Source organism: Enterobacter sp. MF024 (assembly GCF_005843915.1).
In the GTDB taxonomy this organism is placed as follows: domain Bacteria; phylum Pseudomonadota; class Gammaproteobacteria; order Enterobacterales; family Enterobacteriaceae; genus Enterobacter; species Enterobacter barmai.
Genome location: NZ_VCBB01000020.1, coordinates 1 through 54,025, shown reverse-complemented (window position 1 = coordinate 54,025; position 54,025 = coordinate 1). Strand labels below are relative to the sequence as shown.

Sequence of the window (54,025 nt, the reverse complement as noted above, 5' to 3'; positions counted from 1 at the left end):
TTTAATGAATTGAACTAAAAATTCAAAAAAGCAGTATTTCGGCGAGTAGCGCAGCTTGGTAGCGCAACTGGTTTGGGACCAGTGGGTCGGAGGTTCGAATCCTCTCTCGCCGACCAATTTTGAACCCCGCTTCGGCGGGGTTTTTTGTTTTCTATCATTCCTGCCACTGTTGTTTATTGCCGACAGCGATATGCTGGCCTGTCGTGAATAAGTGACACTTAAACATTTGAAATATATAAATATATTCATTTTGCGTTATGGGCGTCTCTCCCAGGAGACAGTTTCCCCCATTTGTCGAAGCATTCTGCTGCCTGTTTACCGCCTTACAGGGATAATTTCCTTTTATCTTAAAAAGTTGGGATACATACAACTTCGGGATGCAACTTTGGCACGTTGCGTGCAATAATATACCTGTAGATGCTCATTCCACCTCTTATGTTCGCCTTAGCGCCTCATAAACTCCGGAATGACGCAGAGCCATTTACGGTGCTTATCGTCCACTGACAGATGTCGCTTCGGCCTCATCAAACACCATGGGCACAACGTTGAGTGAAGCACCACAAGTTGTCAAACAGACCTGTTTAACGCCTGCTTTTTAGCAGGCGTTTTTTTATGCCTTATCTGCGGTATCGCATCATGATCCCCACCACAATCAGCAAGGCACCGCCTGAAACGCCGTACAGCGCTTCTACCGGTCCCAGCGCGTCAGCCGCCACGGCAGTGACGCAGGTAGAGAGGGCAGCGCTGATGGTTTGCCATCGCCATGCCTTACCGCTGGCAGCAGAGACTTGCGCTGCCTGAAAGCTACTCAATACGCTGTAGGTTCCGGCCGCAAAGACGATATTAGAGGCCAGATGGGCGATAAATACGACCCCCAGCGCCTGCATCCCGGGCAACAGCGGGATCGCGCCATACGAGAGTAAAAACAGCCCCAGGCAGGCCAGCAGACGGCGGTTTTGTCCGGCGTAGCGGGCCAGGCTTTCTCTTTTGAGCAGCAGCGGGCCGCACAGTTGCCCCATGCTGCGGGCAAACAGCAGAGGCAGAGCCAGACCGGTGGCATCATCCGGTTCAATGTGCTGCGCCAGGGCAGGCAACAGCGCCATGGCAGGCGATCCCACTGCGGCGAGTGCCGGGAGCAATAACAGGCTGCGCTTTTGCTGCGAAACCAGCGTCTGCCAGCGTACCGCCACCGGTTTTTCTGCTTCGGCTGCGTGCTCGGGTGCCAGAGAGGGTAACGCCTTGCCCGTGAGTACTAACATCAGCAGCGAGCCAGCAAAGGTGAGCGCGTCGATCCCCACCAAAGCCAGTGCAGGCAGATGGTGAAACAGCACGATGCCCAGCCCCGTCCCGACCAATACCTGAGAAGCAAAAATCATATTCTCCAGACAGGTGGCCGCAGGCAGTTCGGCTTCTGACAGGCCGCGTCTGAACAGCAGGGTCAGGGCTGGCCAGGTCATGCCCATCAGAAAGGCCTCGGTAGACTGTACCGCCAGCAGCGCCGTAACGCTGTGATACTGAATACCCAGCAGAGGGAACAGCAGGGCGAGCAGACCCAGCCCCTCCGTCAGCAGCAGCAGGTGGACAGGGGAATAGCGCATACAGAGCTTTTCCCCGACGAGGCTGCCGAGAAACCCCGGCAGGGTGGCAAACAGGTATGCCATTGTCAGTAAGGATGCGGGGGCCTGCCAGTCAAGCAGCAGGCCAAAGACCATCACCTGGGTTAAGCCATTGCCCAGCGAGGTAAAAAGAAAAGCGCAGGCCAGCAGGCGCAGCCAGCGATGGCAGCGCAGCGCGTGAAAAAGCGCATACAGAAGCGTGTTCATGAAACGATCCTTTCAAAAACGATATAGTCCACGCCGTAGAGGGCGTGTGCAGAAAATTGTTTAATGAAAGGAGTTCGTTACATTGGCGGAGTCGGTCTCTGAAGATGATGCAAAGAATGTAGCAAATAAAAAAGGAGGCCGTCAGGCCTCCTGTTAAATTATTGTTGCGGGGGATTATTCTGTAGCGTCAGCAGCAGGCCATCGCGTCGCATCGCGGCGGCCTCTTCCGGCAGATGCAGCTTATCCAGCGTATCCGCCAGCCAGGCGTAATCGAAGGCATCCGGGCGCTGTTTTAACGCGGCGCGGAAGGCGAGGCTGGCCTCTTTCCACTCGCCATGTCTTGCCAGCGACTGACCGAGGGTACTCCACAGCAGAGGGCGATCGCCCACGGCTTTGATCTGCTGGCGAAGCATTTTTTCGATCTGCTCCGGATTATTGGTTTTCAGACGCGGGATCACCATCACCAGACGATCATCATACTGACGCTTCAGGCCATCAACGATGATGCTCTGGGCGGTATCATGATCATCACACTCAATCAGATGCTCCGCCATGGCAACCTGCAGTGGCACCTGCTGACGGGTTTTGCGGCTCTGATTTTTCCACCACTCTTTCAGGCCATCGCTGCCCTGATCGGCACGCGCCTGGTCCATGAGACCGATCCAGGCCTGACGTTGCAGGCTGTCGCGCTGCTCTTCGTCTCCCACGTCGGCTTTCGCCATCGACGGGATGATATCCAGCAGCGAGCCCCAGGCGCCGGTGCGGATGTAGGCCTGCTCTGCCAGACGCAGCACTTCCGGATGACGGGGGGTGATCTCCAGCAGGCGATCAACGCCGTGACGGGCGGCATGATTCTCATTGCGTGCCAGCTGCAGGCGCACGCGGGTGATCTCAACCGGGATCGGGTCGTTTTCAGCAAGCTCAGCGGCGCGCTCCAGATGCTGATTGGCGCGCACTTCATCCCCGCGCTGCTGTGCAGCCTCTGCAGCCAGGAGATAGTTCACTACCGGTTGTTCAGCGTGATCGGCGTTCTTCGACATCAGCTTTTCAACCTGCTGATAGTCACCTTCAGCCAGCTTCAGCAGCGCCTGTTCGGTCTGCTTGCGGGCACGGCGGCGCTTGCGACCGACAAACCAGCTGCGGGTATGCGCGCCGGTACGGAAGATGCGGCGCAGGATCCATTCGATCGCCAGAAACGCCACCATCGCCAGGATCAGAATGATCACCAGGCCCGTGACGCTGGTTTCGATATTGTAGTTATCGGTCTGGATCAGCACGTAACCCTGATGACCTGCCAGGATAGGGCCGAGAACGATCCCTGCGATCAGCAGTGCGAAGAGTAACAGGACTTTTAACATAATTACTCTCCTTGCGGCGCGCTGTCAGGGGCCGGAGCCGGGGCAGGAGTCTGCGCCGCCGCTTCGCCCGGCTGTGCCAGCAGGTTACGCACGCGCGTCTGCATCAGCTTCTCCAGAATCGGCTGGCTCTCCAGCTTATCCGGTACGTTCATGGTGATGTTCTGCTGGCTCAGCTTATCCACGTCTTCGAGGAAGGCCGTGGTAGTGGCATCGTCGGTATCGTAGTAAGCGCGTACCCAGGTGGAGACGTTATCCAGCGCCTGTTTGTAGGTCTCTTCCTGATGACGCGGCACGGCCTGTGCGGCTACCAGCAGGCGTGAACGCAGGTTCTCGCGCAGGTAGACGTCCTGATTCGGGGCTAACAGCGGCACGGCGGTCTCATCGCGGCGGCGGACGGTGATAAAGCTGTCCATAAAGTTCTGCCAGCTTTTTTGCAGGTTGATACGCCACTCGCTCAGCGAGCTGGAGAGTTCGCTGCTGTCGGAATCCATTGGGGAGTCGTCGTCATTATTGTCTGCCAGACGCAGGTTATCGATCTGGTTCGACAGCTGGTTCACTTTCAGGATGATGCCGTCGTAATCCACCTGCGAAACGGTCGACAGGCTGGCGATATCCGCAGTGAGCGCGCGGCGGGCGGTAATCAGGCTCGGGTCGTTCATATCGCCCAGGCTGGCATCGGCGCTTTTCAGCAGCGCGGCAGCGGTGGTGACATCCTGATCGCTCCACAGCTTGCGTCCGGCCAGTTTAACCAGGAAATCAGCCTGCGCCAGCAGCCAGGTTTTGGCGTCGGTACCCGAAATAGCCGCCACTTTCTGCTGCATCTCATCCAGCTGTTTGACCAGCTCGTCCTGTTTGTGAGTGGCTGCAGCCAGCTGGTCGGCCTGCTGTTTGATGACGCCGTCCAGCTCGGTTTTCTGCGACTGCTGCGCCTGTTGTAAGGCGGTGATTTGCGTCACCAGCTCATCGTTCGTCGCAACCTGATTGGTCGCCTGTTTTTTCACCAGACCATACAGGCCCACGCCCGCGGCCAGCGCAATGGCGATGGCAATCGCGCTCAACGCCAGACTGGTTTTATTGCTGCCATGCTTTTTCTCTGTCGTTTCTGGCTGTGGCGTGGTGTCCACAGTCTCCCTGGTCTCTTCAACCACGGCGGAGGATTTTTCTTGTTCCGTCATTATGGCTTCCCATTATGAGAGTTATTGTAATGCGCGCAGCAGCGCATCGTTGTCGGCGTTATCAGCGATCCGAATATCTTGCCAGCCCAGTTCCCGGGCGAGGTTCGCCAGACGCTCACTGACGACCAGAAGCCGACAGCGGAGTAACCAGTTTTCACGATACCATTGTGGGATGAGTGTCCAGAGCTGTTGCAGCATCTCCCCGCTGGTTACCACCAGGGTGGTGATGCCGCGAGCCTGCCAGCGCATCGCCTCTTCCGCACCGTCATAGTGTTTATGGCTACGTTGATAACATTCACAAAATGTCACTTCTGCTCCACGCTCACGCAGCGTGTCGCCCAGCAATTCTCGCCCACCGTTGCCGCGCAAAATCAGCGCGCGCTTCCCCACAACAGTTTGTAATTCAGGTAATTGTAGCAACACTTCGCTGGTTTCCCGATCCAACGGATAGCGAATGTGCTGGCCGCTTTCGGTATGCAGCGCCAGGGCAGTGGTTCTGCCGATGGCGAAATAGCGCGGCGCATCAGGCCAGCGCTGGCTGTCCTGTTGCAGCCGGGCGTGGGCAAACTCCACGGCATGTTGTGACAGGGCAAACAGCAGATCGCCAGCCTGCAGCGCGCCAAGATGACCGGCGAGCTGGGGCAGCTCCCGGCCCGGAGAAAACTCAATCAGCGGAAAGCTCCACGCCACCTGCCCCAGTGCGCGCAGTCGGCTCACTAACTGATCTCCAGCGGGAGAAGGGCGGGTGACGAGAATACTCATGCCGGGGGTTCTCCATTATAGACGTCCGCGAGAATTTCACGGGCGCCGTTATTCAGCAGCTCTTCCGCCAGTGAAATCCCCAGCTGTTCTGCATCCTGTGGTTTACCGCGACGTTCGCCGCGCACCATCTGCGAACCGTCCGGCGCGCCAACCAGCGCGCGCAGCCACAGTTCGCCATCGGTTAATTCAGCATAGCTGCCAATCGGCACCTGACATCCCCCTTCAAGGCGGGTGTTCATGGCACGCTCTGCCTGAACGCGGATTGCGGTCTCGTCGTGATTGAGCGGCGCCAGCAGCGCATGGGTACGGGCGTCATCGAGTCGGCACTCAATGCCCACCGCGCCCTGACCGACGGCCGGCAGCGACTGTTCCGGGGAGAGCGCCGCCTTAATACGCGACTCCAGGCCCAGGCGTTTCAGGCCGGCAACCGCCAGAATAATGGCATCATATTCACCGTTATCCAGCTTGCCGAGACGGGTGCCGACGTTACCGCGCAGGGAGCGGATGATCAGGTCCGGGCGGTACTCGGCCAGCTGGCACTGGCGGCGTAAACTTGATGTGCCAACAATGCTCCCCTGAGGCAGGGCATCCAGCGAGTCGTAGTGACTGGAGACAAAGGCATCGCGCGGATCTTCACGCTCGCAAATGGTGACCAGCCCCAGCCCTTCAGGGAAATCAACCGGGACGTCCTTCATAGAGTGGACCGCGATATCAGCACGACCGTCAAGCAGTGCCAGCTCAAGCTCTTTCACGAACAGGCCTTTACCGCCCACTTTCGCCAGAGGCGTATCAAGAATGACATCACCGCGCGTCACCATGGGCACCAGCTCTACACGCAAATCGGCATGACAGGCCTCGAGGCGCTGCTTAACATAATGTGCCTGCCAGAGCGCAAGGGGGCTTTGGCGTGTGGCAATTCTTAAAACATTGTCTAACATGCTTGTTACCGTCTTAATCGTCTGTTGACCATCCTAACATTGTTGTCTCAGCACTGTCAGGTTTACGGACGTTGAGGGGGACAGGACAAGGCTGCGATAGAAGTTGCCTGCTGCCGTATTCAGGAATTTACACGTACAGAACGGTGCTACACTTGTATGTAGCGCATCTTTCTTTACGGTCAAACGGCAAGGTGTTAAATTGATCACGTTTTAGACCATTTTTTCGTCTCCATGACCATAAAGATAAGGGCGAAAAAAGGCGACGGCTACTTTCGAAATACTGTGAACGCCTAATCCTCAGTCTGACTGGCGATTAGAGCCTTCTGAACATCAGGCGATACGTCTTGTACCTCTATATTGAGACTCTGAAACAGCGACTGGATGCCATCAATCAACTGCGCGTCGATCGTGCGCTTGCTGCCATGGGACCTGCTTTTCAACAGGTTTACAGTCTACTGCCGACATTGCTGCACTATCACCATCCGCTGATGCCGGGTTACCTTGACGGTAACGTTCCCAAGGGCATCTGCCTTTTCACGCCTGATGAAACCCAACAGCACTATCTGAAAGAGCTGGAACTCTATCGTGGCATGCCGGCACAGGAGTCCCCGAAAGGCGAACTGCCGATCACCGGCGTCTACACCATGGGCAGCACCTCTTCGGTGGGGCAAAGCTGTTCGTCGGATCTCGATATCTGGGTTTGCCATCAATCCTGGCTCGATAACGAAGAGCGCCAGCTGCTGCAGCGTAAATGCAGCCTGCTTGAGAGCTGGGCGGCATCGCTCGGTGTGGAAGTGAGCTTCTTCCTGATTGATGAAAACCGTTTCCGCCATAATGAAAGCGGCAGTCTGGGTGGTGAAGACTGCGGCTCGACTCAGCACATCCTGTTGCTGGATGAGTTTTACCGTACCGCCGTGCGCCTGGCCGGGAAGCGTATCCTGTGGAGCATGGTGCCGTGCGATGAAGAAGAGCACTACGACGACTACGTCATGAAGCTCTACGCCCAGGGTGTCCTGACGCCAAACGAATGGCTGGATCTGGGCGGCCTGAGCTCGCTGTCTGCGGAAGAGTACTTCGGTGCCAGCCTGTGGCAGCTGTATAAAAGTATCGATTCCCCGTATAAAGCAGTGCTGAAAACCCTGCTGCTCGAAGCCTATTCCTGGGAATACCCGACGCCGCGCCTGCTGGCTAAAGACATCAAACAGCGCCTGCATGATGGCGAGATCGTCTCTTACGGTCTTGATGCCTACTGCATGATGCTCGAGCGCGTTACCGAATACCTGAAAGCCATCGACGATCCCACCCGTCTGGATCTGGTCCGTCGATGTTTCTATCTCAAAGTGTGTGAGAAGCTCAGCCGCGAACGCGCCTGCGTCGGCTGGCGTCGTGAAGTGGTCAGTCAGTTAGTCAAAGAGTGGGGATGGGACGAAGAGCGTCTGTCGATGCTCGATAACCGCGCCAACTGGAAGATCGATCAGGTGCGTGAGGCGCACAACGAGCTGCTCGATGCGATGATGCAGAGCTACCGTAACCTGATCCGCTTTGCCCGTCGTAACAACCTCAGCGTTTCCGCCAGCCCGCAGGACATCGGGGTCTTGACCCGTAAGCTGTACGCCGCGTTTGAAGCGCTGCCGGGTAAAGTGACGCTGGTGAACCCGCAGATTTCGCCTGACCTGTCTGAACCGAACCTGACCTTTATCTATGTGCCGCCGGGCCGCGCGAACCGTACCGGGTGGTATCTCTACAACCGTGCGCCAAGCATGGATTCGATCATCAGCCATCAGCCGCTGGAATATAACCGCTACCTGAACAAGCTGGTGGCCTGGGCCTGGTTTAACGGCCTGCTGACCTCCCGCACGCGCCTGTTTATCAAAGGCAACGAGATTGTCGATTTAGCCAAATTGCAGGAAATGGTCGCCGACGTTTCGCACCACTTCCCGCTGCGTCTGCCTGCGCCGACGCCAAAAGCGCTCTACAGTCCATGCGAAATTCGCCATCTGGCGATTATCGTCAACCTGGAATATGACCCGACGGCGGCCTTCCGCAATCAGGTGGTCCATTTCGATTTCCGTAAGCTGGATGTGTTCAGCTTTGGCGAGCAGCAAAACTGCCTGGTGGGCAGCGTCGATCTGCTGTACCGCAACTCGTGGAACGAAGTGCGTACCCTGCACTTCAACGGCGAGCAGGCGATGATCGAAGCGCTGAAAACAATCCTCGGCAAGATGCATCAGGATGCCGCACCGCCGGACAGCGTTGAGGTGTTCTGCTACAGCCAGCATCTGCGCGGCCTGATCCGCACCCGCGTGCAGCAGCTGGTTTCCGAATGCATCGATCTGCGCCTCTCCAGCACCCGTCAGGAAACCGGGCGCTTCAAAGCGCTGCGCGTCTCCGGCCAGACCTGGGGCCTGTTCTTTGAACGCCTGAACGTCTCGGTGCAGAAGCTGGAAAACGCCATCGAGTTCTACGGCGCTATTTCGCACAACAAGCTGCACGGTCTGTCGGTGCAGGTTGAGACCAACCACGTCAAACTGCCGCAGGTAGTGGACGGTTTTGCCAGCGAAGGGATTATTCAGTTCTTCTTTGAAGAGTCGGGGGATGACGCCGGGTTCAACATCTACATCCTCGATGAAACCAACCGCGCCGAGGTGTATCACCACTGTGAAGGCAGCAAAGAGGAGCTGGTGCGCGACGTCAGCCGCTTCTACTCCTCTTCACACGATCGCTTCACCTACGGCTCAAGTTTCATCAACTTCAACCTGCCGCAGTTCTATCAGATTGTGAAGGTGGATGGCCGTGCGCAGGTGATCCCGTTCCGCACCCAGGCGATTACGCCAGTCGTGCCTGACAGACAGGACGCCAGCACCCCGCTGTTGCAGCAGTATTTCTCCTGACGACCATTGCCCGGATGTACGGTTCGGGCCATTGTAGGCCCGGTAAGCGCAGCGCCACCGGGCAAAACAGCCCTAGCGGAAGCTAACCTCTTCCCCTGACTGCGCGGTCGCTGCCTGCTCCAGCAGATCCCAGAACGTCTCACCGCTACGATCGCAAACCCACTCTTCGCCCTTCAGGTCGAAATGGTAGCCGCCCTGTTTGGTGGCGAGCCAGACCTGGTGAAGCGGCTCCTGGCGGTTAATAATGATTTTGCTGCCGTTTTCAAAGCTGATGGTCAGCACCCCGCCGTTGATTTCACAATCGATGTCGCTATCGCCGTCCCAGTCATCAAGGCGTTCTTCGATGGTTTGCCACAGGTTATCGGCAAGGCGATGGAATTCACTGTCATTCATGGTTCTGTTCCTGTTTTTCGTGATGGCGGCAGTATAACGCTAAATAATTCCGGTTGCAGGTTAGCGGCTAACTCTTGCTTTTGTGCCTTCTCCTGCGATGATAGAACACATAAAGCACGAACTTACAGGCAACCAATAATGAAAAACGTTTTTCGAACGCTTGCCGTTCTCCTCACGCTGTTTAGCCTGACCGGTTGTGGTCTTAAAGGGCCGCTCTATTTCCCGCCAGCAGATAAAACCGCACCGCCGCCGACTAAAAAAGTGGAAAGTCCTGTTGAGTCCACCATGCCGGGTCGTAACGATCGTGGCGATAACAACGGTCCAAGCCAGGTCAATTACTGACAAGCGCTCCGATCCGCACAATGGAGTAAATAATGCAGTTCTCTAAGATGCATGGCCTTGGCAATGACTTTATGGTTGTCGACGCGGTAACGCAGAATGTCTTCTTTTCTCCGGAGCTGATCCGCCGTCTGGCCGATCGGCACCTTGGCGTCGGCTTTGATCAGCTGCTGGTGGTTGAGCCGCCTTACGATCCGGATCTCGATTTCCACTACCGGATATTCAATGCCGACGGCAGCGAAGTGTCCCAGTGTGGCAACGGCGCGCGCTGTTTTGCCCGTTTTGTCCGCCTGAAGGGGCTCACCAATAAGCGTGATATCCGCGTCAGCACCGCCAACGGACGGATGGTACTGAGCGTTACCGACGACGAACTGGTGCGGGTCAACATGGGCGAGCCGAACTTCGAGCCGTCCCAGGTGCCGTTCCGCGCCAACAAAGCGGAAAAGACCTATATCATGCGCGCCGCGGAACAGACAGTCTTGTGCGGCGTGGTCTCCATGGGCAATCCGCACTGCGTGATTCAGGTTGATGACGTGGCGACGGCGCCCGTCGAGACGCTCGGACCGGTGCTGGAAAGCCACGAACGTTTCCCGGAACGCGCCAATATTGGATTTATGCAGGTTCTCACTCGCGAACACATCCGCCTGCGCGTTTTTGAACGTGGGGCAGGCGAAACGCAGGCGTGCGGCAGCGGTGCCTGTGCGGCCGTCGCGGTGGGGATTACGCAGGGTTTACTGGCACAGGAGGTTCGCGTGGATTTGCCAGGCGGGCGTCTTGATATCGCTTGGAAAGGCCCGGGCCAGCCGCTGTATATGACGGGTCCGGCGACACAAGTTTACGACGGGTTTATCCATCTATGAAACAACCAGGAGAAGAACTGCAGGAGACGCTGACGGAGATGGACGACCGGGCGGTTGTTGATTATCTGCTGCGCAATCCTGACTTTTTCATTCGCAATGCACGTGTCGTGGAAGAGATGCGCGTCCCGCACCCGGTTCGCGGGACGGTCTCTCTGGTTGAATGGCATATGGCGCGCGCGCGCAACCATATCAACCATCTTGAAGAGAACATCTCGCTGCTGATGGAGCAGGCCAGCAGTAATGAAGGCCTGTTCTATCGCCTGCTGCACCTGCAGTCCCGGCTGGCCTCGGCCAGCAGCCTCGACGAGTTTCTTCTCCGCCTGCATCGCTGGGCGCGTGACATGGGGCTGGCAGGGGCAACCCTGCGCCTGTTCCCGGATCGCTGGCGCATTGGCGCACCGTCCAGTTTTACCCATCTGGCCTTATCGCGTCAGGCGTTTGAACCCCTGCGCATTCAGCGTATGGGGCAGGATAACCACTACCTTGGTCAGCTGAATGGCCCTGAGCTGCTGGTGGTGCTGCCGGAGGCCAAAGCGATCGGATCGGTCGCCATGTCCCTGATGGGGCGCGACGGCGAGCTTGGCGTGATGCTGTTTACCAGCCGCGATCCGCACCATTACCAGCAGGGACAAGGCACACAGCTGCTGCAGGAGATCGCGCAGATGCTGCCCGAGCTGCTGGAGCGCTGGATTGAGCGCGTATGACGGACGCTCTGCTGTCACCGGCCGTCACGCGTTTTCTGCGCTATCTGGGCGTTGAGCGCCAGCTCAGCCCGATCACCCTGTTGAACTATCAGCGTCAGCTTGATGCCATCATGCAGTTAGCCGACGAGATCGGCCTGACGAGCTGGCAACAATGTGATGCCGCCACGGTGCGGACCTTTGCCGTGCGTAGCCGCCGTAAAGGGCTTGGCCCGGCCAGCCTTGCGCTGCGTCTGTCGGCGCTGCGCAGCTTCTTCGACTGGCTGGTCAGCCAGGGCGAACTCAACGCCAACCCGGCGAAAGGGATTGCCGCGCCGAAAGCGCCGCGCCATCTGCCCAAAAATATCGACGTTGATGACGTTAACCGCCTGCTGGATATCGATCTTAACGATCCGCTGGCGGTGCGCGACCGCGCCATGCTGGAGGTGATGTACGGCGCGGGGTTACGTCTTTCCGAGCTGGTCAATCTGGATATCAAACATCTCGATCTGGAGTCCGGCGAAGTGTGGGTGATGGGCAAAGGCAGCAAAGAGCGCCGCCTGCCCATTGGCCGTAACGCCGTGGTATGGATTGAACACTGGCTCGATTTGCGCGGCCTGTTTGGCACCGAGGAAGAGGCGCTGTTCCTCTCGAAGCTGGGCAAGCGCATCTCGGCGCGTAACGTGCAAAAGCGGTTTGCCGAGTGGGGGATCAAGCAGGGACTGAACAGCCATGTTCATCCGCATAAACTGCGCCATTCGTTCGCCACGCACATGCTGGAGTCCAGCGGCGACCTGCGTGGCGTCCAGGAGCTGTTGGGCCACGCTAATCTCTCCACCACCCAAATCTATACCCATCTCGATTTTCAACACCTTGCCTCGGTGTACGACGCGGCGCATCCACGCGCCAAACGGGGGAAATAATGCGTTTTTATCGTCCATTAGGCCAAATCTCTGCCCTGACATTCGACCTTGATGACACCCTTTACGACAACCGTCAGGTGATCCTGCGTACCGAGCAGGAAGCGCTGACGTTTGTACAAAACTATCACCCGGCCTTAAAAACGCTGGAAAACAAAGAGTTCCACCGCCTGCGCCAGGCGTTACGCCAGACCGAGCCGGAAATCTATCACGACGTGACCGAATGGCGTCGCCGTGCCGTGGAGCTGGCGATGCTGAACGCGGGGCTGACCGCGGCCGAGGCTGCGCTGGGTGCCGAGGCCTCAATGGCGCACTTTGCCCAGTGGCGCAGCCGCATCGACGTCCCGCAGGAGACGCATGACACGCTGGCTGCGCTGGCCGAAAAGTGGCCGCTGGTAGCCATCACCAACGGTAACGCCCAGCCGGAGCTGTTCGGCCTTGGCGATTACTTCCAGTTTGTACTGCGCGCAGGCCCGCACGGGCGCTCCAAGCCGTTCAACGATATGTACCATCTGGCGGCGGAGAAGCTTAGCCTGCCGCTGGGGCAAATTCTTCACGTGGGCGATGACCTGACGACCGACGTCGCAGGGGCGATCCGCTGCGGGATGCAGGCCTGCTGGATCAAGCCGGAAAATGCCGATCTGATGCAGACCGCCGACAGCCGCCTGTTGCCGCACATCGAAATTTCACGGTTGGCATCCCTCACCACGCTGATATAATCACCAGCAGTTCTGTATAAATTAACAGTGTATCCGGCGGCTAAATGCCGCCGGATTACCTCTTTGCGGCGGTGCCCAATGGACGTTTCTTACCTGCTCGACAGCCTTAATGACAAACAGCGTGACGCGGTTGCCGCGACGCGCACCAATATGCTGGTGCTGGCAGGGGCGGGCAGTGGTAAGACACGCGTGCTGGTTCACCGTATCGCCTGGCTGCAGAGCGTGGAAAACTGCTCGCCGTACTCCATTATGGCGGTGACGTTCACCAACAAGGCGGCGGCTGAGATGCGCCACCGTATCGCCCAGCTGATGGGCACCAGCCAGGGCGGCATGTGGGTCGGCACCTTCCACGGGCTGGCGCACCGCCTGCTGCGTGCGCACCATATGGACGCCAACCTGCCGCAGGATTTTCAGATCCTCGACAGCGAAGACCAGTTGCGTCTGCTCAAGCGCCTGATCAAGGCGATGAACCTCGACGAGAAGCAGTGGCCGCCGCGTCAGGCGATGTGGTACATCAACAGCCAGAAAGACGAAGGGCTGCGTCCGCATCACATCCAGAGCTTTGGCAACCCGATTGAGCAGACCTGGCAGAAGGTCTATCAGGCCTATCAGGAAGCCTGCGATCGCGCCGGGCTGGTGGATTTTGCCGAGCTGCTGCTGCGCGCCCACGAGCTGTGGCTGAACAAGCCGCATATCCTGCAGCACTATCGCGAACGCTTTACCAATATCCTGGTCGACGAATTCCAGGATACCAACAACATTCAGTACGCCTGGATCCGCCTGCTGGCGGGCGACTCCAGCAAGGTGATGATCGTCGGCGACGACGACCAGTCGATCTACGGCTGGCGCGGCGCGCAGGTCGAGAACATCCAGCGTTTCCTGAAAGATTTCCCGGGCGCAGAGACCATTCGCCTGGAACAGAACTACCGCTCTACCAGCAACATTCTGAGCGCGGCCAACGCCCTGATTGAAAACAATAATGGGCGTCTGGGCAAAAAGCTGTGGACCGACGGCGTCGACGGTGAGCCGATCTCTCTCTACTGCGCGTTTAACGAGCTGGACGAAGCCCGCTTCGTGGTTAACCGGATCAAAACCTGGCAGGACAACGGCGGCGCGCTTGAGCAGTGCGCCATTCTCTATCGCAGCAACGCCCAGTCGCGTGTGCTGGAAGAGGCGTTGCTCCAGGTGGGGATGCCGTACCGCATCTATGGCGGCATGCGCTTCTTCGAACGCCAGGAGATTAAAGACGCGCTCTCGTATCTGCGCCTGATTGCCAACCGCAACGACGACGCGGCGTTTGAGCGCGTGGTCAACACGCCAACCCGCGGCATAGGCGATCGCACCCTCGACGTGGTGCGCCAGACCTCCCGCGACAGGCAGCTGACCCTGTGGCAGGCGTGTCGCGAGCTGTTGCAGGAGCGGGCGCTCGCCGGGCGTGCCGCCAGCGCGCTGCAGCGCTTCCTGGAGCTTATCGACGCGCTGGCCCAGGAAACCGCCGATATGCCGCTGCACGTTCAGACCGACCGGGTGATCAAAGATTCCGGCCTGCGCATGATGTACGAGCAGGAGAAGGGCGAGAAGGGCCAGACGCGTATTGAGAACTTAGAGGAACTGGTGACGGCTACGCGCCAGTTCAGCTACAACGAAGAAGACGAAGACCTGATGCCGCTGCAGGCGTTCCTGTCCCATGCCGCGCTGGAAGCGGGCGAAGGGCAGGCCGACACCTGGCAGGATGCGGTTCAGCTGATGACCCTGCACTCCGCCAAAGGTCTGGAGTTCCCGCAGGTGTTTATCGTCGGTATGGAAGAGGGGATGTTCCCAAGCCAGATGTCGCTGGATGAAGGCGGGCGTCTGGAAGAGGAGCGTCGTCTGGCCTACGTGGGCGTGACCCGCGCGATGCAAAAGCTGACCCTGACTTACGCTGAAACCCGCCGTCTGTACGGCAAAGAGGTGTATCACCGTCCGTCGCGCTTCGTTGGCGAACTGCCGGAGGAGTGCGTGGAAGAGGTGCGCCTGCGCGCCAGCATCAGCCGTCCGGTGAGCCATCAGCGTCTGGGTACGCCGGTGTCGGAAAGCGACAGCGGATTCAAGCTCGGCCAGCGCGTGCGTCACGCCAAATTTGGCGAAGGCACCATTGTGAATCTGGAAGGCAGCGGCGAGCACAGCCGCCTGCAGGTGGCGTTCCAGGGCCAGGGGATCAAATGGCTGGTTGCGGCTTACGCCAGGCTTGAAGCGGTTTAAGATTCAGAAAAATATCACTATTTTGTAATAATCTGCCAGGCTTATACGTTGAAGGGCATTTAATGTTCTTCAGCGTTTCGTTGCGAGTTGACGCCGCCGTTACTGCTGGCGTAACATGCGCGCACGATTACGCTAAGAGGACATTCGCCTTGGACACACCCAGTAAATACTGGCTCAATTCCCTGTCATCCAGGAACAACTCCTAAGGCTATCTCCTCTTGCTGATGGCCTTAGTGGTTGTCAGCGACCTGCATTATTCCCGTCGCGCTGAGTCAGGCTGTTTAATGGTCTGAAACCCAATATGTTTCTGTGTGCCCACCGAACTGTCCGATATTTTTTGCATTGGGAGTCCCGGTCATGCTGAGCGCATTTCAACTGGAAAAAAACCGACTGATTCGGCTTGAAGCTGAAGAGTCACAACCCCTCATTGATGCCGTATGGGTGGATCTGGTCGAGCCGGATGACGACGAACGCCTGCGCGTGCAATCTGAGCTCGGACAAAGCCTGGCAACCCGCCCGGAACTGGAAGACATCGAAGCATCCGCCCGTTTCTTCGAAGACGAAGACGGCCTGCACATTCACTCCTTTTTCTTCTTTGAAGACGCCGAAGATCACGCCGGTAACTCCACCGTCGCATTTACCATCCGCGATGGCCGCCTGTTTACCCTGCGCGAGCGTGAGCTGCCTGCGTTCCGTCTCTACCGTATGCGCGCCCGTAACCAGGCGATGGTGGACGGCAACGCCTACGAGCTGCTGCTCGACCTGTTTGAAACCAAAATCGAACAGCTGGCGGATGAGATTGAAAATATCTACAGCGATCTGGAAGAGCTGAGCCGGGTGATCATGGAAGGGCACCAGGGCGATGAGTACGACGAAGCGCTGTCAACGCTGGCAGAGCTGGAAGATATCGGCTGGAAAGTGCGTCTGTGCCTGATGGATACCCAGCGCGCGCTGAACTTCCTGGTGCGCAAGGCGCGTCTGCCGGGCGGTCAGCTGGAGCAGGCGCGCGAGATCCTGCGCGATATCGAATCCCTGCTGCCGCACAACGAATCCCTGTTCCAGAAGGTGAACTTCCTGATGCAGGCGGCGATGGGCTTTATCAACATCGAGCAGAACCGCATCATCAAGATCTTCTCGGTGGTTTCGGTAGTGTTCCTGCCGCCTACGCTGGTGGCGTCGAGCTACGGGATGAACTTCGAGTTTATGCCGGAGCTGAAATGGAGCTTTGGCTACCCCGGCGCGATTGTCTTTATGGTGCTCGCGGGACTGGCGCCGTATCTCTACTTCAAACGCCGTAACTGGCTGTGACGGTTATGCCGGGTGGCGCCTACGCCTTACCCGGCCTACGCCAAATGTAGGCCGGATAAGCGAAGCGCATCCGGCAAAAATCAAAGCCCTTTGCGCGTCCTGCGCTGGGTATAGATCGCATCCGTCACAAACACCGCCAGCGCGACCCAGATAAACCCAAAGGTCACCATCTTATCCGCCCCCGGAACTTCACCGTAGAACAGCACCGCCAGCAGGAACATCAGCGTCGGGCCGATGTACTGGAAGAAGCCCAGCGTTGACAGGCGCAGACGCGTCGCGGCCCCGGTAAAGCACAGCAGCGGGATGGTGGTGACCACACCGGCCGCCATCAGCATCAGGTTCAGCGTCCACGGGTTACTGCCCATATGGCTGGTGCTGCTGTCGGCGATGCCGAACAGGTAAATCGCAGCGACCGGCAGCAGCCACAGGGTCTCAAACAGCATCCCGGTTTGTGCTTCCACGGCGATTTTCTTGCGCACCAGGCCATAGAAGGCAAAACTGAACGCCAGCCCCAGGGCGATGATCGGCAGCGAGCCGAAGGTCCAGAGCTGAACCAGTACGCCGCAGAGGGCGAGGATCACCGCCAGCCACTGCATCCGGCGGAAGCGCTCGCCGAGGAACAGCATCCCCAGCACGATATTCACCAGCGGGTTAATGAAGTAGCCGAGGCTCGCCTCCAGCATGTGCTGGTTGTTCACCGCCCAGATGAACAGCAGCCAGTTGCCGCCAATCAGCACGGCGGACAGCGCCAGCAGGAAGATCTTTTTCGGCGTTTGCAGGAGCGTTTTAACCCCAGACCACTGACGGCTCACGCTCATCAGCGCCACCATGAAGAAAAACGACCAGATCACGCGGTGGGTAAGAATTTCGTCGGCAGGGACGTAGTGAATCAGCTTGAAGTACGCGGGCGCGATACCCCAAATAAAATAAGCGGCAAGAGCGAGTAAAACGCCCTGCCGCGTCTGTTTAGCATCCATCAGGAAAACCCGTTACAAAAAAGTAACGCAATTTTACCCGATTTTACCTTCTCAACCCACCATATAAGTGGCAGTTGCGCTGGCGATATAGACCTGCTCTTCGTTATGCAGCTCCACGCGGGCGACGGCGACTTTGTTGCCCGCGCGCAGCAGGCTGCTGCTGGCGGTAAAGCGGTTGCCGCGGCCAGGGCGCAGATAGTCTACGCGCAGGTCGATGGTGCCCATCCGCGACAGGCGCTGGCGCAGTTCATCTTCATTGATGGTGTCGTGGCGGGTCAGGGTGCTGCCGACGCAGACCAGGCCGGCGGCGACGTCGAGGGCAGAGGCGATCACGCCGCCGTGGAGAATGCTTTGCGCCCAGTTGCCGACCATCATCGGCTGGTTGTTAAAACTGAGCCGGGCGAAATCTTTCTCGTAGCGCTCCAGCTCCAGCCCCAGCGCGCGGTTGAACGGCATATGGTAGACGAAAATCTCGCCGACAAGCTTCAGCGCTTCTTCGGCAGTAAGCGTGGCAGACATAGCACGTCACATCCTTATTGTTAAAAGAATGTTGATTTTATTCCTCAGCAATATGAATTGCCAGATTCGGAGCGCAGGTGAAGCCACTAATAATTAAATATGTTAAAAGGGATCCAAATAATTCTTCATTAAAACGCTTTTGCAGGAGAGCATCACCGATGCGGACATATCTGGCCGGGCTAACGGCGGCGGCTGCGCTGCCCTTTACGGCATTTGCACAGGAAGCGACAACGCAGGAGGTGCCAGCCGTGCGGGGCAGCATCATCGCTAACCTGCTGGAGGAGCACGATAATCCTTTCACGCTCTATCCTTACGACAGCAATTATCTGATCTATACCGCCACCAGCGACCTCAACAAAGAGGCGATCAAAACCTACGACTGGGCCGACGATTCGCATAAAGATGAGGTGAAATTCCAGCTGAGTCTCGCCTTCCCGCTGTGGCGCGGCATTCTGGGGCCAAATTCCATTCTGGGTGGCTCCTACACGCAGAAATCCTGGTGGCAGTTATCCAACAGCGATGAATCCTCGCCGTTTCGTGAAACCAACTACGAGCCCCAGCTGTTCCTCGGCTTTGCCACCGATTACTCGCTGGCGGGCTGGACGTTGCGGGACGTGGAGTTTGGCTATAACCATCAATCCAACGGTCGCTCCGACCCGACGTCACGCAGCTGGAACCGTCTCTATACCCGCCTGATGGCGCAGAACGGTAACTGGCTGGTGGAGGTGAAGCCCTGGTACGTGGTGGGCAATACCGACGATAACCCGGATATCACCAAATACATGGGCTACTACCAGCTGCGGGTAGGGTATCAGCTGGGCGAGGCGGTGCTGAGCGTGAAGGGGCAGTACAACTGGAACACCGGCTATGGCGGCGCCGAAATGGGCGTCAGCTACCCGCTGACCAAACATGTTCGTCTCTATACGCAGGTCTACAGCGGCTATGGCGAATCCCTGATCGACTACAACTTCAGCCAGACCCGTGTCGGTGTGGGCGTGATGCTGAACGATCTTTTCTAGCCTCCTCGAATGTTTTTGTCTTAAACGTTGAAGTTTCTCTCGCAGGCGCTGAAAATAGCGCCTGTTTTTATTTCGGGCAAATGGGGTTGATGTGGTGCAGGCGGAAGTCGTTAATCAGGAGTCGCTGGCTAAACAGGTTTTGCATGAAACCTTTGGCTATCACCAGTTCCGCCCGGGCCAGGAAACCATCATCAACACCGCCCTTAAGGGCCGTGACTGTCTGGTGGTCATGCCGACCGGTGGCGGCAAATCGCTGTGCTATCAGGTTCCCGCGCTGGTTCTGAATGGCCTGACGGTGGTGGTTTCACCGCTGATCTCGCTGATGAAAGACCAGGTCGACCAGCTGCTGGCAAACGGCGTGGCGGCGGCCTGTCTAAACTCCACCCAGACCCGCGAGCAGCAGCAGGAGGTGATGGCCGGGTGCCGTACCGGGCAGGTTCGCCTGCTGTATATCGCCCCGGAACGCCTGATGCTGGATAACTTCCTTGACCATCTGGCCCACTGGAACCCGGTGCTGCTGGCGGTGGACGAAGCGCACTGTATCTCCCAGTGGGGGCACGATTTCCGCCCGGAATATGCCGCGCTCGGCCAGCTGCGTCAGCGTTTCCCCGAGCTGCCGTTTATGGCGCTCACCGCTACCGCCGACGACACCACCCGGCTGGATATCGTGCGCCTGCTGGGGCTCAACGATCCGCTGATTCAGGTCAGCAGCTTCGACCGTCCGAATATCCGCTATATGCTGATGGAGAAGTTCAAGCCGCTCGATCAGCTGCTGCGCTATGTCCAGGAGCAGCGCGGTAAGTCCGGCATCATCTACTGTAACAGCCGGGCGAAGGTCGAAGACACCGCCGCCCGTCTGCAAAGCCGCGGGTTCAGCGCCGCCGCCTATCATGCGGGGCTGGAAAACCACATTCGTGCCGACGTGCAGGAGAAATTCCAGCGCGACGACCTGCAGATCGTGGTGGCCACCGTCGCCTTCGGGATGGGCATCAACAAGCCGAACGTGCGCTTTGTGGTGCATTTCGACATCCCGCGCAATATCGAATCCTACTATCAGGAGACCGGCCGCGCCGGACGTGACGGCCTGCCCGCCGAGGCGATGCTGTTTTACGATCCGGCGGATATGGCCTGGCTGCGCCGCTGCCTGGAAGAGAAGCCCCAGGGGGCGCTGCAGGATATCGAACGCCACAAGCTCAACGCGATGGGCGCGTTTGCCGAAGCGCAAACCTGCCGTCGTCTGGTGCTGCTGAACTACTTTGGCGAGGGCCGACAGGAGTCCTGCGGCAACTGCGATATCTGCCTCGATCCGCCGAAGCAGTATGACGGCCTGATGGACGCGCGTAAGGCGCTCTCCACCATTGGTCGCGTCAATCAGCGCTTCGGGATGGGCTACGTGGTGGAAGTGCTGCGCGGGGCTAATAACCAGCGTATCCGCGAGATGGGGCATGACAAGCTGCCGGTCTACGGCATTGGCCGCGAGCAGAGCCACGAGCACTGGGTCAGCGTGATCCGCCAGCTTATCCACCTCGGCTTTGCCACCCAGAATATTGCCCAGCATTCGGCGCTGCAGCTCACCGAAGCCGCCCGTCCGGTGCTGCGCGGTGAGGTCGAATTACAGCTCGCCGTGCCGCGCGTGGTGGCGCTGAAACCGCGGGTGATGCAGAAATCCTACGGCGGCAACTACGACCGTAAGCTGTTCGCCAAGCTTCGTAAGCTGCGCAAAGCCATCGCCGACGAAGAGAATATCCCGCCGTATGTGGTGTTCAACGATGCCACGCTGATTGAGATGGCCGAGCAGATGCCGCTCAGCGCCAGCGAAATGCTCAGCGTCAACGGCGTCGGAACGCGTAAGCTGGAGCGCTTTGGCAAAGAGTTTATGGCGCTTATTCGCTCTCATGCCGATGGTGATGATGAGGAGTAGTCAGCCCGGCAAAAAAGTGCCAGGATGATTGCTCCCTGAACTATTCCCCCGCGAGTTAATTATGTTAACCCTGTTTCTGACCGTGGCGCTGGTGCATATTGTGGCGCTGATGAGCCCTGGCCCCGACTTTTTCTTCGTTTCACAAACGGCGGTGAGCCGTTCGCGCAAAGAGGCGATGATGGGCGTGCTGGGCATTACCCTTGGCGTAATGGTCTGGGCTGCCCTGGCACTGCTGGGCCTGAACCTGATCCTCGCTAAGATGGCCTGGCTGCATAACATCATTATGGTCGGCGGCGGTCTGTATCTGTGCTGGATGGGTTACCAGATGCTGCGTGGGGCGTTTAAGAAAGACGATCGCGAAGCGCCAGAGCCAAAAATGGAGCTGGCGGCTGGCGGACGCAGCTTCGTGAAAGGGCTGCTGACCAACCTCGCCAATCCGAAAGCGATTATCTATTTCGGGTCGGTATTTTCACTGTTCGTGGGCGAAGACGTCGGCGCCGGTGCGCGCTGGGGCATTTTCCTGCTGATCGTAGTGGAGACCTTCGCCTGGTTCACCGTGGTGGCAAGCCTGTTTGCGCTGCCGTCGATGCGTCGTGGCTATCAGCGTCTGGCGAAGTGGATTGACGGCGTTGCCGGCGCGCTGTTCGCCGGCTTCGGTATTCACCTGATCCTGTCGCGCTAAGCGTGCCTTGCTGATGCCAGCAGCGCGCCCACCAGCATAAACAGCGAACCAAACACTACATTCAGGGCCTTCATCTGGCGAGGCCCTTTAATCCATACCGCAATCCGCGTCGCCAGCGTCGCATAGCCAATCATCACAATGATATCCACCACGATGGTTGTTACGCCGAGCACCACGTACTGCATGATCTGCGGCTGGTGCGGCACGATGAACTGCGGAAACAGGGCAGCCAGAAAGACGATGCTTTTCGGGTTGGTCAGATTCACAAACACCGCCCGTTTAAACAGCTTGCCCCGGCTTTGCGTGTGGGCGAGCGTGTTCAGATCGAGAGCTCCCGCGGCGCGCCACTGCTGAATACCCAGCCAGATAAGATAGGCGGCCCCGGCCCATTTCAGCACTTCGAAGGCCAGCACCGAACGGGAGAACAGCGTGCCGAGCCCCACGCCCACCAGCACAATGTGAATGCCCAGCCCGGTCTGCAACCCGGCAATCGACGCCGCTGCGCCGCGATAGCCGTGGTTCATGGCGGTGGTCATGGTATTGATCGCCCCGGAGCCCGGCGAAAGGCTGAGGATAATGGATGTCAGCAGGTAAGCGAACCACCACTCGAAGGACATTTGAAACTCCCGAATCGTCTATTTTTATGCCACAATACGCTAATGTTACGTCATTATGCGGCCTGTCCCGAAAAAACGATATTCCTTGGCTTACAGGGGCGTAAACCCGATGTTTCAGCAGAATAAAGACTGGGAAACGCGAGAAAAGGCATTCGCTGCTTTCTCCATGGGGCCATTGACCGATTTCTGGCGTCAGCGTGAGGAAGATGCGTTTACGGGCGTCGGGGATATTCCGGTACGCTTCGTTCGTTTCCGTGATGAAAAAAATGACCGGGTGATTGTAGTCTGCCCCGGGCGTATCGAAAGTTACGTCAAATATGCCGAGCTGGCGTACGATCTGTTCCATCTGGGTTTTGATGTGTTAATTATCGACCATCGCGGACAGGGGCTTTCCGGTCGGATGTTGCCGGATACCCATCGTGGTCACGTGGATAACTTCAGTGATTACGTCGACGATCTGGCCGCATTCTGGCAACAGGAAGTGCAGCCCGGCCCGTGGCGCAAGCGCTATATTCTTGCGCACTCCATGGGCGGTGCTATTTCTACGCTCTTTTTGCAGCGCTACGATCACCAGTGCGATGCCATTGCGCTTACCGCGCCAATGTATGGCATTGTGATACGTTTTCCGGAATGGATGGTGCGCCATCTTCTCGACTGGGCTGAGGGCCATCAGCGCATTCGTGAAAGCTACGCCATCGGAACAGGGCGCTGGCGGGCTTTGCCTTTTGCCATCAACGTCTTAACCCACAGCCAGCAGCGTTATCGCCGTAACCTGCGTTTCTATGCCGATGAACCGCGCTTGCGCGTTGGCGGCCCCACCTGGCACTGGGTTCGCGAAGGCATACTGGCAGGGGAACAGGCGCTGGCAGGTGCAGGTCAGGACGACACGCCAACGCTCATTCTTCAGGCTGAAGAGGAGCGGGTGGTGGATAACCGCATGCACGACCGCTTTTGTGAACTGCGAGCCGCAGCCGGACACCCTTGTGAAGGGGGTAAACCGCTGGTCATAAACGGCGCGTACCATGAGATCCTTTTCGAAAAGGACGCCATGCGCTCAGTCGCACTCCACGCCATCGTCGACTTTTTCGGCAGGCATAACTGATATTCACCAGAGGTTAAATTTTTCTATGTACCAGGTTGTCGCGTCTGATTTAGATGGCACGCTGCTCTCTCCCGACCACACTTTATCGCCTTACGCGAAAGAGACCTTAAAACTCCTGACCGCCCGTGGCGTGAACTTTGTCTTCGCTACCGGCCGCCACCATGTCGATGTGGGGCAGATCCGCGATAATCTGGAGATCAAATCTTACATGATCACCTCCAACGGTGCCCGCGTGCACGATCTGGACGGGAATCTGATCTTCACCCATAACCTCGATCGCGACATTGCCACCGATCTGTTCGGTATCATGCATAACAGCCCCGACATCATCACTAACGTGTATCGCGATGATGAGTGGTTTATGAACCGTCACCGCCCGGACGAGATGCGTTTCTTCAAAGAGGCGGTCTTTAACTATTCGTTGTACGAACCGGGCCTGCTGGATCCGGAAGGCATCAGCAAAGTGTTCTTCACCTCCGACAGCCACGAAGCGCTGCTTCCGCTGGAGCAGGCGATTAATGCCCGCTGGGGCGACCGGGTGAACGTCAGCTTCTCCACGCTGACCTGTCTGGAAGTGATGGCGGGCGGTGTCTCCAAGGGGCATGCCCTGGAAGCGGTGGCTAAACGTCTGGGCTTTGATCTGCGGGACTGCATCGCCTTTGGCGACGGCATGAACGACGCCGAGATGCTGTCGATGGCGGGTAAGGGCTGCATCATGGAAAACGCTCACCAGCGCCTGAAAGATCTCCACCCGGAGCTGGAAGTGATCGGCACCAACGCTGACAACGCGGTGCCAAAATACCTGCGTAAGCTGTTTCTTGAATAATCTTCACCTGGTTATTTAACGTTCAGTTGTCAACCGAAGAGTTCGCTACAATGCCTGTCCATCTTTTCAAGAGACAAGCATTGTGGCGCTACTCATTATCACCACTATCCTGTGGGCCTTCTCTTTTAGCCTGATCGGCGAATACCTTGCCGGCCATGTCGACAGCTACTTCTCGGTGCTGATGCGCGTGGGGCTGGCGGCGCTGGTGTTCCTGCCGTTCCTGCGTACGCGCGGGCAAACGTTGAAAACTATTCTGCTCTACATGCTGGTGGGGGCGATGCAGCTCGGCATCATGTACCTGTTCAGCTTCCGGGCTTACGTCTACCTGTCGGTATCGGAATTCCTGCTGTTCACCGTTCTCACCCCGCTCTATATCACCCTGATTTACGATCTGCTCAGCAAACGCCGCCTGCGCTGGGGCTATCTGCTGAGCGCAGCGCTGGCGGTGGTGGGCGCGGCGATCATTCGCTACGACAAAGTAAGCGACCATTTCTGGACCGGGCTGATGTTCGTCCAGCTCGCCAATATCAGCTTTGCCATCGGCATGGTGGGCTACAAACGTCTGATGGAAACCCGTCCGATGCCGCAGCATAACGCCTTTGCCTGGTTCTATACGGGAGCGGCAATCGTTGCGGTTGCGGCGTGGTTCATGCTGGGGAATCCACAGAAGCTGCCGACCACCACGCTGCAGTGGAGCGTGCTGGTGTGGCTGGGCGTGGTGGCATCGGGGCTGGGTTACTTCATGTGGAACTATGGCGCCACGCAGGTGGACGCCGGGACGCTCGGGATTATGAACAACGTTCACGTCCCTGCGGGCCTGCTGGTGAACCTCGCCATCTGGCAGGAACAGCCGCACTGGCCAAGTTTCATTATTGGGGGGACGGTGATCCTGGCTTCACTGTGGGTACATCGCCGTTGGGTCGCTCCGCGCTCCGGACAAATGGCAGATGATCGCAAGCGTGATTCCGCGCTGAGCGAATAAAGGCTTCGGTAATCGGTTGTCGCTGCTCGCCGTCGCGCACGGCGGCGTACAGCCGGCTCCACAATCCCTCGCCCAGGGTTTTGGTCACCACCAGACCCTGGCGTTCAAAGCTCTCCACCACCCAGTGCGGCAGCGCCGCGATGCCCATTCTGGCCGCCACCATCTGAATCAGCAGCAGGGTGTTATCCACGCTTTTCAGCTGCGGGCTGATGCCGGCCGGCTGCAGGAAGTGACGCCAGATATCCAGACGACTGCGCTGAACCGGGTAGATCAGCAGCGTTTCGGTCGCCAGATCTTCCGGCGTAATACGCGTTCTGGAGGCCAGCGGGTGATCCGGGGCCAGCACCAGGCGCACTTCAAAATCAAACATTGGCGAATAGTGCAGGCCACTGCGCGGCAGAATATCCGAGGTCATGACCAGATCCAGCTCGCCCTGCTGGAGGGAGGGCTGTGGATCAAAGGTCACCCCGGATTTAAAGTCCATCTCCACCTGCGGCCAACGCTGGCGGAAGTTCTCAAGCGCGGGGGTCAGCCACTGGATACAGCTGTGACACTCGATGGCGATGCGCAGTCGGGTCTGCTGCGGCTCATGGCAGGCCTGCAACGCGCTGGCGATCTGCGGCAACACCTGATTCGCCAGCTGCAGCAGGATCTCACCCTGCGGCGTAAAGCGTAGTGGCTGACTCTTACGCACAAACAGACGAAAGCCAAGGCGCTGTTCCAGATCGCTGAACTGGTGGGAAAGGGCGGACTGGGTCTGATGCAGCGTGGCCGCCGCCGCCGCAAGAGAACCGCAGTTCCGCAACGCCTGGAGCGTTTTCAGGTGTTTAATCTCGATCATGAATGTCCTTCACTTCGCCATGAGCAATTTGCGCTTGAGGAATATACAGTACCTTCACATTATGGAAGTGTAAACATCTGGACGGCTAAATCCTAAAAATTCACAGGGGACATATCATGACAATCATTAATCACACCCTCGGTTTCCCGCGCGTCGGTCTTCGTCGCGAGCTGAAAAAAGCGCAAGAGAGCTACTGGGCGGGCAACGCCACCCGTGACGAGCTGCTGGCCGTCGGCCGCGAGCTGCGCGCCCGTCACTGGGATCAGCAAAAACAGGCAGGCGTGGATCTGCTGCCGGTGGGCGATTTCGCCTGGTACGACCATGTTCTGACTACCAGCCTGCTGCTTGGCAACGTGCCGGCTCGTCATCAGAACAAAGATGGATCGGTCGATCTCGACACCCTGTTCCGCATTGGCCGTGGCCGCGCCCCCACCGGTGAACCGGCAGCCGCAGCGGAAATGACCAAATGGTTCAACACCAACTACCACTACATGGTGCCGGAATTTGTGAAGGGTCAGCAGTTCAGACTGACCTGGACCCAACTGCTGGACGAAGTGGACGAAGCGCTGGCCCTGGGCCACAAGGTAAAACCTGTTCTGCTGGGGCCGGTCACTTATCTCTGGCTGGGCAAGGTGAAGGGCGAGCAGTTTGACCGCCTGAGCCTGCTGAATGACATCCTCCCGGTGTACCAGCAGGTGCTGGGCGAGCTGGCAAAACGCGGCGTGGAATGGGTGCAGATCGACGAGCCGGCCCTGGTGCTGGAGCTGCCGCAGGCGTGGCTGGATGCCTTCAAACCGGCTTACGACGCCCTCGCGGGTCAGGTGAAGCTGCTGCTCACCACCTATTTTGAAGGCGTCACGCCGAACCTCGACACCATCACCGCGCTGCCGGTGCAGGGCCTGCACGTTGACCTGGTGCAGGGTAAAGATGATGTTGCGGAACTGAATGCCCGCCTGCCGTCCGACTGGCTGCTCTCTGCGGGTCTGGTAAATGGTCGTAACGTCTGGCGTGCCGATCTGACCGAAAAATATGCTCAGATTAAAGACATCGCAGGCGTTCGTGATCTGTGGGTGGCCTCATCCTGCTCTCTGCTGCACAGCCCGATCGATCTGAGCGTCGAAACCCGGCTGGATGAGGAAGTGAAGAGCTGGTTTGCCTTCGCCCTGCAAAAGTGTGAAGAGCTGGCCCTGCTGCGCGATGCGCTGAACAGCGGCGATACCACGGCGATTACCGCGTGGAGCGCGCCAATCCAGGCCCGTCGCCACTCGACCCGCGTGCACAATGCGGCGGTGGCGAAGCGTCTGGCCGCTATCACCGCTCAGGACAGCCAGCGCCAGAGCGCCTATGAAGTGCGTGCTGAAGCCCAGCGCGCGCGCTTTAAGCTTCCGGCATGGCCGACCACCACTATCGGCTCCTTCCCGCAGACCACCGAGATCCGCGGCCTGCGGCTGGACTTCAAAAAGGGCAACCTGGATGCGGGCAACTACCGCACCGGCATCGCTGAACACATCAAACAGGCGATTGTGGAGCAGGAGCGCCTGGGTCTGGACGTGCTGGTTCACGGCGAAGCCGAGCGTAACGACATGGTTGAATACTTCGGTGAACACCTGGACGGCTTCGTCTTTACCCAGAACGGCTGGGTGCAGAGCTACGGCTCCCGCTGCGTGAAGCCGCCGGTGGTGATCGGCGACGTCAGCCGCCCGGAAGCGATCACCGTGGAGTGGGCGAAGTATGCCCAGTCCCTGACCGACAAGCCGGTGAAGGGCATGCTGACCGGTCCGGTGACCATCCTCTGCTGGTCCTTCCCGCGTGAAGACGTGACCCGTGAAACCATCGCCAAGCAAATCGCCCTGGCGCTGCGCGATGAAGTGGCGGATCTGGAAGCGGCGGGCATCGGCATTATCCAGATTGACGAACCGGCGCTGCGCGAAGGTCTGCCGCTGCGTCGCAGCGACTGGGATGCCTATCTGGCATGGGGCGTGGAGGCCTTCCGCATTAACGCCGCGGTGGCCAAGGATGATACCCAGATCCACACCCACATGTGTTACTGCGAGTTCAACGACATCATGGATTCCATCGCCGCGCTGGATGCCGACGTGATCACCATCGAAACCTCACGGTCCGATATGGAGCTGCTGGAGTCGTTTGAAGAGTTCAACTACCCGAACGAAATCGGGCCGGGCGTATACGACATTCACTCCCCGAACGTGCCCAGCGTAGAGTGGATCGAAGCCCTGCTGCAGAAAGCGGCCCAGCGTATCCCGGCCGGGCGCCTGTGGGTGAACCCGGACTGCGGCCTCAAAACCCGCGGCTGGCCAGAAACCCGCGCCGCGCTGGCGAACATGGTTAAAGCAGCGCAGAATTTGCGCCAGGGTTAATCCCGGCGGCACGATTGCCGGGCGGCGCATTCGCTTGCCCGGCCTACGATTCGCTGCCGTTGTAGGTCCGGTAGGGCCTTTCAGAGAGATTAAAATTCTCTTGATAGCACAATATAACCATTAAACCTGACAGAACATTCGTCTTTATTTATAAGGCTGGAAGCAATAAAGACATCTTTCTTCATTTCTTTATTAATGTATGAATATTTTGCTGTAAGTGATTGGGTGTTGTTTTCGTAATAGCTATCAAGATAAGCACTCTGAGGTATATTCGCTTTACCCTGTGTCATAGCACTTTCATAATCAAATCTGGCAAGTGTTGCAGCATACAGCCTGGATACGGGAGAAATATCGATAATATCAACGACTGTTTTGTTTCGATGAATAGTCGAAGTGTCAATCTGTAAATCACGAGATAGCGCATTGAATAAAGTTGTTTCCATTGTCGCTCCGACAATAGCACATCTATTACTTTGCGCTTGTGAGAACAGAGGAATAATGATTATCATACACAAGAGTATTTTATTAAGCATTTAATCCTCCACGACTAATATTTTATCACTGCTTGCAGCGATAATTTTACGACCAGAAATATTCAGAATGATACAACCATCGGATGCTTCCCCCGGATGCAATGAACTTTCTCCATGTATCATGAAACTATCCCTGCCGCACATGTCATTCCCGTCATAAGGTGTTAGCCTCATTGTCCATGCTTTAGTTTTAGGGTGATAGAAGGCAGCCCCAATGGTATAGGTTCCTCTTGGCAACGGGCCTTTATTTTTTACACACTCATATTCAGAATTATTCTTAAAGCCAGGCCTACCCGCATACTGGCCATCAAATTGATAGGTGCCATCCAGATAAAAAGAATGTGAACTAACTTTATAAACCCAGGTCATACTCTGGCCTCCTGCTTGGCATCCCAGCTATCTGAATGAATAATATTTCCATCCAGGTAATGCCATGTGATTTTTTCATAAGCCAAATAAAAAGCTTCAAGATGATTATGTCTTTCAAAGGTGGCGTTTTTGATGTCGAACATTAATGGCTCTATTCCATTCACTCTGACATCCATCATCGTTATCCGGAAGTACTCTTCTTCCTGACCATTATGGTTTATATGATAAAATTTAAGTTCTGCTTGCTTGAATTTACTACCGGTAGATACGCCTTTATAAAGGTAAGGTGAAGAACTATCTATTTCTTTAATTAAAGCAAAATCACCATGAATTCGTTTGCCAGTAATTTTACCGGTAAGGTTGTCTATGGGAAGATCGACAGAATGCATAAACTCTACAATTTCAATGCTTCCTTCTCTTCCTCGTATATCAACGGAACCTTTAATCTGATTGCCTGCGTAATCTGTTAACCAAAGATAGACTGGAATAGCCATCTTATAACCTCCTGTTTTAAGAGTAGATATTAAAATCAGCGTACGCCTGACATGCCGAATAGAGAACCCTAAAAGTCTGGTTAATTTCTTAAAGCGTTTGTATTTGGTGATGGCTCACAAAATCAGGCGGCGAACATGGTGAAGGCGGCGCAGAATTTGCGCCAGGGTTAATCCCGGCGGCACGATTGCCGGGCGGCGCGTTCGCTTGCCCGGCCTACGGTTCGCTGTCGTTGTAGGCCCGGTAAGGCGTAGCCGCCACCGGGCATTTTACGCCTGCCCGTCCATCAGGCGGCTGATATGAATGCTTAACCACGTCAGCTCATCTTTCGGCAGGGTGAGCTGATATTTATCCTGCACGTAATCGCGGATCGCCCATGCCACGGTCATCGCGTCCGGGCGGTGGCGCATCAGCTCCTGATAAAAATCTTCGGTCTCGCTGAGGGCGATTTTCCCGGCCAGTACCCGCTCCGCAAAGTAACGCAGATGGGTGATAAAGCGCATGTAGTTAACCGACCGGGTATCGACGGCTTTGCCCAGTTTATAGCGCACGATATCGGCGATGCGGTTGACCAGTTCAACCTGCTGATGAGCGGTGCTGTCGTCGTCCTGGCTGCTGGCGTTGATCAGATGAAAGGCGATGTTTACCGCCTCGTCTTCAGGTAACGCAACGTCAAACTTCTCATTGACCTGCGCGCGCGCCTGCAACCCCACGCTGTACTCCTGCGGATAGTAGCGCTTCACTTCCCAGCTCAGCTTATTCAGGATCGTCTGCCCGCTCCGGCTGCGCTCAACCGCAAAATGCAGATGCTCCGCCAGGGTAAACAGCAAGACGGAATTGAGCTTATCCCCGCACAGGCTGCGCGCGAGGGTAAGAATGTCATGGCTAATGTCGAAGAAGGCCGCAGGAATAGTGTCCGTCAGGGATAAAAAATGGCGGGATTTAAGATCGCTCAGCGGCAGGAACACTTTCTCCACCTGCGTCAGGTCGATATTGGTACCGGGTTTCGCTCCAAAGCCGATCCCCTTGCCGAACAAAATCATCTCCCGCTGGTCGTTGTCGACCAGCAGCATACTGTTATTAAGCGACTTTTTTATCGTTATCACGGTTATTCCTGCGGCATGGCCGGTTAGCTCATGTCTGCGCCATTGCTGGCGATCACTTTTTTGTACCACCAGAAGGAGTCTTTTTTCAGGCGTTTTAGCGTGCCGTTGCCTTCATCATCCTGATCGACATAGATAAAACCGTAGCGCTTGGACATCTGCGAGGTGCCCGCACTGATAATGTCGATGCATCCCCAGGTGGTGAATCCCATCACATCCACCCCTTCATTAATAGCTGCCAAAGTTTGCTCGAAGTGGGCGCGGAAATAGTCGATACGGTAGCTGTCGTGGATCTCGCCGTTTTCGACCACATCCTTCGCGCCCAGACCGTTCTCAACGATAAACAGCGGCTTCTGGTAACGGTCGTATAGCTCCAGCAGGGAGATTTTCAGCCCGACAGGATCGATCTGCCAACCCCATTCGGACGCGGGCAGGTAGGGGTTTTTCACCCCGAGAACGGTATTGCCCGGGATGCGCTCAACGTCCGGCTGGGTCGATTCGGTCATCGACATGTAGTAACTAAAGGAGACGAAGTCGACGGTATGATCCTTTAAAATACGCCGATCGTCGGCCTGCATCTGGATCTGGATATCCCGACGCGCAAGATCGCGCAGGATCAACGGCGGATATTCGCCAAATACCTGAACGTCGGCGTAGAAGTAGTTCTCCAGATTCTTTTTCAGCGTCGCTTCCACATCTTCGGGACGACAACTGTGGGGATAGGTCGTGAGCTTGGTCAGCATGCACCCGACCTGGCTACCCGGGATTTTGGCATGGCAGTCGCGTGTCACCAGCGCAGAGGCGACAAACTGGTGATGCAGCCCCTGGTAGATATCCTGCTGCGCTTTGCCGGGGGCGCTTTTCTCTTCGCGGATGCCCGCGGTGGTAAACGGGTGGCGGTGGATACTGTCGATCTCATTGAACGTCAGCCAGTAGCGCACCAGCTCTTTGTAGCGGTCAAAACAGACGTTGCTGAAGCGCACGAAAGCATCCACCACGTTGCGGTGCACCCAGCCGTTATATTTTTCGCTCAGGGCCAGCGGCATCTCGTAGTGAGAGAGCGTCACCAGCGGCTCAATGTTATGGCGACGCAGCTCGCGGAACATATCCTCATAAAACTGCAGCCCCGCCTCATTGGGCGCGCTGTCTTCGCCGGTGGGGAAGATACGTGACCAGGCGATGGACACGCGCAGCACCTTATAGCCCATCTCGGCAAACAGGGCGATATCATCCTTATAGTGGTGATAAAAATCGATGCCGCGGCGTTTGGGATAGCGCGCGTCGTTTTTACCTTCAAACGCGTCGCGGATATTCTCGTCCGTCAGCGCCATATGGCCACTGTAATCCTTCACGGACAGGTTGGGCTTCCAGGTGATGGCGTCAGCGACGGACGGCCCTTTGCCATCCACATTCCATGCCCCTTCGGCCTGATTGGCGGCTATCGCGCCGCCCCATAAAAAACCTTGCGGAAACGGGAGGGATTTTTCCATTACACGGACTCCTTAAGCGTCATGATGATATGCGGGTCTGGATTCTTATCGTCGGTATTACCTGGTGTCAGCGAAAAGCGTTCGCCGTTAGTGACCACCATCATCACCACCGGATCGAGCCCGGCGGCCGTGATGGTATCAAGAGAAAATTCAATGAGCGTGTCGCCGCTCTTTACGTGCTGGCCTTCCACCACCCGTGGGGAAAAGCCTTCGCCCTGCAGCCTGATGGTGTCGATACCGATGTGGAAAATCAGCTCGACGCCCGCATCGGTGAGCAGGCTCAGCGCATGGCCGCTTTCAAATACGTTCACGATGGTTCCATTCGCCGGGGCACGCAGCACCCCCTGAGAAGGGATAATGGCGATCCCATCGCCCATGATCTTGCGGGAGAAAACGTCGTCGTTTACCTTCTCAAGCGGGATGATTTGCCCCTCGACCGGACGGGTGAAACTCAGCGCGTCGCTTTTTTCAGGCGCTTTATCGCGCCAGAGCAGCAGAGCGCTGATAAACGCCACGGCAAAAGATAACCCTGCCCCGGCAAAGGCCCAGACGATATTCATGGCGTTATCCGGCGAGACAAACATCGAGATGCTGGCAAGCCCAGGGCCGACGAGCGCAAAGGCCTCAATCGCCATCCAGCCGATAAATGCCCCGCCCACGATGCTGCCGAGGATCACGCTGTAGAGCGCTTTTTTATTCAGCAAAGTGACGCCATAGAGTGCCGGTTCGGTAATGCCGAACAGCGCGGAGATCCCGGCGGAGAAGGCGGTGGATTTCAGCACCTTATCTTTGCTTTTGAGCGCAATCGCCAGACAAGCCCCGGACTCGGCAATGTTGTGCGCCAGAGAGGCCGGAAGATAGAGCATCTCGCGCCCGAACTGGCTCATGGAGGCCACGGCGTACGGCAGCATCGGCTTGTGCATCCCGGCGGCGACCATAAAGGGCAGGGCGGCGGCCAGCAGCCCGGTTGCCACAAAGCCAAGTTTGCCGTACAGCCACAAAATCACCGTTGCCAGGCCTGCACCCAGCTCGTAACCCAGCGGCCCCAGGATCAGCAGCGTGACCGGGACCGTCACCAGAAGAGAGAGCATCGGCGAGAGGAAAATGCGCAGCGCGCCGGGGGAATAGCGGTTAAACAGCTTTTCCGTCTGGGCGTAAAAGAGTACGCACAGAATGGCGGGGAAGACCTGCGAGGCATAGGCCACGTTGCGCAGATCAAACGACATGAACGCCGTGCCGTCTGCCAGCTGTTTGGTCATTGCCGGCAGCACCATGACGGAGACCGCCGAGACGGCAACCAGTACGTTCACCTTCAGCTTCATCGCCGTGGTGATCGCCACCAGAATGGGCAGGAAGTAGAGTGGCGCAGAGCCGATGTTATCCAGCACCTTGTAGGTTGAACTGTCGCGGCTGAGCCAGCCCATGACGTCCAGCAACAGCAGCAGCGACTTCAGCACGCCGCCACCGGCAATGGCAGGCACCAGCGGCTGAAAAACGCTGATGACGAAATCGACAATCTGCGCGCCACGCGAGGTTTTAGCCGCCGCGTGTTGGCCTGCGGACTGAGGCGACCCCACCAGCGAGCGCACCGCTTCAAAGACCTGCACCACGTCATGACCGATAATCACCTGACACTGCACGTTCACCCGCACGCCCAGGACGCCGTCGACCTTTGCCAGTGCCGTCTCATTGACCTTGTTATTGTCATACAGGCTCAGCCGCAAACGGGTAGAGCAGTGTTCGATATGTTCGATATTCTCAGCACCGCCGACCTGGGCGATGATTTCCAGCGCTGTTTGCAAGTGGTTCATTCTGGCCCCTGTCTCCAGAGCAAAAAAAAAAGACCTGAACCCCCTCTGCGCTCGAAAACGGAGAGGGGGTTCAGGTCTTGCCTACGGATCGTAGTTACACGCCTGTGGTTTTTATATCGTCCGGATTGTGATTAAAAGTCAAACGGTCACGTCTCTTTGCGTATTGAAATGTGAGCCGCTTAACTTTTTTTACCGCCGTACTGGCGGAACCACGCCAGCATTCGCTGCCAGCCATCTTTCGCTGACTCTTCGTGATAGCTCGGACGATAATCGGCATTAAACGCGTGTCCCGCGCCCGGATAGACCACAATCTCCGCCGTTGCGTTTGCCGCCCGCAGGGCATGACGCATCGTCTCGACGGTATCCAGCGGAATGCCGGTGTCTTCGGCACCATAGAGCCCAAGCACGGGGGCGTTTAAATCGGTGGCAATATCAACCGGATGCTTCGGTGAATTCAGGGTCTTCTCACCGACCAGCTTGCCATACCACGCCACGGCCGCTTTCAGCTGCGGGTTATGCGCGGCATACAGCCAGCTGATACGCCCGCCCCAGCAGAAGCCGGTCGCCAGCAGGCGATGGGGATCGCCGCCATTGCGCGCTGCCCAGTTGGCGACGTGATCGAGATCCGCCAGCACCTGTGCGTCCGGCACTTTGCTCACCAGGTTGCTGAACAGGGTGGGGATGTCGCTGTACTCGTTCGGATCGCCCTGACGGAAATAGAGCTCCGGTGCGACCGCCAGATACCCTTCCAGCGCCAGACGACGGCAGAGGTCGCGAATATGTTCATGCACGCCGAAAATTTCCTGAATCACAATGACGATCGGCAGCGGCCCTTCCGCCTCTTTTGGCCGGGCATGATAAGCGGGCATATTGTCGCCCTGGGTCGGAATGGAGGTCTCTCCGGCGGAAATCGCATCGCCGGCGGTGGTGACTACGGTTGACGTTTGTAGGTCAGCAGCAGGTGCAAATCCAGTTTTTCCAGTCATGGCATTCTCCGTACCAATTAGCGCAAAGGTAAATATAGTCCGCAGGTTATCAATCCACAGTGCCCGAAACAGGCTATCTTTTGTGCAAGCGTGATCGATATAACTTGTTAATGTGATGTTAGTCACCTTTTTATGGTAATTAACTGCAATCAATTTCATTCCCGGTGATGTCTGTCACGAAAATAAGCTGTTTGCTTCGGTAAAGTACCGCTTTGCTTCTGCTGACAAACTGACCCACAGAGGAGTTTTCTATGTCTAAGTCTGATGTTTTTCATCTCGGCCTCACTAAAAACGATTTACAAGGGGCTACGCTCGCTATCGTCCCTGGCGATCCAGAGCGTGTGGAAAAGATCGCCGCGCTGATGGATAAGCCGGTTAAGCTGGCATCTCATCGTGAATTCACCACCTGGCGCGCAGAGCTGGACGGAAAACCGGTGATCGTCTGTTCAACCGGTATCGGTGGTCCGTCTACCTCTATCGCTGTTGAAGAGCTGGCGCAGCTGGGCATCCGTACTTTCCTGCGTATCGGTACCACCGGCGCAATTCAGCCGCATATCAACGTTGGCGACGTGCTGGTCACCACGGCGTCCGTTCGTCTGGATGGCGCAAGCCTGCACTTTGCGCCGATGGAGTTCCCGGCAGTGGCCGATTTCGAGTGCACCACCGCGCTGGTGGAAGCGGCGAAATCCGTTGGCGCAACCACCCACATTGGCGTAACCGCCTCGTCTGACACCTTCTACCCGGGCCAGGAGCGCTACGACACCTTCTCCGGTCGCGTGGTTAGCCGCTTCAAAGGCTCAATGGAAGAGTGGCAGTCCATGGGCGTGATGAACTATGAAATGGAATCCGCCACGCTGCTGACCATGTGCGCAAGCCAGGGTCTGCGTGCCGGTATGGTTGCAGGTGTCATTGTTAACCGGACTCAGCAAGAGATCCCGAACGCCGAGACCATGAAGCAGACCGAAAGCCACGCGGTGAAAATCGTGGTGGAAGCGGCCCGCCGCCTGCTGTAATTCTCCCCTTTTCTACGCTAAAGGCCGACCCGTTCGGCCTTTTTCTTTGCGTAACGCCTCGCAGAAAACTCTTTTCAAACTGGACGTTTATACAGCACAATTCTATTTTGTGCGGGTCATACCTTGATGCAGGGGGCGTCGTGGATATCTCTGTCCTTTTTTATGCCGTTATTGCGCTGGTTAGCGTCGGCGTGGGCTGGCTGTTCGCCAGCTACCAGCATGCGCAGCAAAAAGCCGATCAGCTGGCCGAACGTGAAGAGATGGTGGCCGATCTCAGCGCATTGCGACAGAACATTGCCCAAAGCGGGCACTGGCGCGACGAGTGCGAGCTGCTCAATAACGAACTGCGCAATCTGCGGGATATCAACACCTCGCTGGAAGCCGACCTGCGCGAAGTCACCACCCGCCTGGAATCGACCCAGCTGCATGCGGAAGACAAAATCCGCCAGATGATCAACAGCGAACAGCGCCTGAGCGAGCAGTTCGAAAACCTGGCGAACCGCATCTTTGAGCAAAGCAACCGCCGTGTCGATGAACAAAACCGCCAGAGCCTGAACGGCCTGCTGACGCCTCTGCGTGAACAGCTGGACGGTTTTCGTCGCCAGGTGCAGGACAGCTTTGGCCAGGAGGCGCGGGAGCGGCACACTCTGGCCCATGAGATCCGCAATCTCCAGCAGCTGAATGCCCAGATGGCGCAGGAGGCAATCAACCTCACCAAAGCGCTGAAAGGCGACAATAAAACCCAGGGCAACTGGGGGGAAGTGGTGCTGACTCGCGTGCTGGAAGCCTCCGGTCTGCGTGAAGGGCATGAATACCAGACCCAGGTCAGCATTGAAACGGAGAATCGCGCGCGAATGCAGCCCGACGTCATCGTCCGTCTGCCGCAGGAAAAAGACGTGGTCATCGACGCCAAAATGACGCTGGTGGCCTATGAGCGCTACTTCAACGCCGAGGACGACTACACCCGCGAGGCGGCGCTGCAGGAGCATATTGCCTCGGTGCGTAACCATATCCGTCTGCTGGGGCGCAAAGATTATCAGCAGCTTCCCGGCCTGCGTTCGCTGGACTACGTGCTGATGTTTATCCCGGTTGAGCCAGCCTTCTTACTGGCGCTGGACCGTCAGCCGGAGCTGATCTCCGAGGCGCTGAAAAACAACATTATGCTGGTGAGTCCGACCACGCTGCTGGTGGCGCTGCGCACCATCGCCAACCTCTGGCGCTACGAGCACCAGAGCCGCAATGCCCAGCAGATTGCCGATCGCGCCAGCCGCCTGTACGACAAAATGCGCCTGTTCGTCGATGACATGTCTTCGGTCGGGCAGAGCCTGGATCGCGCCCAGGAGAACTATCGCCAGGCGATGAAAAAGCTGGCGTCCGGGCGCGGAAACCTGCTGGCACAGGCCGAATCCTTCCGCAGCCTTGGCGTGGAAGTTAAACGCGAGATTAATCCGGAATTGGTCGAGCAGGCCACCGCGCAGGATGAAGAGTACCGGCTGCGCAGTGACGGGGCTGTTCAAAAGACAAACAACACCTTAGCGGATGCTCACGCACCGGCAGACCCCCTGGAGCGTTATTCCCGGGGAGGTTGAATCGTAGGGCAAATGCGCCCAATCTGTTACACTTCTCGTACATTTGACTGATAAGCAGGCTCTGAGATGGTTGAAGATTCACAAGACACAACGCACTTTGGCTTTCAGACTGTCGCTAAAGCGCAGAAAGCTGACATGGTGGCCCACGTATTCCATTCCGTGGCGGCGAAGTACGATGTAATGAATGACCTGATGTCATTTGGCATTCATCGCTTGTGGAAACGCTTCACTATTGACTGTAGCGGCGTACGTCGTGGGCAAACCGTGCTGGATCTGGCGGGCGGTACCGGCGACCTGACGGCGAAATTCTCGCGTCTGGTGGGTGAAACCGGCCGCGTTGTGCTGGCTGACATCAACGACTCCATGCTGAAAATGGGTCGTGAAAAACTGCGCAATATCGGCGTGGTCGGCAACGTTGAATATGTCCAGGCTAACGCCGAGGCGCTGCCTTTCCCGGATAATACCTTTGACTGCATCACCATCTCGTTCGGTCTGCGTAACGTCACCGATAAAGAGAAAGCGCTGCGTTCCATGTACCGTGTCCTGAAACCGGGTGGACGTCTGCTGGTGCTGGAGTTCTCCAAACCGATTATTGAGCCGCTGAGCAAAGCGTACGATGCCTATTCGTTCCACATTCTGCCGCGCATTGGCGAAGTGGTGGCTAACGACGCCGACAGCTATCGCTACCTGGCTGAATCTATCCGTATGCACCCCAACCAGGACACCCTGAAAGCCATGATGCAGGACGCAGGCTTCGACAATGTTAATTACTTCAACATGACGGCGGGCGTTGTGGCGCTGCATCGCGGTTACAAGTTCTGAGTGGAGGTGGCGAATGCCGTTTAAACCCTTGATCACAGCGGGCGTTGAGAACGTACTCAATACTTTTCTGTATCGCTCACCTGCGCTGAAAACGGCGCGTCAGCGGCTGAACGGCAAGGTGCTGCGGGTGGTGGTAAAAGAGTTTTCGACCCCTCTGGTGCTGGTTTTCAGCGAGCGCCAACTCGACGTGCTGGGCGAGTGGGAAGGCGAGGCGGACTGCTCCGTTATCACCCATATGAGCACGCTGCCTAAACTGCGCGATCGCCAGCAGCTCACTGCTCTGATCCGCAGCGGTGAGCTGGAGGTCGAAGGCGACATTCAGGTGGTGCAGAACTTCGTTGCGCTGGCCGATCTGGCGGAATTCGATCCGGCCGAGCTGCTGGCCCCCTGGACGGGCGATATTGCCGCAGAGGGGATCGGTAAAGTGCTGCGCGGCGGCGCCTCTTTTCTGAAGAAAGGTTTTCAGCGTCAGCAGCGCTATGCTGCGGAAGTGCTTACCGAAGAGTGGCGCATGGCGCCCGGGCCGCTGGAAGCGGCATGGTTTGCAGAAGAAACCGCCGCGGTTGAGCGTTCGGTTGACGCACTGACAAAACGGCTTGAAAAGCTGGAGGGCAAATGACGCCAGGTGAAATTCGGCGCCTCTATTTTATCATCCGCACCTTTTTGAGCTACGGGCTCGATGAGTTGATCCCTCGAATGCGCATCACGTTGCCGCTGCGCCTCTGGCGGCAAACGCTTTTCTGGATGCCAAATCGTCATAAAGACAAGCTGCTTGGTGAGCGGCTGCGTCTGGCGCTGCAGGAGCTGGGTCCGGTGTGGATCAAGTTCGGCCAGATGCTCTCGACCCGCCGCGATCTCTTCCCACCCCTGATTGCCGATCAACTGGCCCTGCTGCAGGACAAAGTCGCCCCGTTCGACGGTCGGCTGGCAAAGCAGCAGATCGAAAAAGCGATGGGCGATATCCCGGTAGAGAGCTGGTTTGATGATTTTGACATTCAACCGCTGGCCTCGGCCTCCATTGCCCAGGTGCATACCGCACGGCTGAAAGAGAATGGCAAAGAGGTGGTCATCAAGGTGATCCGCCCGGATATTCTGCCAATCATCAGAGCCGACATGAAGCTTATCTACCGTCTCGCCCGCTGGGTGCCGCGCCTGCTGCCGGATGGCCGCCGCCTGCGCCCGTTGGAAGTGGTGCGCGAATATGAAAAGACGCTGATTGATGAGCTGAACCTGCTGCGTGAATCGGCAAACGCCATTCAGCTGCGCCGTAACTTTGAAAACAGCCCGATGCTGTATGTGCCGGAAGTCTATTCCGACTACTGCAGTCAGGACATGATGGTGATGGAGCGCATCTACGGGATCCCGGTCTCTGATGTCGCGACCCTGGAAAAGCAGGGCACCAACATGAAGCTGTTGGCAGAGCGTGGCGTGCAGGTCTTCTTCACCCAGGTGTTCCGCGACAGCTTCTTCCATGCCGACATGCACCCGGGCAACATCTTCGTCAGCTACGAACATCCTGAAGATCCGCAATACATCGGCATCGACTGCGGTATCGTCGGCTCGCTGAACAAAGAAGATAAGCGCTACCTGGCAGAGAACTTTATCGCCTTCTTTAATCGCGATTACCGCAAAGTGGCCGAACTGCACGTCGACTCCGGCTGGGTTCCGCCGGATACCAACGTCGAAGAGTTTGAGTTCGCCATTCGTACGGTGTGCGAGCCGATCTTCGAGAAGCCGCTGGCTGAGATCTCGTTTGGCCATGTGCTGCTGAACCTGTTCAACACCGCCCGCCGCTTTAATATGGAAGTGCAGCCGCAGTTAGTTTTACTTCAGAAAACATTACTTTACGTTGAAGGGGTGGGGAGACAGCTCTATCCTCAGTTAGACTTATGGAAAACGGCAAAACCTTTCCTTGAGTCATGGATCAAAGATCAGGTGGGTCTGCCTGCCCTGTTCCGCTCCCTGAAAGAGAAAGCGCCGTTCTGGATTGAAAAAATGCCAGAATTGCCGGAACTGGTGTATGACAGTTTGCGTCAGAGCAAGAACCTGGAACACAGCGTGGATAAAATTGCTCGCGAACTGCAAACCAACCATGTGCGTCAGGGCCAGTCCCGGTATCTGTTTGGCATTGGCGCCACGCTGCTGTTAAGCGGCACGCTGTTGCTGATAAACCGCCCTGACTGGGAGTTAATGCCCGCCTGGCTGATGGCCGGCGGCGTGGTGGTCTGGCTGGCGGGATGGCGTAAAACGCGCTGAATTGCATCGCTATCGCAGGGCCGCATAACGTATAATGCGGCCTGATTAATTTATCATCTACAACTGAGGAAGATGTATGGGTGGTATCAGTATCTGGCAATTAGTGATCATTGCCGTCATCGTCGTGCTGCTGTTCGGTACCAAAAAGCTTGGCTCTATCGGTTCCGATCTGGGCGCGTCCATTAAAGGCTTCAAGAAAGCGATCAAAGATGATGACGAGAAGCAGGATAAATCCAGCCAGGATGCGGATTTCACTGCTAAATCCATCGCCGATAAACAAGACGATGTCAAAAAGGAAAATGCTAAACGCCACGATAACGAGCAGGTGTAATACGTGTTTGATATCGGTTTTAGCGAACTGCTGCTGGTATTCGTGATTGGCCTCATCGTTCTGGGGCCTCAGCGTCTGCCGGTGGCAGTCAAAACAATTGCAGGCTGGGTGCGCGCGCTACGATCGCTGGCGACAACGGTTCAGAATGAGCTGGCGCAGGAGCTTAAGCTGCAGGAGTTTCAGGATAGCCTGAAAAAAGTAGAGAAGGCGAGCATGGATAACCTGACGCCGGAACTCAAAGCCTCTATGGACGAACTGCGCGAAGCGGCGGAATCCATGAAGCGCTCCTACAGCGTCAACGATCCGGAAAAATCGAGTGATGAAGCCAATACCATTCGCAATCCGCTGGTCAAAGATAACGAAGCGCAGCACGAAGGCGTGACGCCTGCCACTGCTGAACACCAGGCCAGTGCGCCCGAACAGACGCCTTCAGAGCCGGTGATCAAAAAACAAGAACCGACGCCAGCGCCTGCAGAGAAGAAACCTGCACCCGCCGCTGAGCCGTCCTCCTCGTCGAGTGATAAATCGTAAACATGGCAGTAGATGAAACTCAACCGCTGATTACGCACCTGATCGAGCTGCGTAAGCGCCTGATGAACTGCATTATTGCGGTTTGCCTCATTTTTTTAGGCCTGGTCTATTTCGCCAACGACATCTATCAGGTGGTCTCTGCGCCGCTGATTAAGCAGATGCCGCTCGGCGCGACCATGATTGCGACCGACGTCGCCTCGCCGTTCTTCACGCCGATCAAGCTGACCTTCTGGGTATCGCTGATTGCCTCTGCGCCGGTGATCCTTTATCAGGTCTGGGCCTTTATCGCCCCGGCGCTGTATAAGCATGAACGCCGTCTGGTGATCCCGCTGCTGGTCTCCAGCTCGCTGCTGTTCTATATCGGCATGGCCTTTGCCTACTTCGTGGTCTTCCCGCTGGCGTTTGGCTTCCTGGCAAATACCGCGCCGGTAGGGGTGCAGGTTTCAACCGATATCGCCAGCTATCTGAGCTTCGTCATGGCGCTGTTTATGGCGTTTGGCGTGGCGTTTGAGGTGCCGGTTGCCATCGTGCTGCTCTGCTGGGTAGGGGTCACCACCCCGGAAGATTTACGTAAAAAACGCCCGTACATTCTGGTGGGCGCCTTTGTGGTTGGCATGCTGTTAACGCCGCCGGATGTTTTCTCGCAAACCCTGCTGGCGATCCCGATGTATTGCCTGTTTGAGGTGGGTGTCTTCTTCTCGCGCTTCTATACCGGCAAGCGACGTGAAGATCACGAGGAAGAGTCAGAAGAGTAATATCAACCGCCCGCCAGGGCGGTTGTCATATGGAGGCGAGCATGTTTGATATCGGTCTGAACCTGACCAGCCCGCAGTTTGCCCAGGATCGCGATGAGATCGTCGCCCGGGCCTTCGCCGCAGGCGTAAACGGATTACTGCTGACGGGCACCAACCTGCATGAAAGTGAGCAGGCGCACCAGCTGGCGCAGCGTTACGACCGTTGCTGGTCAACGGCGGGCGTCCATCCTCATGACAGCAGTCAATGGACGGCCGAAAGCGCAAACAGGCTGCGGGCACTGGCCGCCTCGCCGGAAGTGGTGGCTATCGGCGAGTGTGGCCTCGACTTTAACCGCAACTTCTCGACCCCCGCCGAGCAGGAACATGCCTTCAGCGCCCAGCTTGCGCTGGCAGCGGAGCTGGGGATGCCGGTGTTTATGCACTGTCGCGACGCCCATGAGCGTTTTCTGGCACTGCTGGAGCCATGGCTGGATAAGCTGCCCGGTGCGGTGCTGCACTGTTTTACCGGCACGCGACAGGAGGCGACAGACTGTCTGGATCGCGGTCTGTATCTGGGGATAACCGGATGGGTCTGCGATGAACGACGCGGGCTGGAGTTACGCGAGCTGCTGCCGGTTATTCCTGCCGATCGTCTGCTGATTGAGACCGATGCGCCATACCTGCTGCCGCGCGATCTCAGCCCCAAACCGGCATCACGCCGCAACGAACCGGCGTATTTAGGGCATATCCTTGAGCGGGTTGCGCACTGGCGCACAGAGGATGCGCAGTGGCTGGCGGCGCAGACGGATGACAACGTGCGCCGTCTGTTCGGTATCGAATTTTAAACTTTGCGGAAGCTGGTGTTTTTCACGCTCTGCTTCACTTCTTTATTCAGTAAGTTCAGCAGCAGCATGGAGCGGGCTTCACCGTCCGGCTCAGCGAAAATCGCCACCAGCCCTTCGAACGCTCCTTCGGTGATCACCACATCATCGCCGGAGAAGGGCGTATCAGGATCGGTAATGTCTTCTGGCTGTTTATAGACCGAGAGCTGGTGGATGACGGAAGAGGGCACCGTAGCCGGATGCACGCCAAAGCGCACGAAGTGGCTGACACCGCGCGTCGCATTGATGGTGGTGGTGTGGATCACTTCGGGGTCGAATTCAACAAACAGATAGTTCGGGAACAGCGGCTCGCTGACCGTTGTGCGTCTACCGCGGACCATTTTTTCAAGCGTGATCATGGGCGTCAGGCAGTTCACCGCCTGGCGTTCCAGATGTTCCTGAGCACGCTGAAGTTGCCCGCGCTTGCAATACAGTAAATACCAGGCCTGCATAATGACTCTTTTCCGCTTGTTATGCCGGCAAGCATATCAAAACCCTGGCGGGATCGCTAAGCTGATTATAATGGCAGTACGCAGAAGAAGGCATGAATCTTCACGCTAATTTAACAAAAATACAGCATCACGCAGTCTTACGCCGTATAATGAAACGCTTACAGAGAGAGCTTGACTAACTGCATGAAATACAACGATCTACGCGACTTCCTGGAACTGCTGGAAAAGCAGGGCGAACTCAAACGCATTACCCTTCCTGTCGATCCTTATCTGGAGATGACAGAGATTGCCGACCGCACCCTCCGTGCCGGTGGGCCCGCGCTCCTGTTTGAAAACCCGAAAGGCTACACCATGCCGGTGCTTTGTAACCTGTTTGGCACACCAAAGCGTGTGGCGATGGGCATGGGCCAGGAGGATGTCAGCGCGTTGCGTGAAGTGGGTAAGCTGCTGGCTTTTCTGAAAGAGCCTGAGCCGCCAAAAGGTTTTCGCGATCTCTTTGATAAGCTGCCGCAGTTTAAGCAGGTGCTGAACATGCCGACCAAACGTCTGCGCGGCGCGCCCTGCCAGCAGAAAATTGTGGAAGGCGACGCGGTCGATCTGACGCGTATTCCGATCATGCAGTGCTGGCCCGAAGACGCCGCCCCGCTGATCACCTGGGGTCTGACCGTGACGCGCGGTCCGCATAAAGAGCGCCAGAATCTCGGGATCTACCGTCAGCAGCTGATCGGCAAGAATAAACTCATTATGCGCTGGCTGTCGCATCGCGGCGGCGCGCTTGATTTCCAGGAGTGGTGTGCGGCGCATCCGGGCGAACGCTTCCCGGTATCCGTAGCGCTGGGTGCCGATCCGGCCACCATCCTCGGCGCGGTGACGCCGGTGCCGGACACGCTGTCCGAATACGCCTTTGCCGGGTTACTGCGCGGCACCAAAACCGAAGTGGTGAAGTGCATTTCTAACGATCTGGAAGTGCCCGCCAGCGCTGAAATTGTCCTCGAAGGCTACATCGAGGCGGGTGAGATGGCACCGGAAGGGCCGTATGGCGACCACACCGGCTATTACAATGAAATTGACAACTTCCCGGTGTTTACCGTGACGCACATTACCCAGCGGGAAGATGCAATTTACCACTCCACCTACACCGGACGTCCGCCGGATGAACCTGCCGTACTTGGCGTGGCGCTCAACGAAGTGTTTGTGCCTATTTTGCAAAAGCAGTTCCCGGAAATTGTTGATTTTTATCTGCCTCCGGAAGGATGCTCTTATCGCCTGGCGGTGGTGACCATTAAGAAGCAGTACGCGGGTCACGCAAAACGGGTGATGATGGGCGTATGGTCTTTCCTGCGCCAGTTTATGTATACCAAGTTTGTGATCGTTTGCGATGATGACGTCAATGCCCGTGACTGGAATGACGTTATCTGGGCCATCACCACCCGTATGGACCCGGCACGCGATACCGTGTTAGTTGAAAACACGCCGATAGATTACCTGGATTTTGCCTCGCCGGTTTCCGGTCTTGGCTCAAAAATGGGACTGGATGCCACCAATAAATGGCCCGGCGAAACCCAACGTGAATGGGGTCGACCGATCAAAAAGGATCCTGAGGTGACTGCGCGAATTGACGCGATCTGGGATGAACTGGCCATAATGAATAACGGTACGCCGGATTCCGACCGTTAAGCCTTATAGACTTACCGACTGACAGAGAGAGCGAATGACAACCTTAAGCTGTAAAGTGACCTCGGTAGACGCTATCACCGACACTGTATATCGCGTCCGTTTAGTACCTGAATCGGCGTTCTCCTTCCGCGCTGGCCAGTATCTGATGGTGGTGATGGATGAGCGGGATAAGCGCCCTTTCTCAATGGCCTCCACGCCGGACGAGCAAGAGTTTATCGAGCTGCACATTGGGGCGTCAGAGCTCAACCTGTATGCGATGGCGGTGATGGATCGCATTCTGAAAGAGAACGAGATCGAGATTGATATCCCTCATGGCGAAGCCTGGCTGCGCGATGATGAAGAGCGTCCGCTGATCCTGATTGCCGGCGGCACCGGTTTCTCCTACGCGCGCTCCATTCTGCTGACGGCGCTGGCGCGTAATCCGGACCGCGATATCACCATCTACTGGGGTGGCCGTGAGTCGAAGCACCTTTACGATCTCTCCGAGCTGGAAGCGCTGAGCGTGACCCATCCTAACCTGCGCGTTGAGCCAGTGGTGGAGCAGCCGGAAGAGGGCTGGCGCGGTCGCAGCGGCACCGTGTTAACGGCGGTACTGCAGGATCATGGCACTCTGGTAAACCACGATATCTATATTGCCGGTCGTTTCGAGATGGCGAAAATTGCCCGCGACCTGTTCTGCAACGAGCGTGGCGCGCGTGAAGATCGTCTGTTTGGCGACGCGTTTGCGTTTATCTGAGACGAAAAAAACCCGCCCCTGACAGGCGGGAAAACGGCAACTAAACTGTCTCTCTTCGCCAATGACGCCATAACTGCGTTGGCTGCGCTCGCTCACCCGAATCACTTACTTCAGTAAGCTCATCGGGATTCGTTCGCTTGCCGCCTTGTTCTGACGCCATTGGCTTTGAGATACCTTTCTCGGTGTTACACCCTCTCAAATACCGTCGCGATCCCCTGACCCAACCCGATACACATGGTCGCCAGACCAAACTGGGCATCTTTGCGTTCCATCAGGTTGATAAGCGTGGTGCTGATACGCGCCCCGGAACAGCCCAGCGGATGACCCAGAGCGATGGCACCGCCGTTGAGGTTAATCTTCTCGTCGATCTGATCCATCAGTCCCAGATCCTTAATGCACGGCAGGATCTGCGCGGCGAAGGCTTCGTTCATCTCGAAAACGTCGATATCGCTGGTGGTAAGCCCGGCTTTTTTCAGCGCCAGCTTCGACGCCGGTACCGGGCCGTAACCCATAATTGACGGATCGCAGCCGACCACCGCCATCGAGCGGATGCGCGCCCGCGGCGTCAGTCCCAGTTCGCGGGCGCGGCTTTCGCTCATCACCAGCATGGCGGCAGCACCGTCGGATAGGGCGGAAGAGCTGCCCGCCGTCACTGTACCGGTCACCGGATCAAAGGCCGGTTTCAGCGTCGAGAGCGCTTCGACGGTGGTTTCCGGGCGGATCACTTCGTCGAAGTAGAACTGCTTGAGCACGCCATCGGCGTCGTGACCGCCGGTTGGCAGAATTTCATTTTTGAAGGCGCCGGACTGCGTCGCAGCCCAGGCGCGGGCGTGCGAGCGGGCGGCAAAGCTGTCCTGCATTTCGCGGCTGATACCGTGCAGGCGGGAGAGCATCTCCGCCGTCAGCCCCATCATGCCCGCGGCTTTTGCCACGTTGCGGCTCATGCCGGGATGGAAATCGACGCCGTGGCTCATCGGCACGTGGCCCATGTGCTCTACGCCGCCAATCATGCACACCTGCGCGTCGCCGGTCATGATCATGCGTGCCGCATCGTGCAGGGCCTGCATCGACGAACCGCACAGGCGGTTGACGGTAACAGCCGGTACCGAGTGCGGAATTTCCGCCAGCAGCGCGGCGTTACGGGCGATGTTGAAGCCCTGTTCCAGGGTCTGCTGCACGCAGCCCCAGTAGATATCGTCCAGCGCGGTAGCCTCCAGCGCCGGGTTGCGCGCCAGCAGGCTACGCATTAAATGTGCGGAGAGATCTTCCGCGCGCACGTGACGAAATGCGCCGCCCTTCGAACGGCCCATCGGGGTGCGAATTGCATCGACAATGACAACCTGTTCCATTGTGACTCCTTAAGCCGTTTTCAGTGCGCCAACCGGACGGGCAGGCTCAACCGGGGGATAGTACGCTTCGTTGTGACGCGCTTTATTACGCAGACCTTCCGGAGCCTGATACAGCGGGCCGAGATGCTCGTACTGCTGCGTCATATCCAGATAGCGGGCGCTGCCGAGCGTATCCAGCCAGCGGAACGCGCCGCCGTGGAAAGGAGGGAAGCCCAGGCCGTATACCAGCGCCATATCAGCTTCCGCCGGGCTGGCGATAATGCCCTCTTCGAGACAGCGCACCACTTCGTTGACCATCGGGATCATCATGCGGGCAACGATCTCTTCGTCGCTGAAATCGCGCTTCGCGTTGCTGACGTCTGCCAGCAGGCTATCCACGGTGGCGTCTTCCTCTTTCTTCGGCTTGCCTTTGCTGTCTTCTTTATAACGCCAGAAGCCGAGGCCGTTTTTCTGACCGTAGCGACTGGATTCGAAGAGCGCGTCGATAGCATCGCGATAATCTTTCTGCATCCGCTCCGGGAAACCTGCCGCCATCACCGCCTGGGCGTGATGGGCAGTATCAATGCCGACGACGTCCAGCAGATAGGCCGGGCCCATTGGCCAGCCAAACTGTTTTTCCATCACTTTATCGATCTTGCGGAAGTCAGCCCCGTCGCGCAGCAGCTGGCTGAAACCGGCAAAGTACGGGAACAGCACGCGGTTGACGAAGAAGCCCGGGCAGTCGTTAACCACAATCGGGGTTTTGCCCATCTTGCTGGCCCACGCCACCACTTTGGCGATGGTTTCATCGGAGGTTTTCTCTCCGCGGATCACTTCAACCAGCGGCATGCGGTGCACCGGGTTAAAGAAGTGCATCCCGCAGAAGTTTTCCGGGCGCTTCAGGACGCTGGCCAGTTCGCCGATGGGAATCGTCGAGGTGTTGGACGCCAGCACGGTATCCGGGCGCACCTTCTCTTCTGTTTCCGCCAGCACCGCTTTTTTCACTTTCGGGTTTTCGACGACCGCTTCAACAACCACGTCCACGCGATCGAACCCGCTGTATTCCAGGGTCGGGTGGATGGTGGAGATCACCCCGGAGAGCTTCAGGCCGTCAATCTTGCCGCGTTCCAGCTGTTTATTCAGCAGCTTGGCCGCTTCGGTCATGCCCAGGGTCAGCGATTTGTCGTTGATATCTTTCATGACCACCGGCACGCCTTTCCAGGCGGACTGATATGCAATGCCGCCGCCCATAATGCCTGCGCCCAGCACTGCAGCCTGTTTTGGCGTCTCGACATTTTTGGTGAGCTGCTTCGCTCTGCCCTTCACGAACTGGTCGTTGAGGAAAATACCCACCAGAGCACGCGCTTCGTTAGTGTGAGCCAGCGGGACGAAACTTTGGTTTTCTAATTTCAGTGCTTCGTCACGGCCCAGTTTTGCAGCAGCTTCAATGGTTTTCACCGCAGTGATGGGGGCTGGATAGTGTTTACCCGCCGTCTGCATCACCATGCCTTTGGCAATGGTGAAGCTCATGGTGGCTTCAATCTTACTTAAGTGCAGCGGCTCCAGTTTCGGCTGGCGTTTCGCTTTCCAGTCGAGATCGCCGTTAATCGCCTGGCGCAGGATCGCCACTGCCCCTTCGCGCAGTTTTTCAGGCTTCACCACGCCATCAACCAGACCGAGCTTCAGCGCCTGATCGGCACCGACATCTTTACCTGCGGCGATGATCTCAAGGGCGCTGTCGGCACCCAGCAGGCGCGGCAGACGGACCGAGCCGCCAAAGCCCGGCATAATGCCCAGTTTGGTTTCCGGCAGGCCGATGCGCAGATCCGGCGTCGCCAGACGGTAATCGGTGGCCAGTACGCATTCGCAGCCGCCGCCCAGCGCATAGCCATTGACTGCGGAAATCGTCGGGACCGGGAGATCTTCCAGACGGTTAAAGACGCTGTTGGCGAAATGCAGCCACTGGCTCAGCTGCTCCTGAGGCACCAGGAACAGCGAGAGGAATTCGGTAATGTCCGCGCCGACGATAAATGCCGCTTTTTCGGAACGCAGCAGCAGACCTTTTAAATCGGTTTGTTTTTCAAGAACGTCCAGAGCATGGCCAAGGCTGGCCACGGTTGCGGTGTCCAGCTTATTCACTGAGCCGGGGGCGTCGAATACCAGTTCGGCAATGCCACCTTCCAGCCAGTCTACGTACAGGGTGTCGCCTTTGTAGAGCATGTCAGTCTCCTGAATCCAGCAATTGGATCTGGTCATACCAGATGAATCGGAGTGTGGGTTTTGTGTTAATGAAATGCAAATTAGTCATTAAATAATTGTAGGCCCGATCACGCTCGGCGAAGATCACGCAGCCTTTCTGAGGTGTGCTAAGATGCGGAGACTTGAGGTCAAAACGAAAGGAATAATGATGGACTCACTGGCCGCGCTCTACAAAAATCATATTGTTACCTTACAGGAACGTACCCGCGACGTACTGGCTCGCTTTAAGCTGGATGCCCTGCTTATCCACTCCGGCGAGCTGTTCAATGTCTTCCTCGACGATCATGCTTATCCTTTCAAGGTGAATCCGCAATTTAAAGCCTGGGTGCCGGTTACGCAGGTTCCCAACTGCTGGTTGCTGGTGGATGGCGTGAACAAGCCGAAACTGTGGTTCTACCTGCCGGTGGATTACTGGCACAACGTGGAACCGCTGCCGACCTCCTTCTGGACGGACGAAGTCGAGGTGATTGCCCTGCCGAAAGCTGACGGCATTGGCAGCCAGTTACCTGCAGTACGCGGCAACATCGCCTATATCGGCCCGGTGCCTGAACGCGCGCGCGGTCTGGAGATCGCTGCGGATAACATCAACCCGAAAGGCGTTATCGACTATCTGCATTACTACCGCTCTTATAAGACCGACTATGAACTGGCGTGCATGCGTGAAGCGCAAAAAACCGCGGTCAACGGTCATCGTGCGGCGCATGAAGCCTTCCTGTCCGGCATGAGCGAGTTTGATATTAACCAGGCCTACCTGACGGCCACCGGCCATCGTGATACCGACGTTCCTTACAGCAACATCGTGGCGCTGAACGAGCACGCGGCGGTGCTGCACTACACCAAACTCGATCACCGCGCGCCGTCCGAAATGCGCAGCTTCCTGCTGGATGCCGGTGCGGAATATAACGGCTATGCCGCTGACCTCACCCGTACCTGGGCCGGGAACAGCGACACCGAGTTCGCTGCGCTTATCAAAGACGTGAACGACGAGCAGTTGGCCCTGATCGCCACCATGAAGGCGGGCGTAAGCTACGTGGATTACCATGTCCAGTTCCATCAACGCATTGCGAAGCTGCTGCGTAAGCACCAGATCGTCAGCGATATGAGCGAAGAGGCGATGGTGGAAAACGACCTGACCGGGCCATTTATGCCGCACGGCATCGGTCACCCGTTGGGTTTGCAGGTACACGACACCGCAGGCTTTATGCAGGATGACACCGGTACGCATCTGGCAGCGCCGTCCAAATATCCGTACCTGCGCTGTACGCGCATCCTGCAGCCGCGCATGGTGCTGACCATCGAGCCGGGCATCTATTTTATTGAGTCGCTGCTGGCACCGTGGCGTGAAGGGCAGTTCAGCAAACACTTCAACTGGCAGAAAATTGAAGCGCTGAAGCCGTTTGGCGGGATCCGTATCGAAGATAACGTGGTGATCCACGAAAACGGTACTGAAAACATGACGCGAGACCTGAAGCTGGCGTAATGGAAAGCTGGCTCATACCGGCAGCGCCGGTCACCTTTACGGAAGAGATCAAGAAAAGCCGTTTTATCACGCTGTTGGCACATACCGACGGCGTGGAGGCGGCAAAAGCCTTTGTTGAGTCGGTACGTGCGGAACATCCTGACGCCCGCCACCACTGTGTGGCATGGGTGGCCGGGCCGCCTGACGACTCGCAAAAACTCGGCTTCTCGGATGATGGTGAACCGGCGGGCACGGCGGGCAAACCCATGCTCTCTCAGCTAATGGGCAGCGGCGTTGGCGAAATCACCGCCGTCGTGGTGCGATACTACGGCGGCGTACTGTTAGGAACGGGCGGGCTGGTCAAGGCCTATGGCGGTGGTGTCCAGCAGGCGCTTAATCATCTGACTACCCTCCGCAAAACACCACTTACCGAATATACTTTATTGTGCGATTACGCCCAGTTATCCGGCATCGAAGCGTTGCTGAAGCAGTATCAGGGCCTGATCGTACACAGTGATTACCAGGCGATAGTGCAATTGCGGGTAGCGCTACCCCAGGCGTCGCTTCCGGCATTCTCAGCAAAACTGGCTGATTTTAGTCGTGGTTCGTTGCAATTACGGCCGATTGAAGAATAATCCCCACCTTACTTTTTGAATACCTAAGGAAGCGGCAGAGATGCATTTTCGTGCCATAACCCGAATCGTTGGATTGCTGGTCATACTCTTTTCCGGGACGATGATCCTCCCTGGACTGGTGGCGCTTATTTATCGGGATGGTGCGGGCCGCGCCTTTACGCAGACCTTTTTCGTCGCGCTGATGATTGGCTCCCTGCTGTGGTGGCCTAACCGTCGTCAGAAAGGGGAGCTGAAATCCCGTGAAGGCTTCCTTATCGTGGTGCTGTTCTGGACAGTGCTGGGAAGCGTCGGTTCGCTGCCCTTTATCTTTTCTGAACAACCCAACCTGAGCATTACGGATGCGTTTTTTGAATCCTTCTCTGGCCTGACGACGACCGGGGCCACGACGCTGGTGGGGCTGGACTCGTTACCCCATGCCATCCTCTTTTACCGGCAGATGCTGCAGTGGTTCGGCGGTATGGGGATCATCGTATTAGCCGTGGCTATCCTGCCAATACTGGGCGTCGGGGGGATGCAGCTCTATCGTGCCGAGATGCCGGGGCCGCTGAAAGATAATAAAATGCGCCCGCGTATTGCCGAGACGGCGAAAACGTTATGGCTTATCTATGTATTGCTGACGGTGGCCTGCGCGCTGGCGCTGTGGTTCGCCGGGATGCCCGCCTTTGATGCTATCGGCCATAGCTTTGCCACCATCGCTATTGGCGGGTTCTCTACCCATGACGCCAGCGTTGGCTACTTTGACAGCCCGACGATCAACACCATTATTGCGGTCTTCCTGCTGATCTCCGGCTGTAACTATGGCCTGCACTTCTCTTTATTAAGCGGCCGTAACCTGAAGGTGTACTGGCGCGACCCGGAATTCCGCATGTTTATCGGCGTGCAGCTGACGCTGGTGGCTATCTGTACCCTGGTGCTGTGGCTACACGATGTCTATAACTCGGCGCTCACTACTCTTAACCAGGCTTTCTTCCAGGTCGTGTCGATGGCGACCACGGCAGGGTTTACCACCGACAGTATTGCGCGCTGGCCGCTCTTCCTGCCTGTCCTGCTGCTCTGTTCGGCTTTCATCGGCGGCTGCGCCGGTTCGACGGGTGGTGGCCTGAAGGTGATCCGCATCCTGCTGCTGTTTAAACAGGGGAACCGCGAGCTGAAACGTCTGGTCCACCCGAATGCGGTTTACAGCATCAAGCTGGGTAACCGCGCGCTGCCGGAACGTATTCTGGAAGCGGTATGGGGCTTCTTCTCCGCCTACGCGCTGGTCTTTATTGTCAGCATGCTGGCGATTATCGCGACCGGCGTCGATGACTTCTCGGCGTTTGCCTCCGTTGTCGCCACACTGAACAACCTGGGGCCAGGCCTTGGCGTGGTTGCAGATAACTTTGCCAGCATGAATCCAGTCGCGAAGTGGATCCTGATTGCTAACATGCTGTTCGGACGTCTTGAGGTCTTTACGCTGTTGGTCCTCTTTACACCAACATTCTGGCGCGAATAAGGGAACCGTTATGAAAACATTAATTCTATTTTCAACGCGCGACGGGCAGACGCGGGAGATTGCCGCCTTTCTGGCTTCGGAGTTAAAAGAGCAGGGTATCTATTCAGATGTCATCAATCTGAACCGCACCGAAGAGATTGCGTGGCAGGAGTATGACCGCGTGGTGATCGGCGCCTCCATTCGTTATGGCCATTTCCATCCGGCGGTGGATCGCTTTGTGAAAAAACATACGGCAACGCTGAACAGCCTGCCGGGCGCTTTCTACTCGGTGAACCTGGTGGCACGTAAAGCGGAAAAACGTACGCCGCAGACCAATAGCTATACGCGCAAGTTTTTGCTGAGCTCCCCCTGGAAGCCAGCTGCCTGCGCTGTCTTTGCCGGTGCCCTGCGTTACCCACGCTATCGCTGGTACGATCGCTTTATGATCCGTCTTATTATGAAGATGACGGGCGGCGAAACGGATACCCGCAAAGAAGTGGTCTACACAGACTGGTCGCAGGTCGCCAGTTTCGCCCGGGAAATTGCGCAATTAACCCGCACATCGCGGCTTTAATAAACGTAAAGGACGAAAAATAAGCGAACGGAAAACTTTTTAAGATTTATGCTTGTCACCGTCAGATAACTCCCTATAATGCGCCTCCACTGACACGGAACAACGGCAAACAAGCCGCCGGGTCAGCGGGGTTCGATAAGAACCTCACGGAGAAAAGCAAAAATAATTGCTTGACTCTGAGGCGGGAAAGCGTAATATGCACACCCCGCGCCGCAGCGAAAA

51 protein-coding genes and 1 tRNA gene are annotated in these 54,025 nt (G+C 57.1%); 32 read left to right on the top strand and 20 right to left on the bottom strand.

All coding sequences use genetic code 11. The features are described from left to right. Positions 1-39: 39 nt before the first annotated feature. Positions 40-116 (top strand) — tRNA-Pro (locus FFB58_RS21730). 501 nt (positions 117-617) lie between these two features. On the opposite strand, the gene FFB58_RS21725 is transcribed toward FFB58_RS21730, so the two are convergent. The 5 genes from FFB58_RS21725 to hemC form a co-directional block, all read right to left on the bottom strand. Beyond that, complete coding sequence (locus FFB58_RS21725; RefSeq protein WP_138370973.1) at positions 618-1,823, bottom strand: MFS transporter; 1,206 nt, start codon at positions 1,821-1,823, stop codon at positions 618-620. 158 nt (positions 1,824-1,981) lie between these two features. Next, complete coding sequence (gene hemY / locus FFB58_RS21720) at positions 1,982-3,181, bottom strand: protoheme IX biogenesis protein HemY (protein WP_039031220.1); 1,200 nt, start codon at positions 3,179-3,181, stop codon at positions 1,982-1,984. A gap of 2 nt (positions 3,182-3,183) precedes the next feature. Beyond that, positions 3,184-4,356, bottom strand: a complete 1,173-nt coding sequence (gene hemX, locus FFB58_RS21715; RefSeq protein WP_039031219.1) for a uroporphyrinogen-III C-methyltransferase — start codon at positions 4,354-4,356, stop codon at positions 3,184-3,186. Positions 4,357-4,377: 21 nt separating this feature from the next. Next, positions 4,378-5,118: a uroporphyrinogen-III synthase gene (hemD, locus tag FFB58_RS21710; protein ID WP_138370972.1), complete on the bottom strand. Its 741-nt coding sequence runs from the start codon at positions 5,116-5,118 to the stop codon at positions 4,378-4,380. After that, entirely contained in the window at positions 5,115-6,056 is a 942-nt protein-coding gene (gene hemC / locus FFB58_RS21705) for a hydroxymethylbilane synthase (protein ID WP_039031217.1), read from the bottom strand. Before hemC ends, hemD begins: the two co-directional genes overlap by 4 nt. A 344-nt stretch (positions 6,057-6,400) precedes the next feature. On the opposite strand from hemC, the gene cyaA reads away from it, so the two are divergent. Continuing rightward, the gene (gene cyaA / locus FFB58_RS21700) at positions 6,401-8,947 is read left to right on the top strand and encodes a class I adenylate cyclase (protein WP_039031216.1); all 2,547 of its coding nucleotides are present in this window, start codon (positions 6,401-6,403) and stop codon (positions 8,945-8,947) included. A gap of 72 nt (positions 8,948-9,019) precedes the next feature. Here the strand turns inward: cyaA and cyaY are convergent, their stop codons facing one another. After that, positions 9,020-9,340 carry an iron donor protein CyaY gene (gene cyaY, locus FFB58_RS21695; RefSeq protein ID WP_138370971.1) on the bottom strand — a complete coding sequence of 107 codons (321 nt, stop codon included), beginning with the start codon at positions 9,338-9,340 and terminating at the stop codon, positions 9,020-9,022. A gap of 138 nt (positions 9,341-9,478) precedes the next feature. On the opposite strand from cyaY, the gene FFB58_RS21690 reads away from it, so the two are divergent. The 8 genes from FFB58_RS21690 (at position 9,479) to corA (ending at position 16,407) form a co-directional block, all read left to right on the top strand. Continuing rightward, entirely contained in the window at positions 9,479-9,682 is a 204-nt protein-coding gene (locus FFB58_RS21690; RefSeq protein ID WP_039031214.1) for a lipoprotein, read from the top strand. Between the two features lie 32 nt (positions 9,683-9,714). Continuing rightward, entirely contained in the window at positions 9,715-10,539 is an 825-nt protein-coding gene (gene dapF, locus FFB58_RS21685; RefSeq protein WP_039031213.1) for a diaminopimelate epimerase, read from the top strand. Further along, on the top strand, positions 10,536-11,243 hold the full coding sequence (locus FFB58_RS21680) for a DUF484 domain-containing protein (RefSeq protein WP_138370970.1): 708 nt from the start codon (positions 10,536-10,538) through the stop codon (positions 11,241-11,243). Before dapF ends, FFB58_RS21680 begins: the two co-directional genes overlap by 4 nt. Continuing rightward, positions 11,240-12,142 (top strand): tyrosine recombinase XerC, encoded by a 903-nt coding sequence (xerC, locus tag FFB58_RS21675; protein WP_039031211.1) that lies wholly within the window; start codon positions 11,240-11,242, stop codon positions 12,140-12,142. The genes FFB58_RS21680 and xerC overlap by 4 nt, the downstream gene beginning before the upstream one ends. Further along, entirely contained in the window at positions 12,142-12,858 is a 717-nt protein-coding gene (gene yigB / locus FFB58_RS21670; protein WP_039031210.1) for a 5-amino-6-(5-phospho-D-ribitylamino)uracil phosphatase YigB, read from the top strand. The genes xerC and yigB overlap by 1 nt, the downstream gene beginning before the upstream one ends. A 78-nt stretch (positions 12,859-12,936) precedes the next feature. Then, entirely contained in the window at positions 12,937-15,099 is a 2,163-nt protein-coding gene (uvrD, locus tag FFB58_RS21665; RefSeq protein ID WP_039031209.1) for a DNA helicase II, read from the top strand. A gap of 62 nt (positions 15,100-15,161) precedes the next feature. After that, positions 15,162-15,305, top strand: a complete 144-nt coding sequence (gene ysgD, locus FFB58_RS23175) for a YsgD/CorL family protein (RefSeq protein WP_353620505.1) — start codon at positions 15,162-15,164, stop codon at positions 15,303-15,305. A gap of 151 nt (positions 15,306-15,456) precedes the next feature. Beyond that, positions 15,457-16,407 (top strand): magnesium/cobalt transporter CorA, encoded by a 951-nt coding sequence (gene corA / locus FFB58_RS21660; RefSeq protein WP_039031208.1) that lies wholly within the window; start codon positions 15,457-15,459, stop codon positions 16,405-16,407. Between the two features lie 80 nt (positions 16,408-16,487). Here the strand turns inward: corA and rarD are convergent, their stop codons facing one another. Together rarD and yigI are read right to left on the bottom strand one after the other, a co-directional pair. Then, complete coding sequence (gene rarD, locus FFB58_RS21655; RefSeq protein ID WP_039031207.1) at positions 16,488-17,384, bottom strand: EamA family transporter RarD; 897 nt, start codon at positions 17,382-17,384, stop codon at positions 16,488-16,490. A 51-nt stretch (positions 17,385-17,435) separates the two neighbouring features. After that, positions 17,436-17,903 (bottom strand): acyl-CoA thioesterase YigI, encoded by a 468-nt coding sequence (gene yigI / locus FFB58_RS21650; protein ID WP_039031206.1) that lies wholly within the window; start codon positions 17,901-17,903, stop codon positions 17,436-17,438. A gap of 158 nt (positions 17,904-18,061) precedes the next feature. On the opposite strand from yigI, the gene pldA reads away from it, so the two are divergent. From pldA to rhtC, 3 genes are all read left to right on the top strand, one after another. Further along, a complete protein-coding gene (pldA, locus tag FFB58_RS21645; protein ID WP_039031205.1) occupies positions 18,062-18,922 on the top strand; it encodes a phospholipase A in 861 nt (286 codons plus the stop codon). Positions 18,923-19,013: 91 nt separating this feature from the next. Beyond that, positions 19,014-20,843 carry an ATP-dependent DNA helicase RecQ gene (gene recQ, locus FFB58_RS21640; RefSeq protein WP_138370969.1) on the top strand — a complete coding sequence of 610 codons (1,830 nt, stop codon included), beginning with the start codon at positions 19,014-19,016 and terminating at the stop codon, positions 20,841-20,843. Between the two features lie 61 nt (positions 20,844-20,904). Then, positions 20,905-21,525, top strand: a complete 621-nt coding sequence (gene rhtC / locus FFB58_RS21635; RefSeq protein WP_039031203.1) for a threonine export protein RhtC — start codon at positions 20,905-20,907, stop codon at positions 21,523-21,525. On the opposite strand, the gene rhtB is transcribed toward rhtC, so the two are convergent. Then, a complete protein-coding gene (gene rhtB, locus FFB58_RS21630; RefSeq protein ID WP_138370968.1) occupies positions 21,522-22,142 on the bottom strand; it encodes a homoserine/homoserine lactone efflux protein in 621 nt (206 codons plus the stop codon). The genes rhtC and rhtB overlap by 4 nt on opposite strands. A 109-nt stretch (positions 22,143-22,251) precedes the next feature. On the opposite strand from rhtB, the gene pldB reads away from it, so the two are divergent. The 3 genes from pldB to FFB58_RS21615 all read left to right on the top strand — a co-directional run bounded on the left by pldB (position 22,252) and on the right by FFB58_RS21615 (position 25,052). Next, positions 22,252-23,244, top strand: coding sequence for a lysophospholipase L2 (gene pldB / locus FFB58_RS21625; protein WP_039031201.1), 993 nt, complete (start codon positions 22,252-22,254; stop codon positions 23,242-23,244). Between the two features lie 25 nt (positions 23,245-23,269). After that, complete coding sequence (gene yigL / locus FFB58_RS21620) at positions 23,270-24,070, top strand: sugar/pyridoxal phosphate phosphatase YigL (RefSeq protein ID WP_039031200.1); 801 nt, start codon at positions 23,270-23,272, stop codon at positions 24,068-24,070. A gap of 82 nt (positions 24,071-24,152) precedes the next feature. Further along, a complete protein-coding gene (locus FFB58_RS21615) occupies positions 24,153-25,052 on the top strand; it encodes a carboxylate/amino acid/amine transporter (RefSeq protein ID WP_138370967.1) in 900 nt (299 codons plus the stop codon). On the opposite strand, the gene metR is transcribed toward FFB58_RS21615, so the two are convergent. Further along, positions 24,940-25,893, bottom strand: a complete 954-nt coding sequence (gene metR, locus FFB58_RS21610; RefSeq protein WP_072036703.1) for an HTH-type transcriptional regulator MetR — start codon at positions 25,891-25,893, stop codon at positions 24,940-24,942. The genes FFB58_RS21615 and metR overlap by 113 nt on opposite strands. A gap of 116 nt (positions 25,894-26,009) precedes the next feature. Here metR and metE point away from each other — a divergent pair, with 116 nt between their 5' ends. After that, entirely contained in the window at positions 26,010-28,271 is a 2,262-nt protein-coding gene (gene metE, locus FFB58_RS21605) for a 5-methyltetrahydropteroyltriglutamate--homocysteine S-methyltransferase (RefSeq protein WP_138370966.1), read from the top strand. 89 nt (positions 28,272-28,360) lie between these two features. On the opposite strand, the gene FFB58_RS21600 is transcribed toward metE, so the two are convergent. The 7 genes from FFB58_RS21600 to FFB58_RS21570 form a co-directional block, all read right to left on the bottom strand. Then, positions 28,361-28,804, bottom strand: coding sequence for a Shiga toxin A subunit (locus FFB58_RS21600; RefSeq protein WP_255296685.1), 444 nt, complete (start codon positions 28,802-28,804; stop codon positions 28,361-28,363). After that, the gene (locus FFB58_RS21595; protein WP_138370965.1) at positions 28,805-29,173 is read right to left on the bottom strand and encodes a tlde1 domain-containing protein; all 369 of its coding nucleotides are present in this window, start codon (positions 29,171-29,173) and stop codon (positions 28,805-28,807) included. It abuts the gene before it with no gap. Next, entirely contained in the window at positions 29,170-29,667 is a 498-nt protein-coding gene (tssD, locus tag FFB58_RS21590) for a type VI secretion system tube protein TssD (RefSeq protein WP_138370964.1), read from the bottom strand. The genes FFB58_RS21595 and tssD overlap by 4 nt, the downstream gene beginning before the upstream one ends. Before the next feature lie 267 nt (positions 29,668-29,934). After that, a complete protein-coding gene (locus tag FFB58_RS21585; RefSeq protein WP_138370963.1) occupies positions 29,935-30,771 on the bottom strand; it encodes a transcription antiterminator in 837 nt (278 codons plus the stop codon). Between the two features lie 23 nt (positions 30,772-30,794). After that, positions 30,795-32,258 (bottom strand): family 1 glycosylhydrolase, encoded by a 1,464-nt coding sequence (locus tag FFB58_RS21580; protein ID WP_138370962.1) that lies wholly within the window; start codon positions 32,256-32,258, stop codon positions 30,795-30,797. Then, positions 32,258-34,069, bottom strand: a complete 1,812-nt coding sequence (locus tag FFB58_RS21575) for a beta-glucoside-specific PTS transporter subunit IIABC (protein WP_039031194.1) — start codon at positions 34,067-34,069, stop codon at positions 32,258-32,260. Before FFB58_RS21575 ends, FFB58_RS21580 begins: the two co-directional genes overlap by 1 nt. A 179-nt stretch (positions 34,070-34,248) precedes the next feature. Then, positions 34,249-35,055, bottom strand: coding sequence for a dienelactone hydrolase family protein (locus FFB58_RS21570; protein WP_039031193.1), 807 nt, complete (start codon positions 35,053-35,055; stop codon positions 34,249-34,251). A gap of 251 nt (positions 35,056-35,306) precedes the next feature. On the opposite strand from FFB58_RS21570, the gene udp reads away from it, so the two are divergent. From udp to tatD, 9 genes are all read left to right on the top strand, one after another. Next, positions 35,307-36,068: a uridine phosphorylase gene (gene udp / locus FFB58_RS21565; protein WP_138370961.1), complete on the top strand. Its 762-nt coding sequence runs from the start codon at positions 35,307-35,309 to the stop codon at positions 36,066-36,068. Positions 36,069-36,208: 140 nt separating this feature from the next. Continuing rightward, on the top strand, positions 36,209-37,657 hold the full coding sequence (gene rmuC, locus FFB58_RS21560) for a DNA recombination protein RmuC (RefSeq protein WP_039031191.1): 1,449 nt from the start codon (positions 36,209-36,211) through the stop codon (positions 37,655-37,657). 66 nt (positions 37,658-37,723) lie between these two features. Continuing rightward, entirely contained in the window at positions 37,724-38,479 is a 756-nt protein-coding gene (gene ubiE, locus FFB58_RS21555; protein ID WP_039031190.1) for a bifunctional demethylmenaquinone methyltransferase/2-methoxy-6-polyprenyl-1,4-benzoquinol methylase UbiE, read from the top strand. A gap of 13 nt (positions 38,480-38,492) precedes the next feature. Continuing rightward, positions 38,493-39,098 carry a ubiquinone biosynthesis protein UbiJ gene (ubiJ, locus tag FFB58_RS21550; protein WP_138370960.1) on the top strand — a complete coding sequence of 202 codons (606 nt, stop codon included), beginning with the start codon at positions 38,493-38,495 and terminating at the stop codon, positions 39,096-39,098. Then, positions 39,095-40,735: a ubiquinone biosynthesis regulatory protein kinase UbiB gene (gene ubiB, locus FFB58_RS21545; protein WP_039031188.1), complete on the top strand. Its 1,641-nt coding sequence runs from the start codon at positions 39,095-39,097 to the stop codon at positions 40,733-40,735. The genes ubiJ and ubiB overlap by 4 nt, the downstream gene beginning before the upstream one ends. Before the next feature lie 76 nt (positions 40,736-40,811). After that, positions 40,812-41,066: a Sec-independent protein translocase subunit TatA gene (gene tatA, locus FFB58_RS21540; RefSeq protein ID WP_039031187.1), complete on the top strand. Its 255-nt coding sequence runs from the start codon at positions 40,812-40,814 to the stop codon at positions 41,064-41,066. A gap of 3 nt (positions 41,067-41,069) precedes the next feature. Further along, the gene (gene tatB, locus FFB58_RS21535; RefSeq protein ID WP_039031186.1) at positions 41,070-41,597 is read left to right on the top strand and encodes a Sec-independent protein translocase protein TatB; all 528 of its coding nucleotides are present in this window, start codon (positions 41,070-41,072) and stop codon (positions 41,595-41,597) included. 2 nt (positions 41,598-41,599) lie between these two features. Further along, the gene (tatC, locus tag FFB58_RS21530) at positions 41,600-42,352 is read left to right on the top strand and encodes a Sec-independent protein translocase subunit TatC (protein WP_039031185.1); all 753 of its coding nucleotides are present in this window, start codon (positions 41,600-41,602) and stop codon (positions 42,350-42,352) included. A gap of 41 nt (positions 42,353-42,393) precedes the next feature. Continuing rightward, on the top strand, positions 42,394-43,176 hold the full coding sequence (gene tatD / locus FFB58_RS21525; protein ID WP_039031184.1) for a 3'-5' ssDNA/RNA exonuclease TatD: 783 nt from the start codon (positions 42,394-42,396) through the stop codon (positions 43,174-43,176). Here the strand turns inward: tatD and rfaH are convergent. After that, positions 43,173-43,664, bottom strand: a complete 492-nt coding sequence (gene rfaH / locus FFB58_RS21520; protein ID WP_039031183.1) for a transcription/translation regulatory transformer protein RfaH — start codon at positions 43,662-43,664, stop codon at positions 43,173-43,175. The genes tatD and rfaH overlap by 4 nt on opposite strands. A 183-nt stretch (positions 43,665-43,847) precedes the next feature. On the opposite strand from rfaH, the gene ubiD reads away from it, so the two are divergent. Both ubiD and fre read left to right on the top strand, forming a co-directional pair. Continuing rightward, entirely contained in the window at positions 43,848-45,341 is a 1,494-nt protein-coding gene (gene ubiD, locus FFB58_RS21515) for a 4-hydroxy-3-polyprenylbenzoate decarboxylase (RefSeq protein WP_138370959.1), read from the top strand. A gap of 34 nt (positions 45,342-45,375) precedes the next feature. Next, on the top strand, positions 45,376-46,077 hold the full coding sequence (fre, locus tag FFB58_RS21510) for an NAD(P)H-flavin reductase (protein ID WP_039031181.1): 702 nt from the start codon (positions 45,376-45,378) through the stop codon (positions 46,075-46,077). Positions 46,078-46,262: 185 nt separating this feature from the next. Here fre and fadA read toward each other — a convergent pair whose 3' ends face one another. Then, a complete protein-coding gene (fadA, locus tag FFB58_RS21505; protein WP_138370958.1) occupies positions 46,263-47,426 on the bottom strand; it encodes an acetyl-CoA C-acyltransferase FadA in 1,164 nt (387 codons plus the stop codon). A gap of 9 nt (positions 47,427-47,435) precedes the next feature. Then, positions 47,436-49,625 (bottom strand): fatty acid oxidation complex subunit alpha FadB, encoded by a 2,190-nt coding sequence (gene fadB, locus FFB58_RS21500; protein ID WP_138370957.1) that lies wholly within the window; start codon positions 49,623-49,625, stop codon positions 47,436-47,438. Positions 49,626-49,812: 187 nt separating this feature from the next. On the opposite strand from fadB, the gene pepQ reads away from it, so the two are divergent. Genes pepQ through hemG form a run of 4 tightly spaced genes read left to right on the top strand, consistent with a single transcriptional unit; the run spans position 49,813 to position 53,803 of the window. After that, positions 49,813-51,144 carry a Xaa-Pro dipeptidase gene (pepQ, locus tag FFB58_RS21495; RefSeq protein WP_138370974.1) on the top strand — a complete coding sequence of 444 codons (1,332 nt, stop codon included), beginning with the start codon at positions 49,813-49,815 and terminating at the stop codon, positions 51,142-51,144. After that, a complete protein-coding gene (locus FFB58_RS21490; protein ID WP_138370956.1) occupies positions 51,144-51,758 on the top strand; it encodes an IMPACT family protein in 615 nt (204 codons plus the stop codon). The genes pepQ and FFB58_RS21490 overlap by 1 nt, the downstream gene beginning before the upstream one ends. A 40-nt stretch (positions 51,759-51,798) precedes the next feature. Then, positions 51,799-53,250 (top strand): Trk system potassium transporter TrkH, encoded by a 1,452-nt coding sequence (gene trkH, locus FFB58_RS21485; RefSeq protein ID WP_138370955.1) that lies wholly within the window; start codon positions 51,799-51,801, stop codon positions 53,248-53,250. A 10-nt stretch (positions 53,251-53,260) separates the two neighbouring features. Further along, the gene (hemG, locus tag FFB58_RS21480) at positions 53,261-53,803 is read left to right on the top strand and encodes a menaquinone-dependent protoporphyrinogen IX dehydrogenase (protein ID WP_138370954.1); all 543 of its coding nucleotides are present in this window, start codon (positions 53,261-53,263) and stop codon (positions 53,801-53,803) included. The last annotated feature ends 222 nt before the right edge of the window (positions 53,804-54,025 follow it).

Coding starts and splice junctions, on each gene's coding strand:
- hemD (WP_138370972.1), bottom strand. CDS start 5,118: ATGAGTATTCTCGTCACCCGCCCTTCTCCCGCTGGAGATCAGTTAGTG.
- corA (WP_039031208.1), top strand. CDS start 15,457: ATGCTGAGCGCATTTCAACTGGAAAAAAACCGACTGATTCGGCTTGAA.
- ubiD (WP_138370959.1), top strand. CDS start 43,848: ATGAAATACAACGATCTACGCGACTTCCTGGAACTGCTGGAAAAGCAG.
- hemG (WP_138370954.1), top strand. CDS start 53,261: ATGAAAACATTAATTCTATTTTCAACGCGCGACGGGCAGACGCGGGAG.
- trkH (WP_138370955.1), top strand. CDS start 51,799: ATGCATTTTCGTGCCATAACCCGAATCGTTGGATTGCTGGTCATACTC.
- fadB (WP_138370957.1), bottom strand. CDS start 49,625: ATGCTCTACAAAGGCGACACCCTGTACGTAGACTGGCTGGAAGGTGGC.
- yigI (WP_039031206.1), bottom strand. CDS start 17,903: ATGTCTGCCACGCTTACTGCCGAAGAAGCGCTGAAGCTTGTCGGCGAG.
- FFB58_RS21680 (WP_138370970.1), top strand. CDS start 10,536: ATGAAACAACCAGGAGAAGAACTGCAGGAGACGCTGACGGAGATGGAC.
- fre (WP_039031181.1), top strand. CDS start 45,376: ATGACAACCTTAAGCTGTAAAGTGACCTCGGTAGACGCTATCACCGAC.
- ubiJ (WP_138370960.1), top strand. CDS start 38,493: ATGCCGTTTAAACCCTTGATCACAGCGGGCGTTGAGAACGTACTCAAT.
- metR (WP_072036703.1), bottom strand. CDS start 25,893: ATGATCGAGATTAAACACCTGAAAACGCTCCAGGCGTTGCGGAACTGC.
- rfaH (WP_039031183.1), bottom strand. CDS start 43,664: ATGCAGGCCTGGTATTTACTGTATTGCAAGCGCGGGCAACTTCAGCGT.
- FFB58_RS21580 (WP_138370962.1), bottom strand. CDS start 32,258: ATGGAAAAATCCCTCCCGTTTCCGCAAGGTTTTTTATGGGGCGGCGCG.
- ysgD (WP_353620505.1), top strand. CDS start 15,162: ATGTTCTTCAGCGTTTCGTTGCGAGTTGACGCCGCCGTTACTGCTGGC.
- hemC (WP_039031217.1), bottom strand. CDS start 6,056: ATGTTAGACAATGTTTTAAGAATTGCCACACGCCAAAGCCCCCTTGCG.
- rarD (WP_039031207.1), bottom strand. CDS start 17,384: ATGGATGCTAAACAGACGCGGCAGGGCGTTTTACTCGCTCTTGCCGCT.
- pepQ (WP_138370974.1), top strand. CDS start 49,813: ATGGACTCACTGGCCGCGCTCTACAAAAATCATATTGTTACCTTACAG.
- xerC (WP_039031211.1), top strand. CDS start 11,240: ATGACGGACGCTCTGCTGTCACCGGCCGTCACGCGTTTTCTGCGCTAT.
- hemX (WP_039031219.1), bottom strand. CDS start 4,356: ATGACGGAACAAGAAAAATCCTCCGCCGTGGTTGAAGAGACCAGGGAG.
- FFB58_RS21725 (WP_138370973.1), bottom strand. CDS start 1,823: ATGAACACGCTTCTGTATGCGCTTTTTCACGCGCTGCGCTGCCATCGC.
- uvrD (WP_039031209.1), top strand. CDS start 12,937: ATGGACGTTTCTTACCTGCTCGACAGCCTTAATGACAAACAGCGTGAC.
- tatC (WP_039031185.1), top strand. CDS start 41,600: ATGGCAGTAGATGAAACTCAACCGCTGATTACGCACCTGATCGAGCTG.
- pldB (WP_039031201.1), top strand. CDS start 22,252: ATGTTTCAGCAGAATAAAGACTGGGAAACGCGAGAAAAGGCATTCGCT.
- ubiB (WP_039031188.1), top strand. CDS start 39,095: ATGACGCCAGGTGAAATTCGGCGCCTCTATTTTATCATCCGCACCTTT.
- udp (WP_138370961.1), top strand. CDS start 35,307: ATGTCTAAGTCTGATGTTTTTCATCTCGGCCTCACTAAAAACGATTTA.
- pldA (WP_039031205.1), top strand. CDS start 18,062: ATGCGGACATATCTGGCCGGGCTAACGGCGGCGGCTGCGCTGCCCTTT.
- cyaY (WP_138370971.1), bottom strand. CDS start 9,340: ATGAATGACAGTGAATTCCATCGCCTTGCCGATAACCTGTGGCAAACC.
- tatA (WP_039031187.1), top strand. CDS start 40,812: ATGGGTGGTATCAGTATCTGGCAATTAGTGATCATTGCCGTCATCGTC.
- tatD (WP_039031184.1), top strand. CDS start 42,394: ATGTTTGATATCGGTCTGAACCTGACCAGCCCGCAGTTTGCCCAGGAT.
- FFB58_RS21595 (WP_138370965.1), bottom strand. CDS start 29,173: ATGACCTGGGTTTATAAAGTTAGTTCACATTCTTTTTATCTGGATGGC.
- FFB58_RS21570 (WP_039031193.1), bottom strand. CDS start 35,055: ATGACTGGAAAAACTGGATTTGCACCTGCTGCTGACCTACAAACGTCA.
- tssD (WP_138370964.1), bottom strand. CDS start 29,667: ATGGCTATTCCAGTCTATCTTTGGTTAACAGATTACGCAGGCAATCAG.
- rhtC (WP_039031203.1), top strand. CDS start 20,905: ATGTTAACCCTGTTTCTGACCGTGGCGCTGGTGCATATTGTGGCGCTG.
- FFB58_RS21690 (WP_039031214.1), top strand. CDS start 9,479: ATGAAAAACGTTTTTCGAACGCTTGCCGTTCTCCTCACGCTGTTTAGC.
- FFB58_RS21490 (WP_138370956.1), top strand. CDS start 51,144: ATGGAAAGCTGGCTCATACCGGCAGCGCCGGTCACCTTTACGGAAGAG.
- fadA (WP_138370958.1), bottom strand. CDS start 47,426: ATGGAACAGGTTGTCATTGTCGATGCAATTCGCACCCCGATGGGCCGT.
- metE (WP_138370966.1), top strand. CDS start 26,010: ATGACAATCATTAATCACACCCTCGGTTTCCCGCGCGTCGGTCTTCGT.
- yigL (WP_039031200.1), top strand. CDS start 23,270: ATGTACCAGGTTGTCGCGTCTGATTTAGATGGCACGCTGCTCTCTCCC.
- FFB58_RS21600 (WP_255296685.1), bottom strand. CDS start 28,804: ATGCTTAATAAAATACTCTTGTGTATGATAATCATTATTCCTCTGTTC.
- hemY (WP_039031220.1), bottom strand. CDS start 3,181: ATGTTAAAAGTCCTGTTACTCTTCGCACTGCTGATCGCAGGGATCGTT.
- dapF (WP_039031213.1), top strand. CDS start 9,715: ATGCAGTTCTCTAAGATGCATGGCCTTGGCAATGACTTTATGGTTGTC.
- yigB (WP_039031210.1), top strand. CDS start 12,142: ATGCGTTTTTATCGTCCATTAGGCCAAATCTCTGCCCTGACATTCGAC.
- rhtB (WP_138370968.1), bottom strand. CDS start 22,142: ATGTCCTTCGAGTGGTGGTTCGCTTACCTGCTGACATCCATTATCCTC.
- ubiE (WP_039031190.1), top strand. CDS start 37,724: ATGGTTGAAGATTCACAAGACACAACGCACTTTGGCTTTCAGACTGTC.
- FFB58_RS21575 (WP_039031194.1), bottom strand. CDS start 34,069: ATGAACCACTTGCAAACAGCGCTGGAAATCATCGCCCAGGTCGGCGGT.